Source organism: Psychromarinibacter sediminicola, assembly GCF_029168335.1.
GTDB lineage: Bacteria > Pseudomonadota > Alphaproteobacteria > Rhodobacterales > Rhodobacteraceae > Psychromarinibacter > Psychromarinibacter sediminicola.
The window spans coordinates 54915-109818 of the sequence record NZ_JARGYC010000002.1 but is presented as its reverse complement, the minus strand read 5'-3'; the positions used below and the strand labels follow the sequence as shown (position 1 = coordinate 109818).

Genomic DNA, 54904 nt, shown 5'->3' with positions numbered 1-54904 from the left:
CCGCGCTGGAGGACGTTCCCGGCAGCCTCGCCGAGCTGGCCGAAAGCGACGTGAGCGTCATCATCCAGGATCCGCGCACCTCGACGCCGGGTCTGGGCCTTCTGATGTGGGCCGAGGCCGTGTTCGGCGCCGAGTCCGAAGCCTGGTGGCAGGCGATGGCCGACAACATCCTGACGGTGACGAAGGGCTGGTCGGAGGCCTACGGCCTGTTCCTCGACGGCGAGGCGGACATGGTGCTGAGCTACACCACGTCGCCGGCCTATCACCTGATCTCGGAGGACGACCCGACGAAGGCCGCCGCGGCGTTTTCCGAGGGGCATTATTTGCAGGTCGAGGTCGCGGGGAAACTGGCCGCCTCGGATCAGCCGGAGCTGGCCGACGACTTCCTTGAATTCATGCTGAGCGACGCATTCCAGAGCATCATTCCGACGACCAACTGGATGTACCCCGCCAAGGTGCCGGAAGAGGGCCTGCCGGAAGGGTTCGACACGTTGATCGAGCCGGAGGATGCGCTGCTCTACCCGGCCGAGGAAGCGGATGAGGCGCGGGAGGATGCGCTGGCGAAATGGCTGGCCGCATTGGCCCGGTAGCCCGGGTCGCGGGCGGCGCCGCGGCGGTCCTCGTCGCGGCGCTGACGCTGGGCACACTGGTGGCGGTGGCGATGCGCGCGGAGGACGCGCCGCAGCTGGGGCCGGCGGACTTCGCGGCGATCCGGTTCACCATGTTGCAGGCCACGCTGTCGGCGCTGTTCAGCGTGGCGCTGGCGATCCCGGTCGCACGGGCGCTGGCCCGGCGGTCGTTCCCGGGGCGCGGGCTGCTGGTGACGCTGCTGGGGGCGCCGTTCATCCTGCCCGTCATCGTGGCGGTGCTGGGACTTCTGGCGGTGTTCGGGCGGAACGGGCTGATCTCGCAGGGGCTGATGCTCCTGGGCTTCGAGCCGGTGCATATCTACGGCCTGCATGGCGTGGTTCTGGCGCATGTCTTCTTCAACCTGCCGCTGGCGACGCGGCTGATCCTGCAGGGCTGGCTGGCGATCCCGGCAGAGCGGTTCCGGCTGGCCGCCTCGCTGGGCCTGTCGCCGCGCGACGTGGCGCGCACGCTGGAATGGCCGATGCTGCGGGCCGTCCTGCCCGGCGCGGCGCTGGTGATCTTCCTGATCTGCACGACGAGCTTCGCCGTGGCCCTGGCGTTAGGCGGCGGGCCGCGCGGCACCACGGTGGAGCTGGCGATCTACCAGGCGTTCCGGTTCGAGTTCGACCTGGGCAGCGCGGCGCTCTTGTCGCTGATCCAGTTCGCGATCTGCGCCACCGCCGCGCTGGCCGTCTGGTGGGTCGACCTGCCGGCCGGGTTCGGCGGCGGGCTGGGGCGCGTCACCGAGCGCTGGGCGATCTCCGGGCCGGGCCTGCGGGCGCTGGATGCGCTGGCCATCGGCCTTGCGGCGCTGTTCCTGCTGACCCCGCTGGCGATGATCGTGGCCGAAGGCATTCCCCGGCTGGCGGACCTGCCGGCCTCGGTGATCTCGGCGACGGGGCGGTCCTTTGCCGTGGCGCTGTCCGCGGCCGTGCTGACGATCGTGCTGGCGCTGTCGCTGGCCACGCTCGCGCTGGGCACGCGCGGCTGGAAGACCGGCGCGGTGGAGGCGCTGGCGGTCCTGTCCATCGCGGTGTCGCCGCTGGTCATCGGCACGGGGCTGTTCCTTGTCATCTACCCGTTCGCCGACCCGATCTCGCTCGCGCTGCCGATCACCGCGCTGGTCAACGCGCTGATGAGCCTGCCCTTCGCCTACCGCGCGCTGGCCCCGGCGCTGGCCGAGGCCGAGACGGTTCACGGACGGCTGGCGGACAGCCTGGGGATGCGCGGCTGGGCGCGGCTCAAGCACCTGATCCTGCCGCGGCTGATGCGGCCCCTGGGCTTTGCGGCGGGGCTTGCGGCGGCGCTGTCGATGGGCGACCTGGGTGTCATCGCGCTGTTCGCGAACCCCGAGCAGGCGACGCTGCCGATGGAGATGTATGGTCTGATGGCCAGTTTCCGGATGGAACAGGCCTCCTCGGCGGCCCTGCTGCTGCTGGTCTGTTCGATGGGGCTGTTCTGGGTGTTCGACCGCGGGGGGCGTGTGCGTGCTGCAACTTGAGGGCCTGAAGGTCGATTTGGGCGCGTTCGTGCTGCGCGCGGATCTGTCCGTGGCACCCGGCACGCGCGCGGCCGTGGTCGGGCCGTCGGGCGCCGGCAAGTCCACGCTTCTCAGCGTGGTCGCCGGGTTCCTGGCGCCGGCCGAGGGCCGCGTGCTGTGGGACGGGCGCGATCTGTCCGGGCAGGAGCCGGGGAAGCGCCCGCTGTCGATCGTGTTCCAGGACAACAACCTGTTTCCGCACCTGTCCGTCGCCGACAATGTCGGGCTGGGCCTGTCGCCGTCGCTGCGGCTGTCGAAGGACGACCGCGCGCGCGTCGCGCAAAGCCTGGAGCGCGTGGGGCTGCATGGGATGGAGCGGCGCCGGCCGGCGGAACTCTCCGGCGGCCAGCTCAGCCGCGTGGCGCTGGCGCGTGTGCTTCTGCGGTCGCGGCCGCTGATGCTGCTGGACGAGCCATTCGCGGCGCTCGGTCCCGCGATGCGCGGCGAGATGCTGGAGCTGGTGCAGGACGTGGCGGCGGAAACCGGCGCGACGGTGCTGATGGTCACCCACGACCCCCGCGACGCAAGGCGGCTGGGGGGACAGACGATCCTGGTCGCCGAGGGCGTCGCGCGGCCGCCGGTCGCGACGGAGGCGCTGTTCGCGGATCCGCCCGCGGTGCTGCGCGACTATCTCGGCCCGGACTGAGCCGGAGCCATGACGCAAAAAGGCCCGCCAGGGGGCGGGCCTTTCGCGTGTGCTGTCGGCCGGGGTCACTCGGCCGGCGTCTCCTTGGCCTTCTTCTTGATCGGCGCCCAGAGCGACTTGTTCGTCAGGTAGAGCAGCGAGGTGAGCACGATCAGGAAGATCACGCCGGCGAACCCGGCATGCCGGCGCTCCATCATCTTCGGTTCGGCGGCCCACATCAGGAAGGCCGCCACGTCCTTGGCTTCCTGTTCGATGGTGGCCTCGGTGCCGTCCTCGTAGTCGACGTCGTCGCCGTAGAGCGGCGGCGCCATCGAGATCCAGCCGCCCGGGAAGGCGGTGTTCTCGTACAGGATCGTCCCGGCCTGCTGCTGCTCTTCGCCGGTATAGCCGGTCAGGATCGACGCGATGTATTCGGGCCCGCCCATGCCCTTGAACAGCTGGTTCAGGCCCAGACCGTAGGGTCCGTGAAAGCCGGCCCGCCCTTTCGCCATCAGCGACAGATCCGGTGCGCCGGCGCTTTCCACGGCCGGGAAATTGTCGGTCGGCTTGGCCGCGCGCCACTCTTCGAGCTCCGGGTCGTAGACCTCGACATACTGGTCGGCATAGGCGCGGACCTGATCCTCGGGCAGGCCCGGGCCGCTCTCGCTGCCGAGCGTGCGGATCGGCACATAGCGCAGACCGTGGCAGCTGGAGCAGACCATGGTGTAGACCTTCAGGCCGCGCTGCAGCTGCAGCTGGTCATAGGTGCCGAACGGACCCTCGAAGGAGAACGAGAAATCCTCGACATGGCCTTCCTCGGCGGCCGACGCGCCCCCAGCTGCCAGCGCAAGGGCGGCGGCGGCGGACAGAGTGAGTTTCCTGATCATATCCCGTGTTCCTTTCCCGCTCATTCCGCCGGATCGACGACAGTATGGGTGCCGCCGGTGTGCGAGGCGTGGGCCTTGAAGTCCTCCTCGATCGTGGCGGGCTGGGCCTGCGGCTTCTCGATCACCCCCAGAAGCGGAAGGATGATCAGGAAATACGCGAACCAGTAGGCCGACCCGATCAGCGAGATCGTCGAATAGGGCGGCTCGGCCGGCTGCGCGCCGCACCACATCAGCACGACGAAGTCGATGGCCAGCAGCCAGAACCACCACTTGAACATCGGACGATACCGGCCGGAGCGGACCGAGGACGTGTCGAGCCACGGCGCCAGCGCCATCACGATGATCGCGCCGAACATCGCGAGCACGCCGAAGAACTTGGCGTCGACGATGCCGCCGGTGATCCAGTTGGCGAACATCACGACCCAGACGTCAGAGGTGAAGGCGCGCAGGATCGCGTAGAACGGCAGGAAGTACCATTCCGGCACGATGTGCGACGGCGTCACCAGCGGGTTCGCCTCGATGTAGTTGTCGGGGTGGCCCAGGTAGTTGGGCATGAAGCCGACGATGGCGAAGAACACCACGAGGATCAGCGCCAGGGCGAACAGATCCTTGATCACGAAATAGGGCCAGAACGGCAGCGTGTCCTTCTCGGCCTCGGCCTTGGAGGTGCGGCGCACCTCGATCCCGGTGGGGTTGTTGTTGCCTGTCGTGTGGAACGCCCAGACATGCACGATCACCAGCCCCGCGATGACGAACGGCAACAGGTAGTGCAGCGAGAAGAAGCGGTTCAGCGTGGCATTGTCCACCGCCGGCCCGCCCAGCAGCCAGGTCTGGATCGACTCGCCCACGAACGGGATCGCGCCGAACAGGCCGGTGATGACCGTGGCCCCCCAGAACGACATCTGGCCCCAGGGCAGCACGTAGCCCATGAAGGCGGTGCCCATCATGCACAGGTAGATCAGCATGCCGATGATCCACGTCACCTCGCGCGGGGCCTTGTAGGAGCCGTAGTAGAGGCCGCGGAAGATGTGGATGTAGACGGCGAAGAAGAACAGCGACGCGCCGTTCATGTGCAGATAGCGCAGCATGTAGCCGCCGTTCACGTTGCGCATGATGTGCTCGATGCTGGCGAAGGCCATGTCGACATGCGGCGTGTAGTGCATCGCCAGGACGATGCCGGTGACGATCTGCAGCACCAGGCAGAAGGCCAGGACGATGCCCCAGATCCACCACCAGTTCAGGTTCTTCGGCGTGGGGATCATCAGGGTGTCGTAGAGCAGGCCGACGACGTTCAGCCGGCGGTGCAGCCACTTTTCGAAGCCGCCCTTGGGCTCGTAGTGGTCGTGGGGAATTCCGGACATGTGGTTCCTCCCTTAGCCCAGCACGATCGTTTCTTCGCCGTCGAAGGCGGCGACCGGCACGGGCAGGTTTTCTGGCGCGGGGCCGCGGCGGATGCGGCCGGCGGCGTCGTAATGCGAGCCGTGGCAGGGGCAGAACCACCCGCCGAAATCGCCGGCGCCGTCGCCCAGCGGCACACAGCCCAGATGGGTGCAGACGCCCATCATCACCAGCCACCGCTCTTCGCCGTCCAGCGCGCGGTTCTGGTCCGTCGCGGGCGCTTCGCCGTCGATATTCTCGTTGCGCGCGATCGGGTCCGGCAGGTCGCTGACGTCGACCGAGCGGGCCTGCTCGATCTCGTCCTGGGTGCGGTGGCGGATGAAGACCGGCTTGCCCAGCCATTTCACCGTCAGCTGGGTGCCTTCGGACACGCCGGAGATGTCGACGCGGATCGAGCTGAGCGCCTGCACGTCGGCGGACGGGTTCATCTGGTTGACGAGCGGCCAAACGGCGGCGCCGACGGTCACTGCACCGGCGCCGGCTGTCGCGTAGTACAGAAAGTCGCGGCGCGTGCCTTCGTGGTCTTCTGCGTGGGACACGAGCGTTTCTCCATTTCCCGGCCGGCGCTGCGGCCGCATGATCCGAAAGGGCGCGGGAATCCCGCACCTTTTTTGCACCGCTGTAATATTCGCGTAACCATGGCGGGTAAAGCGCGCTTTGGCCGATCATTGGGGCGCATTGTCGCGGTGCCATGCCGATTTTCGGATCGGCGGGTCAAATCTGCGACAGCGCGCACACATCCGGGCATGTTTCGCTCGGGCGGGGTTTGAAAATCGCCCGCGGAAAGCGCAAGTATGCCCGTGATCGACGCCCCGCGACGGGCTGAAGGAGTTGAGAGTGTTATGAAAGTCATTCCGGGTATCATCGGTGCGGTCCTGCTCGCGGCCGGGCTGGCCGCTCCCGCGGCGGCCGAGACCGAGTTGAGCTTCTACACCGGGATCCAGGGTGCGCCGCACAGCGGCGTCTCGGGCAACGACCCGGGCGGCGTCGGCGCGTTCGATTTCACCGCCGGCTGGGAAGGCCGGTCGTTCGAGATGCCGCCCTATTACGGCGTGCGCGCGACCTGGTGGACGAACTTCAATCCGCAGCTCGGCTTCGGCCTCGATTTCTCGCACAACAAGGTCTACGCCGACGACGCGACGCTGGCGGCGAACGGCTTCGACCGGCTGGAATTCACCGACGGGCTGAACACCGTGACGGCGAATGTCTGGTGGCGCTGGCCCGATGCGTGGATGAACGGCCGGGTGACGCCCTATATCGGGGCCGGCGCGGGCCTGGCGATTCCGCATGTCGATGTGGCGACGTCGGGCGGCACCACCTTCGAATACCAGGTGACCGGTGGCGCGGTGCAGGCCGTCGCGGGCGTGAAGTACGAGCTGAACGAGAACTGGGGGATCTTCGGCGAGTACAAGGGCACCTACTCGCAGAACTCGGCCGACCTGTCGAATGGCGGGACGCTGGACACCAACATCGTGACCAACGCGATCAACGTGGGCGTCTCCTTCAGCTTCTGACGGTTCGCCGCCGGCTCAGGCCGACGGAACCGTCGCCGCCATGCTGTCGCGCTGTCCGAACGCCTCGAACCATTCGGCGAGGGCCGTGCGCCCCTTGCGCCAGTCGCGGTCCGGAAGGCGGAAGTCGAGGTATCCCAGCGCGCAGCCCACGGCGATCTGTCCCATGTCCAGCCGGCCGGCCAGATGGCCCATCCAGCGCGACTCGAGCGCGTCCAGCGCGCGGGCGATCTTGTCCCACTGCGCGTCGACCCAGGCGGGATAGCGAAGCGCTTCGGGGCGCGAGCGTCCCTCATAGATCATCAGCACCGCGGCATCCATGATCCCGTCCGCCGTCGCCTCCAGCGTCAGAACCTCCCAGATGCGCCCCTCGGGATACAGCCCGCCCTCGCCGCGCGCGTCGAGATAGCGGCAGATCACCCGGCTGTCGTAGAGCGCGGGGCCGTCGTCGCGCACAAGGCAGGGAATCTTGCCCAACGGGTTTTCCGCCAGCGGCATCCGGTCCGGCGCCAGCGGGTGCCCCACGGCATAGGTCGTCTCCACCTCGTCCAGCTGGCCGGTTTCGCGCAATAGCACCTGCACCTTGCGGCAGAACGGCGAAGCGGGGTTATCGAAGAGTTGCATCATGCCGGTTCCCTCCCGCGTCGGACACTAGGCGGGCGGGCAGCGGCTGTCCATCGCGGAGCGGTGCATTGCAGGCCGGACGCGCCGGGCGCCGGCGGTCCTATTCCTGTATCGACTCCAGGTACAGCGCGACCGACAGGATGCGCCCGCGGGTTTCCAGCGCGGTGCCTCGGTCGCCGGGCTCTCCGCCGCCGATCTCCGCCGTGAAAATGTCGCCATAGGTCGGCATCGGCCCGCCATGGCCGCGCAGACCGGTCCGTCCGTCGATGATGTGGATCACCTCCAGCATCGGGAACGCGCCGTCATTGTTCTCGGCCAGCCGGGTCAGGTCCGGAACGGTGGCGTTGAGGATCTCGGACATCGGCCCATCGCCGCGGCCGCTCGGGCCGTGACAGGTGGCGCAGTACTGAACGTACAGCTCTGCACCGGCATCGCTGTCCTGGGCCCGCGCCGCGGACATCCCGCCCGCCACGATCGCCGCCAGCAGCGGCGCAACGAATGTCATGCGCATCTTCATCTCCCTTCCTTGCGGCCCTTGCATCCACCGCCCTCGGGGCGACAGGCCATGACGCCGACGAGCCTGCACCGCGCGGCTTCAGCCCCGCGTCCCGGCGCCATCGGTCATCATGGCCGCCAGCGCCGCCGTTTCGCTGCCGATGCCGGTCCGGCCCATCGCGTCCGCCGCGGAGAGGCGGGCATCGTCGGGCTTGTTCTGGCTCAGCTTCCAGGTGCCGTCCACCGAGTCCACATGCAGAACGAACGGTACGACCATCCGCATCATGCGGGCCAGGGTGTCCTGAGGCATCTTCGCGCTCCGCCAGGGCGGTTTCGGCGTCAGCCGCGCCTCGAAATGCGCCGACAGCCGGTCGAGCATCGGCCGCAACTCCGCCTCCGGCCGCCGTTCCAGCCGACCGCGCAGGTGAACCGCGATGTAGTTCCAGGTCGGCACCTGGTCGGCGATGCCGTACCAGTCGGGCGAGACGTATCCGTCCGGGCCTTGCACGGACAGAACCGCCCCGGCGCTCTCGCCGCACGCCGCGACGATCGGGTTGGAGCGGACGAGATGCAGCTCGGCCGACGCGCCGTCCTCCGACAGCAGGAACGGCACATGCGACAGCAGCGGGGCCGGGTCGCCGTTCACGGCCAAGGTGCCAAACCCGCGATCCCGCGCGACCGCGACGTTCCGGTCCCTGGATTCCGTCCGAAAGGCAGGATTCGGATGCATCAGCCCGCGGCCAGCCGCTTGCCGTCATGGCCGGAGATGCGGGCCGCCACGATCTGGCCTTCCGGCTGCGGCTGGGTGAAGGTCACCTCGGCGAACTGCGCCGTCCGGCCCATCTGCGGGTTTTCCATCAGCACCGCGTGCTCGCGTCCCACCTGCGCCGCAAGGTGCCGCGCGACGGCCGCGGCGCCGGCCGCCCGCAGACGCGCCGCCCGGTCCTTGACGGCCCGCCCGTCCACCTGCGGCATCCGCGCGGCGGGTGTGCCGGGGCGCGGCGAATAGGGAAAGACGTGCAACCAGGTCAGGTCGCATTCCTCCACCAGCCGCAGCGAGTTCTCGAACATCGCCTCGGTCTCGGTCGGGAAGCCCGCGATGATGTCGGCGCCAAAAGTCATCTCGGGCCGCAGCCGCCGCGCCTCGGCGCAGAAGCGGATGGCGTCGTCGCGCAGGTGCCGCCGTTTCATCCGCTTCAGGATCAGGTCGTCGCCGGCCTGCAACGACAGGTGCAGATGCGGCATCAGCCGCTCTTCCTCGGCGATGGCGCGCATCAGGTTGTCGTCGGCCTCGATCGAGTCGATCGACGAGATGCGCAGCCGCGGTAGCTCCGGCACCAGCTTCAGCACCCGCATCACCAGGTCGCCCAGCCGCGGCTTGCCCGGCAGGTCCTGCCCCCAGGAGGTCAGATCGACCCCGGTCAGCACCACCTCGTTATAGCCGCGCGCCGCCAGACGCCGGATCTGGTCCACCACCACACCCGCAGGCACCGACCGGGAGTTTCCGCGCCCATAGGGAATGATGCAGAACGTGCAGCGATGGTCACAGCCGTTCTGGATCTGCACATAGGCCCGCGACCGCGTGCCGAAGCCGTCGATCAGATGCCCGGCGGTCTCGGTGACCGACATGATGTCGTCCACCTGCACCGGCTCGGTCTGCCCCACGAGATCGGGGGTCAGCCCCTTCCAGGTCTCCGGCCGCATCTTCTCGGCATTGCCGATGACGTGGTCGACCTCGTCCATCGCGGCAAATCCATCGGGGTCGGTCTGTGCCGCGCAGCCCGTGACGATGACGCGCGCGCCGGGGTTCTCCCGCCGCAGCCGCCGGATTTCCTGCCGCGCCTTGCGCACCGCTTCCTGGGTCACCGCGCAGGTATTTACCACGACGGCATCCTCGACCCCGTGCGCGGCGGCGAGGTCCTTCATCGCCTCCGTCTCGTAGGCGTTCAGCCGGCAGCCCAGCGTCGTGAATTTCGGCGCGGCGCGATCCATCACAGCGCCTCCAGGAAGGAGGCTGTCAGGGTGCCGGAGAACACATGCGCCGTCGGGCCGGTCATCCAGACCCCGTCGTCGCGCCAGTCGATCTGCAGGTCGCCGCCGTCAAGCGTGACGGTCACGCGCCGGCCGGTCAGCCCGCGCCGCGCCGCCGCCACCGCCGCCGCGCAGGAGGAGGAGCCGGAGGCCAGCGTGATGCCCGCGCCGCGCTCCCACACCCGCATCCGCAGGTGGTCGGGCGCGGCGAGATGCACGAACTGCACGTTCGTCCGCTCCGGATAGAACGGATGGCGTTCGACCTCGGGCCCCCGCACCGCCAGGTCGACCGCCTCGGCATCTGCGACGAAGAACGTGCAATGTGGGTTCCCCATGCCGGTCGCGACGGGATCGCCGGGGATCGCAAGGTGCAGCGTGTCCATCTCCGCCGACAGCGGGATCTCCGCCCAGCCGGTCAGCGGCACCCCCATGTTGACGCTGGTCAGGCCGTCCCCGGCATCCGCGCAGTCCAGGAACCCGCGTTCGGTATGAAGGGTAAGCCGGTCGCGCCCGGCCTCGTCCATCAGGAAGCGCGCGACGCAGCGCGTGGCATTGCCGCAGGCGCCGGCGAGGGAGCCGTCGGCATTGTAGAAGGTCAGGCGCGCGTCGGCCTCTGCGTCGTCGTCGATCACGGCGAGCTGGTCGAAGCCGACCCCCCGGTGCCGGTCCCCCAAGGCCCGGGCCAGCGCCTCGGACACGGCCGGCCCGCCTCCGCGGCGGTCCACCACCACGAAGTCGTTGCCCAGCCCGTGCATCTTCATGAAAGCCAGCGAGGATTGTCCGCCCTGATCGCGCATGGCCGGGCATATATCGTCGCGGTCCGTGCGAATCCATAGCCGGATTCGCGACGCGGCCGTTTTAGGCCTTGACCGGGTTGGGCGGTTTTTCTACGTAGGCGCCTCGAGTGGGCCGTTAGCTCAGTTGGTAGAGCAACTGACTTTTAATCAGTGGGTCGCAGGTTCGAATCCTGCACGGCTCACCACTGAAATCAAAGACTTAGATGGTCGCCGCGAAAGCCCGGGCTGGTTTTGGGCGCGTCTCGGGTGTGCGTCCAAGGGCCGCTTCCGAGAATGGGCGTTTCGGCCAAGCCGGTCCGCACCCATTTCCGGCCCGGGTCCGCCTTCCGAATTCTTTCGCGTGGCTCTCGCGCGTCTCTTCGCGCTCGGCCACATGCCCCGGCGGACTGTGCCGCCAGGCGCGCGGTATCCTAGGCGAGGGGCTCGTCGCGTTCGTCTGTGTCCGGCTTCTTCCGCGAGGCCCTGACGATCGAGTAGACGATCGACAGAAGCAGGATCAGGTCGATGGCGAGGATCGTGGCGCAGATCGGTCTCTCGAAGAAGATCCCCAGGCCGTCCCGCGAGATCAGCAGCGACCGGCGCAGATTCGCCTCCATAATGCCGCCCAGGATCATGCCGATGATCAGCGGCGCCAGCGGATAGCCGGCCCGGCGCATCACGTAGCCCACAATGCCGAAGGTCAGCATCACCCAGAGGTCGAAGACCGAGTTCTGCAGCGAATAGGTGCCGAGCGTCGACAGCAGCAGGACGGCCGGCAGCAGCCACGCCTTGCGCAGCTTCAGCACGGAGCCGAACAGCGGCGCGAGGAGAACGCCGAGCACGAGCAGCAGGAGATTCGCCATGATGTAGGCGATGAAGATTCCGCCCGCGACTTCGGGGTTGTCCCGGAACAGGTCCGGGCCGGGGAAGAACCCGAGCAGGATCAGCGCCCCCATCAAGACGGCGGTCGAGGCGTCCCCGGGAATGCCGAGCGACAGGGTCGGGATAAGCGCGCCGCCGCAGCAGCCGTTATTGGCCGCCTCGGTCGCGACGACGCCGCCCTCGGCACCCTCGCCGTATTTTTCTTCGGCGCGCGCGAACCGCTTGGCGGTCGCATAGGAGATGAAGGCGCTGACATCGCCGCCCGCCCCGGGAATGGCGCCGAAGAACGTCCCGATCATCGACGAGCGCAGAAGGTTGAACTTGTGCGCGATGACGAGGCGCAGGGCGCGGAAGGAGACCCGCAAGCGCTGGACGGTCGGCTTTGCAAGAAAGTTGCCCGCCTCCAGCTGATAGAAGATCTCCGAGAGCGCGAAGAGGCCGACGACCACCGCCACGAGATGCGGTCCGCTGGACAGCCGGAAGTCCCCGAAGGTGAAGCGGTAGGCGTTGGTGAACTCGTCGGTCCCGACCATCGAGAGGAAAAGGCCGAGCCCCCGGCGAGCAACCCCTTCAGGGCCGACCCTTCCGATACGAGCGCGATCGTCAGCACGCCCAGAACGGCCATCGCGAAGTATTCCGGCGGCGCAAAGCGCAGCGCGAACGCGGCGAGCATCGGCGAGAAGAAGACGAGCATCAGGCCCGCAAAGAGGCCGCCGAGCGCCGAGGAGGTCATGGCCAGCCCGACCGCATCCTGCGCGCGGCCCTTCTGCGCCATGGGAAACCCGTCGAACAGCGTCGCGGCCGCGAGCGGCGTGCCCGGTATCCTAAGCAGGATCGACGAGATGGACCCGCCCGCGGATCCGCCGATATAGACCGCGATCAGCATGCCCATGGCGGAGATCGGCGGCAGGTGAAAGGCCAGCGGCAGCAAGAGCACGATGCCCATCAGCGGGCCGAGGCCGGGCAGCACGCCAATGGCGAGCCCTCCGGCAATGCCGAGAGCGACCAGCAGCAGCGTCTGCAGGTTGAAGAATAAGGGCAGCCCTTCTTGCAGGAGTTCCAGCATGCAGACCCGTCAGTTGAAAACCGTGATGTTGAACAGACCGACCGGCAGCACGACGTTCAAAAGCCCCTCGAAGACGAAGGACGCCGCGAGCCACAGGGCGAGACTGCCCAGAACGGCGCGAAAGAGGCCCAGGCCGAGGGCGCGTGTCATGACGATCAGGAGGACCGGCGTCGCAAGGTGGAAGCCGGAATACGGAAGCACCACCAGGTAGCCGACGAACAGCGCCGCCAGGGCGAGGCCGAGCCGGGTGCCGGCCTCGGCCTCGACGGCCGACTGCCCCTGCACGCGACCGAGCAGCAGGCGTATGCCGTGAACGGCGACGGCCACGCCCATCAGCCCCGCGATCACCCGCGGGTAGAACGCGGCATTGTCGAGCGGCCCGCCCGAGGCCGCGCCCTGCTCGGCGAGCGACGTGGCGGAGCGCCAGAAGATCACGACGGGAACTGAGGCAAAAAAGAACCACGCGATCCAGTCGAACGCGTGCGTACGGAACCTCGACATGGTTGTCTCCGGGAACGGGGAGGGCGGCGTGCCGGCCGCCCTCCGGACCCTTGGTTACTGCGTTTCCTGGAGCTTTTCCTTTTCCCAGGCGATCGCGTCGATCCCCGATTTGAGATCGGACGCCACCGGCGCGACGATCTCCTCGTACTGGTCGGGCCCGTATCCCAGCGGGACATAGCCCATGTCGAGCAGCCGCTGGTTCACCTCGTCCCGCGCAAGCGCCGCGCCCATCGCCTCGCGCAGCTTGGCGACCACATCGTCCGGGGTTTCCTTGCGGACCAGCCACCAGTTCCAGCCCATCGGCGCAAGTCCGGTCATGCCGAGTTCGATGCCGAAATCCTGTACGCGCGGCGCGCCGTCATAGGTTTCGGACGCACCTTCGAGTTCGGACAGGACGGCCAGCACCCGGACGTCATCCTTGTTGGCGGCGTAGACGCCGGGATTGATCACCATGAAGTCCAGCACGCCGCCGCGCAGATCCTTGATGGCGTTGTCGATTTCCGGATACGGCACAACCTGCCCGACGACGTCGGAGGTCTGCATGACCTTGGCCGCGACCATGTGCGGCAGGGCGTCGGCCACGCCCGGCGAATAGCGCAGGTCGCCCGGGTTTTCCTTCATGTAGTCCACGAGGGCCGGAAAATCGGGGAACCGGTCGTCGCCCTCACGGACCACGATCGCGAAGCTGTTCGAGGTGGCCGACCAGAGCGGCGTGAAGTCCTCGTAGGTCCAGTCGGCATTGTCGAACATCGGCTGCAGGACGAGCGGCGCGACATATCCGTCGAAGATCGTGTAGCCGTCCGCCGGCTTGTCCAGCGCGGTGCGGAACGCCTTGGTGCCGGCCGCACCCGGCGTCGAGACGACGGAGATGTTGACGCCCAGCTCTTCGCCCATGGCGTCGGCGATCACCTGGCTTGCCGCCATGGTCGCGCCCGGCCCCCACGGATAGATGTTCTCGATATTGCGCTCTGGAAATTCAGCCTGCGCGCTGTTGGCCAGCAGCATCGCCGCCGCCGTCAGTCCCAGCAATCGTCTCATCGCTTCCTCCCTGTGTTGTCTGCGAATTGAGGTCGTACCAGCGGTAGACTTCCGCCGGCGTGTCGTGGATGCGGAGTTCCCGCTCCATATGGCCGTAAAGGCTTGCGGAGATGCGCGTGTCCTCGATCGGCGATTGCTGGCGCGGATCGGCGTCGAGGTCGAACAGCCGCGTTCCGAGATCGCCGAAACCGAGGCCGTCATTGTTCGGCACGCGCTTGGCATCGCGGGTCGCGTCTATGCCAAGCACGGGGACGCCCTTGGTGAAGTCGAACGGCGGCACCAGGCGCGACGTCCGCAACTCCTCCACCGTGAAGGGCGCGGTCATGTGCGCGGGCGCCAGCGTGTATTCCACCAGCCCGTCGCGGGTTATGTCGGGCGGGTAGTGGTACAGCACGTGATGTCCGTCGGTCACGCCGATCGGACCCGAGAAGACCCCGAAGACCGCCGCGTCCCTGACGGGGGTGTCTTCGGCGAGCGCCGAAAAGATGCTGTGCCCGGTCACCTCGTCGGGAACCGGAAGGCCGTACATCTCCAGGAAGGTCGGCATCCGATCCATCGTCTGGGTCAGGTGCCCGCGGCGGCTTCCGGCATGCTCGGCGTGGTCCGGGTGATGGACGATCAGCGGAATGTGCGAGACTTCCTCGTAGTAGGGCATGCGGCACTTGCCCCACCAGTCGTGCTCGGAGAGCAGGAAGCCGTGGTCCGTGGACAGAACGATGCAGGTGTCCTTCCACATGTCGTGCCGGTCCAGATAGTCGATCAGCTTGCCGAAATAGGCATCGCACATGGCGACGAGCGCGGCATAGTTGGCGCGGATCTCGGCGATCTCCTCGTCGCTCTCGACGACCCGCTCGTAATGCGGCCAGTCGAGGATGCGCCCGGCATAGCCGGTGTCGTAGGCGGCCTTGAAACGCTCCGGCGCGTGGAAGGGCTCGTGCGGATCGAAACATTCCAGCATCAGGAACCAGTTGTCGGCCTGCCGGTTGCGGTCGAGGAAATCGAACGCCGAGGCGAAGCAGCGCGGCCCGGGGAAATCCTCCTCGGCCCCCATCGTCTCGCGGTTGATGGTGTGCTGCATGCGCTTGTCGCGGCCGCTCACGGAATAGTGGCGTTCGTCGTATTTCGCGCGGATGCGGTCGACGGGCGGTTCCACCATCGCCACCCAGGGATCGTATTCCTGGCCGCGGATGAAATCGTAGCTGTTGAACCGGGTATGAAACCCGTGCCCGCCATCCTCGAAGTAATGCAGGTGATCGGACACGAGATGCGTGTAGATACCGTTCTGTTTCATCAGCTCGGCAAACGAGTTGTCGAACGGCTCCAGCGGCCCCCATGACCGGTGCGTGAAGTTCAGCCGGCCGGCATGCATGTCGCGCCGCGCCGGCATGCAGGGCAGAGACCCGACATAATGGCGGTCGAAGGTGACCGCGCGGGCCGCGAACCGGTCGAAATTCGGAGTCGCCACCGCCTGGCCGCCATAGGCGCCCATCGCGCTGCGATTCAGCGAGTCGAACAGAACGAAAATCGTGCGCATTGCACCTCCCTCAGGGAACACTGGCTCAGCCAGTCAATGAATGATAATGAGAAGATGTCCCTGCCTGATATCTGAAAGTTATCGAATTGCGGCTGCTGGTCTCGCGTCACCTTGAGAATTTCCTGGCCCTGTACGACGCCCGGAACATGCATGTCGCCGCCGAGCGAAAGGGCATCAGCCAGCCGGCGCTGACGAAAAGCCTCAGGATTCTCGAAGACGATCTCGGGACCGAGCTCTTCGTGCGAACGCATAGCGGGCTCGAGCCGACCAATGCCGGACGGGCGCTTTTCCGGCATGCGCGGGTGATCGACCAGGAAGCCCGTTTTGCCGAGCTGGACGTCCGGGACGTGCATGACACCATGGGCGGACGCATCCGGATCGGCGTCGGCCCGGTCCTTGCGGTCAGCACCTTCCCGCCGATCCTGGCCGCGTTCCATCGGCGGTTCCCCAAGGTCGAGATTTCGGTCGAGACGGGCATTTCCAACCACCTCGTCGACGGGCTGATGCGCGAGGAATTCGACGTGGTCGTCGCGGCGCTTCCGGAAATGCCGCTTCCCGACCGCTTCGCCGCCTATCCGCTGTACACGACCGGCATGGCCGTCATCTGCCGCCGCGGGCATCCGCTGGAACGGCAGGGAACGATCGTCCGCGACGATCTGGATGGCTATGGCCGCGTCGGGTTCGTCGAGGATCGCGAGTTCGAGAAGAAGGCGCGGCGCGTCTTCGGGGCCCATGCCGACCAGCTTCGCCCGATCGTGCAGACGACATCGCTGACCGTCATGTTCGGTATCCTTGCCGCGACGGACTATTATGCGATCGTCAGCTCGATGATCGTGCCGCGGGCGGAACGCGAGGGGCTGGCCTCGTTCAGCCCGGAGGACGGGCTGTGGTCGCTCGAGATCGAGCTCATGTGCAAGGCGTCGCTTGCCAATACCAGGCCGGTCCGTGTCCTGCGCGATGCGCTTCTCGCCAGTCCGGCCCTGCCGGGATCGGTGCACGGATCGACCGATTGAATGCGTTCGCGCACGGCTGTCGTGCATCCGCATCTCCGGCCGGAAGGCCGGGGCGTTCGGCGGTCTCCGGGTCCGATCTGCATCGGGTTCTTGCGATCCGGTCCATCCGGCTTTCTCATGACAGGGCGACCACGCAGGAGGAGACCCGAGATGCGCGCCATGGTTCTGGAGACCCCGCAGCAGCCCCTCGTGCAACGGGAGTTCGAGCCGCGCCCGGTCGCGGAGGACGAGGTGCGGATCGCCGTCGAAGCCTGCGGCGTCTGCCGCACCGACCTGCATGTCGTCGATGGCGAGCTCACGCACCCGAAGCTTCCCCTCGTCCCCGGGCACGAGATCGTCGGGCGCGTGACCGAGACCGGCGCGGGGGTCAAGGGCTTCGCGCAGGGGCAGCGGGTCGGCGTGCCGTGGCTCGGCCGGACCTGCCACAGCTGCGCCTATTGCCGGATGGGGCGGGAGAACCTCTGCGACGATCCGGGGTTCACCGGCTATACCATCGACGGCGGCTATGCCGAGGAATGCGTCGCCGCCGCCGACTACACGTTCGCGCTGCCCGAGGGCCCGTCGGCCGAAAGCCTTGCGCCGCTGCTCTGCGCCGGGCTGATCGGCTATCGCTGCCTGCGCATGGCCGGCGACGCGCATCGCCTGGGGCTCTACGGCTTCGGCGCCGCGGCGCATATCCTGGCGCAGGTCGCGCGCCACGAGGGGCGCGAGATCCACGCCTTCACCCGGCCGGGCGACCACGCGGCGCAGGAGTTCGCCCGCAGCCTGGGCGCCGTCTGGGCCGGCGGGTCGGACGAAGCCCCGCCCGCCGCGCTGGACGCGGCCATCATCTTCGCGCCGGTCGGCGCGCTCGTCCCGGCCGCGCTGAAGGCCGTGCGCAAGGGCGGTGTCGTCGTCTGCGGCGGCATCCACATGAGCGACATCCCCGCCTTTCCCTATGCCGACCTGTGGGAGGAACGTGTCATCCGCTCCGTCGCCAATCTCACCCGGCAGGACGGCGAGGAATTCTTCGCGCTTGCGGCGAAGACCGAAATCGAGACGACCGTTGTGCCCTTCCCGCTGGAACAGGCCAACGAGGCGCTCGACGATCTGCGGTCGGGCCGGCTGCAGGGCGCCGCCGTGCTCGTTCCGTAAGCGTCGCCCGGCGACGGGCGGCACGCCCCCGCGCGACCGCGATCAGGAGGCCTCTCGCGGGATCGAAACGGTCCAGTCGTGCTCGCGCTCCATCGTACCGTCGCACCAAGCCCGCAGCGTCGCCGAGATGTGGTAGGACTGCGCGTCGCAGGTCAGGCGCGTCCAGGTCTCGGTCTTCACGGCCCAGCCGTCGCGGGACATCTCGTGGACCCAGGTCACCTCTCCCTCGGCCGAGGTCGGGTCGGGCGGCAGGACGGAATAGCGTTCCTGCCCCTCGGCGGAATGGAAGAACTGGTGCGGCTCGATCGTGGCGGCGCCTTCGTGGTCGCGCACCTCCACCGTCAGCCTGCCGCTGTCGAGATCCTCGCTCACCCGCCATTCCGAGCGCGGAGCCTCGTGGAACGACACGTCGAGCGGTGTCCCGGCGCGGGCCGGGGGGAAATCGGGCATCCGCGGCTCCGGCCCGGACCGCAGGGGCAGGACGAGATCCGACTCGCCCGGCAGGACCGTCAGCGTCACCGGCTCCGGCGTCGGCCAGGCGATGGGAAAGTAGCTCGTCGACAGCGACAGGCGCAGCCGGTGGCCCGCCCGCAGCGTCTGCGCGATGTGCTTGAGCGGAACCTCCACGGCAAGATCCTCGCCCGGCACCAGCGGGGCGGGATCGGCATGGCCGTCGCGGTGGTTGAGATTGAGCAGGCCGTAGCTGACGCGGCTCGCCGTCCCGCCCGGCGCCACATCGACGAGGCGGGCGGCGATCTGCGCGACCGGCCGGTCGACGCGGCAGCGCAGGCGCAGGCGCGCGTCGCCGACGATGTGGATGTCATCCTCCAGCGGCGCCGTCTCGAAGACCAGGCTGCCCGCATCGTCGCGGCGCTGGTCGCCCGGCTGGTCGCCCGGATGCGCGTAGGAGCACCATTTGCCGCCATGCAGCCCGACCCAGAGCGGGGAGGAGACCGAGAGGTCCGCGCCCGGCGTGCCGGACCCGCGGGTCAGGCTCCGGTCCGCCCCGAGGCCGAAAGCGACCGGTTCGACATTCGGCGAGGGCCAGGCGGGTTCGGCGATCCAGTGGCCCTCGCGCGCCGTGTAATGGCTGCGCGGTTCGGCCGGATCCTGCAGGAACAGGCGCAGCGGTGGCTCGTCCATGATGCCCGTCTCGCGCCCCTTCAGCCAGTGATCCCACCACCGTGTCTCCTCCGAGAGCCAGTCGATGGCGGGGCCCGGCTCGCCCAGATGCGGATAGCGGTGCGCCCAGGGTCCGATGATGCCCTTGGCCGGGCTCTTCAGCTTCTCGACCAGCCGGAAGACCGACCGGCAATAGCCGTCGGCCCAGCCGGAGACCGCATAGACCGGCACCTGGATGTCGTCCCAGTTCTCGCAGACCGAGCCGTGCCGCCAGAAGGCGTCGCGCGTCTGGTGGCCGAGCCAGGTTTCCAGCCACAGCCCGGACTCGTCGAGCCGCCGGTGCCACATCTCGCGCCATTTCTCGCCCACATGGGTCGGGTCGGGCGGCAGGGTGTTGATGCCGAACATCACCGAGGCCCAGGACAGCTGATCGCATAGCGGCACGCCGCCCATATAGTGGATGTCGTCGGCATAGCGGTCGTCGGTGGAGCAGATCGTCACCACCGCCTTCAGCGCCGGCGGGCGCAGCGCCGCGAGCTGCAACCCGTTGAAGCCGCCCCAGGAGATGCCGACGATCCCCACGCCGCCGTCGCACCAGGACTGGTCGGCGATCCAGGCGATCACGTCGCAGCCGTCGGCCAACTCGATCTCGGTGTATTCGTCCTCCATCACCCCTTCGGATTCGCCGGTGCCGCGCAGGTCGACGCGGACATAGGCATAGTCGCGGGCGGCGAGCCACGGTGCGCGGGCGGCGTCGCGTTCCAGCGTCTTGTCGTTCTTGCGATAGGGGATGTATTCGAGGATCGCCGGCACCGGCGCGGCCTCGGCCCCTTCGGGCATCCAGATCCGCGCGGCCAGCAAGGTGCCGTCGGGCATCGGGATCTCGACATGTTCGAGTTCCACGACGGGGCGGGGCAGGTCGGTGTCGATCTTCATGGGGCGGTCTCCGAACGGGTCGGCGCTTGCCTACTCTGTCGGGTCCGAAAGCGCCAGCGCGCTCAGTCGACGATGTCGGTGAATTCGTAGTTCAGCCGCTTCATCACCTGCTCGTAGTTCCACAACAGCTTCGAGGTCGTGCTTGCGCCCATCCAGAGCGAGGCGACGGCATAGCTGTAGGCGTCCTGCTCGGGCAGCTCCGACAGCTTCATGCCCTTTGTCAGGTTGGAGACGATGCGCGTGCCCTCGACCTGCTCGGCGGCCACTTCGACCTCGGCGCGCGAGGGGGCGCGGGCGACCGTCGCGTCGCTGAAGAAGACGCGATAGAAGAACTCGGCCGCCACGTTCTGCGTGCCCTGGCTGCGCGGCATGTCCGGCTTGCGACCAAGCCCGAGATCGACCGCCACCTGCTGGTGGCTGACGCCGTCGACCGTCTCGAACAGGTCGCAATGCGACTGGGCGATGCGGGTGTTGATCTCCAGCAGCCAGATCTGGTTGTCCACCTCGTCCCAGAAATACTCGATGTTGAAGGCCGCGTTGTCATAGCCGATATGCGCCATGACCTTTTGCGATATCTCCCACATCTGGTCCTGCACGCGGCGCGGCAGGGCGGACGGGTAGAGATAGTAGAAAAAGCTCAGCACCTGCGGGTAGCGGATCGAATCCACGGTGCCGTAGCAGGTGACCTCGCCATCGTGGACATAGCCCTCGACGGTGCATTGCCGCCCGCCGATCACCCGTTCGGCCATGCAGTAATGGCCTTCGATGGCGCGAATGTCGTCGGGCAGGTCGGCCTTGTCGAGCACGGCGTTGAACGGCTCGGATATCTGGCCGATCTCGGCGCGCAGCTTCTCGATCGCGTAGTCGAAGTCCTCGGGGCTGTCGATCCGGAAGCCCAAGCGCGAGCCCGAGGACTTGATCGGCTTGACGAAGAACGGAAACCGCAGGTTGGCCTCGCCGATCTTCGACAGCGCGTCATCGTCGAACGGGTCGAAGGCGGTGAAGGCGGGCACGTGGTCCGGGATCACCTCGGCCATCACGCTGCGCGACCAGAACTTGTGCTCGCATTTGAGAAGGCTCTCCAGCGAGGTGTTGGGCGTGCCGTACTTGGCGCTGAGCAGCGGCAGCATGGTCGAGACCGGGAAATCCATGTAGCCGACGATGGCGTCGATCGAGCCGTCGAAGGCGTCGAGCGTCGCCTCGGCCTCGGCCAGCATCGCGGGGATGTCGAATTCCTGCGTCTCATAGACCTGGGCCGGCGTCAGCAGCGGATGGAACGTCACGTCCTCCACGCCTCGCAGCCGCTTGAGTCGCTCGGCGTTATAGTCGTTCAGGCCGACGACGAAGACGTTCTTGGTCATATATCCTTCCTCCCGCGCCAATGGGGCGGCGCGCTTCTGTCGTGTCTCAGGCCTGGGCGAGCTCGGCCTGGTGGGGAAAGCTGCGCCCCTTCAGCCGCTCGGTGGTGCCCTCGATGTCGTCGATCAGCAGCAACAAGAAGTCGCCCCGCTGCGCCTCTCCGATGGCCTGCGCCACGGCATCGTGCTCTTGCATGACGGTCTTGACGGTACAGGACGTGCCGGCGCCGGCGGCGCCGTCATGGATCAGCTTCGCGGTCTCGCCGGTCTCGCGGCCGCGCGAGTCCGTCTCGAAGACGTAGAGCGTGTCGCACATCCGGGCAAGCTGCGCACCGAGCGCGGCGAGATCCTCGTCGCGCCGGTTGCCCGGGGCCGAGGCGACGCCGATCCGGCGCTGGGTGGCGAGCCCGCGCACCAGCGGCTCCAGCGCTTCGAGCGCCGGCACGTTGTGGCCGTAGTCGATCAGGCATTTCACCCCGTCGGCCTCGAAATAGTTGGTGCGGCCGGGCATCTGCGTCGGCGTCGGGTGGAAGGTCGTCAGCCCCGCCCGCACGTCGTCGATCTCGACCCCGTGGGCGATCGCGGCGGCGGCGGCGGCCATGGCGTTCTGCACGTTGAACCGCGCGTGGCCCTCGAAGGCGATGGGCACGTCGTTGACCTCGCAGATGTCGACGGTGACCTTGCCGCGCAGCATGATGATCTTGCCGTGCCGCACTGTCAGCACCATGCCCGCCTCGCTCAGGTGGGTTTCAAGCTCGGGATTGTCGGGATCCATCGTGAAATAGATGATCTCGCCCCGCGCCCAGTAGGTGCCGTGCTCCATCACCAGCGGATCGTCGGCGTTCAGCACGCAATAGCCGCCCTCGCGCTTCACCGCGTCGACGATGACGGTCTTGCAGCGCGCCAGCTCGTCCAGCGTGTGGATGTCGCGCTCGCCGAGGTGGTCGGAGGCGATGTTCAGCAGCACGCCCACGTCGCATTCGTCGAAGCCCAGGCCGCGCCGCATGATCCCGCCGCGCGCCGTCTCCAGAACGGCATGCTCCACCGTCGGCTCGCGCAGCACCGCATGGGCGGCGGCGGGGCCGGAGTAGTCGCCGCGCAGGATCACGTGGTTGTCGATCTCGACCGTCCCGGTACAGCCCATGCCGACGGAGGTGCCCGCCTGCCGCAGGATATGGCTGATCAGCCGGGTCGTGGTGGTCTTGCCGTTGGTGCCGGTGATCGCGGTGATCGGGATGCGCCCGTCATCGGTCGGGTCCGGGAACAGCATGTCGACCACATGCTCGCCCACCGGCCGCGGCGTGCCGTGGGTCGGGGCCATGTGCATGCGGAAGCCGGGGCCGGCATTCACCTCGACCACGCCGGCCGACTGCTCCTCCAGCGGCCGCGACAGCGTCTCGGCGAGCAGGTCGATCCCGATCACGTCGAGCCCCACGAGCCGCCCGATCCGCTCCATCGCGAATTTCACTTCCGGGTGCACCTCGTCCGTCAGGTCCATGGCGGTGCCGCCGGTCGAGATATTCGCGGTGGATTTCAGGAACGCGATCTCGCCCTCGGGCAGCACGGTCTCCAGCGTCAGGCCCGCCTGTTCCAGCATCCGGTGGGTCTGTTCGTCCACGTGGATCTGCGTCAGGAGGTTCTCGTGGCCCACGCCCCGTCGCGGATCGGCGTTCTCGCAGTCGATCAGCGCCTGGATCGTGCTCCGGCCGTCGCCGACAACATGCGCCGGCCGGCGGCGTGCCGCGGCGACGAGCCGGCCGCCGATGACCAGGATGCGGTGATCCTCGCCCCGGATGTAGCTTTCCACGATGACGCCGTCGGACTCCTCGCGCAGCCGCTCGACCGCCGCGTCGTAGCCCGAGCGCAGATCCTCCATCGAGGCGATGTCGGTCGTCACGCCGCGCCCGTGATTGCCCGACAGCGGCTTGGTGACCACCGGCCAGCCGATCCACTCGGCCGCCTCTTTCGCCTCTTCCCAGGAATAGCAGTTCTGCCCCTGCGGCACGGGCACGCCGGCCTCGCCCAGGATCTGCTTGGTCCAGTCCTTGTCGTCGGCGATGGAGTGCCCGATGATCCCCGAGGCGTCGGTGACCGTCGCCTGAAAGCGGCGCTGCTTCACCCCGTGACCCAGTTGGGTATAGCTCGTCCCCTCGGTCAGGTTGGAAAACGGGATGTTTCGCGCCTTGGCCGCGTCCACGATGGCACCGGTCGAGGGCCCCAGCGCGTTGGCGTCGCGCACCTCCTTCAGGTGGTCGATATACGGCTGCAGGTCGACGTCTTCGCCGTCATAGAGCTGCTGCGCGATCGCCACGGCCGCTTCGCCCGCCGCAAGACCCGTGGCCTCGTCGCGGTAGCGGTAGACGACGTTGTAGATGCCCGCGTCATAGCTGTCGACGGTCTTGCCGTAGCCGACCGAGAAGCCCACGAGGTTCTGCAGCTCGATGGCGAGATGCTCGACCATGTGGCCGGCATAGGTGCCGTTGCGCACCCGCTGCAGGAATCCGCCGGCCTCGCCGACCGAGCAGCGGTGGTCGTAGATCGACGGGATCAGCGCCTCCAGGCGCTCCGCCAGGCCGGCAACCTCGTCGCTCGGCCGCTCCTCCAGCTCCTCGATATCGAGCCGCATGTAGATGGCTTGATACCGGCTGTAATAGTTGGGTCCGCGCAGCGCACGGTGTTCAAGTATACGCAATCCTTGGCTCCAGGCTGTTCGCCCCGAGCTCTTCCGGCCCGAGGACCCGCCGGTCGCTCAGGCTGTATCCATACCCGTCGACCAGCGCATGCATCGTGACGTTGTGGACCGTGACGGCCTCCCCATCGTCAAGCTCAAAGACATTCGAACCGGTGATGTTCGAACTGTCAACGAGGATGATGTGACCGGGGCCAAAGGCAAGTATTTTGTCGTCATCAAATAAGACGGCGGCGTCCTCGCCGATGCCGACGCCAAGGAATTCAGGGTTCGTGGCACCCACTTCCATCAGCCGCGAGAAGCGGCCGCGTTCCAGGAAATGGGTGTCGATGATCACCCCGTCGACAAGCCCGAACCCCGCCGCCATCTTCACGGCGCCCTTGCGCAGGCTGTCGGTGGCGGCGCCGCCATAGACCATGGTGGAGGACTGGCAGGCCGCCCCGGCGCTGGTCCCCGCGACGACCGCGCCCTCGGCATGCCGCGCCCGCATCGCCTCCAGCACCGGCGAGCCGCCGAGGATGTTGGTCAGGCGCATCTGGTCGCCGCCCGAGATGAAGATCACGTCGGCGCGCTGGATCATCGCGATGAAGCGCTCCGCCGCGGCGTCGCTCCGGTCCCGTATCCGGATGTCCAGCACCTCGGACGCGCCGAGCGTGGTAAAGACCGTCTCGTAGCCCTTGAACACGTCCTCGGGGATCGCGCTTGCCGTGGTGATGACGCCGACGACCGGGGATTTGGTGGCCGAATAGGTCAGCACCCGCTTCAGGATTGCCGCTTCCTGCGACTTGTCCTCGGCGCCGCCGATCGCGATGAGCGGCCCCCGTATGGGCACGTTCGCTTGCATGTTCATCTCATGACCTTTGGTTCGATCACCCTTTCCTACCCTGTGCCCGAGTGTAGCACCATACCGGGAAAAGCATACTCCCCCTCCAAAGGATTGACGTTATGGTGTGCTCCTGCCACTAAATACGCCATTCGGGCGCGCATTTGCCGCCTATCTTGGCCGGTCCGGCCGGGGCGACAACCGCAGGAGGCTCCCATCGGCTACACGCTCGCGATCCACGGCGGCGCCGGAGTGATCCCGTCCGCCCGCATGACCCCCGACCGCGAGGCCGAGACCCGCGCCGGGCTGGACCGCGCGCTGCGCGCCGGCGAGGAGGTGCTGTCGGCCGGCGGCACGGCGCTCGACGCCGTCACCGCGGCGGTCTGCGTGCTGGAGGACGAGCCCTTGTTCAACGCGGGCCGCGGCGCCGTCTTCACGCGCGACGGCCGGCACGAGATGGATGCGGCGGTGATGAACGGACATGACCGTCGCGCAGGCTGCGTGGCGGGCGTTCTCGGGCCGCGCAACCCGGTCCGGCTGGCGCGCTGCGTCATGGAGCGGTCGCCGCACGTCCTGATGATCGGCGACGGCGCCCTGCGCCTGGGCCGCGCGGCCGGCATCGAGGAGGCGCCGGCCGAGTATTTCTTTACCCAGGACCGGTACGACGCCCTGCTAGAGACGCTGCGCATGGAGGCCGAGGGCACGCTGGACGACGACCCGGCCCGCCGCCACGGCACGGTCGGCGCCGTGGCGCGCGACAGCGCGGGCGGGCTGGCCGCGGCGACCTCGACGGGCGGCATGACCGCCAAGCGCCCCGGCCGGGTCGGCGACACCCCGTTGATCGGGGCCGGGACCTTCGCCGACGACCGCACCTGCGCCGTCTCGGCCACCGGCGACGGCGAGGCGTTCATCCGGCTCTGCGTCGCGCACGAGATCGACGCCCGCATGCGCCTTGCGGGCGAATCGCTGGCGCAGGCCGCCGCGCATGTGGTGGGCCACGAGCTTGCCGCGCTGAACGGCTCCGGCGGCCTCGTCGCCGTCGATGCGGCGGGGCGCGTCGCGGCGCCGTTCAACTGCGAGGGGATGTATCGCGGCTGGACCGGCGACGACCTGGAGCGGACGATCGCCATCTACTGAGCCGCCGCCGGCGCCCGGCGGGCCGTCACACCCCCAGATGCCTCTCGCTGATCTCGGCGGACAACTCGTCCATTCCGCCGGTCCACACGCTGCGCCCGCGCGCCAGAACGACGCCCCGGTCGCAGGCCGCCCGCATCTCCCGCAGCGACTTGTCGATCACCAGAAGGGCCATGCCGGTCTCTGCCTTCAGCCGCCCGATGGCCGACCAGATCTCCTGTCGCACCAGCGGCGCCAGCCCCTCGGTCGCCTCGTCCAGGATCAGCAGCCGCGGGTTGGTCATCAGCGCCCGGCCGATGGCCAGCATCTGCTGTTCGCCCCCGGACAGAGAGGCCGCCTGCTGCCCGCGCCGCTCCGCCAGCCGCGGGAACAGCTCGGTGACGCGCACCATTTCCCATGGGCCGGGCCGCGCGGCGGCGGTCAGGTTCTCGGTCACCGTCAGGTCGCGAAAGCACCGCCGCCCCTCCGGCACCAGCCCGATCCCCAGTCGCGCAGCCCGGTGCGCGGGCAGGCGGGTCAGGTCGTGGCCGTCGAAGACCAGCGTGCCGCTCGCGGGCAGCATCCGGCAGATCGCCTTGACGGTCGTGGTCTTGCCCATGCCGTTGCGGCCCATGAACGCGACCGCCTCGCCCTCGGCGACCTCCAGGTCCACGCCGAACAGCGCCTGGCTGGCGCCGTAGGAGGCGGCGACGCTGTGCAGCTGCAACAGGCTCATGCGGCGTCTCCGAGATAAGCTTCGCGCACCGCCGGATCGGCCCGGATCTCGTCCAGCGTGCCGGTCGCGATGACGCGGCCGTAGACCAGCACGCTGACCCGGTCGGCCAATGCGAAGACCGCGTCCATGTCGTGTTCCACCAGCAGGATCGGCGCCTCCCGCCGCAGCGAGCCGAGAAGCGTGGTCAGCCGCTCCGATCCCTCGCTGCCCAGCCCCGCCATCGGCTCGTCCATCACGAAGGCGCGCGGCGCCAGCGTCAGCGCCACCGCGACTTCCAGCAGCCGCCGCTGCCCGTGGCTCAGCTCCGCCGTGCGCACCGCGGCCACGTCGTCCAGTCCGACGCGCGCCAGCGCCGCCTCGGCCCGGTCGCGCAGGGAGCGCTCGGTCAGAACGCCGCGCAGGAACCGCCAGGGCCGCCCCGACGCCCCCAGCGCGCCGAGCAGCGCGTTCTGCAGCACCGTGTCCTCCATCGCCAGCGCCGAGATCTGGAAGGTCCGCGCCAGCCCCATCCGCGCCCGCGCCCGGACCGGCCGCGCCGTCACGTCGCGCCCCAGGAACTCCACCCGCCCGGCATCCGGCGCCAGCCCGCCGCAGATCTGCGCGATCAGCGTCGATTTGCCGGCGCCGTTCGGCCCGATCACCGCATGGATCTCGCCCGCGCGCAGGTCCAGCGAGATATCCTCGCTCGCCGTCACCGCGCCGAACCGCTTGGTGATCCCCCGGGTGGACAGAACGACCTCAGCCATGCGTCCGCGCCCGTCCCGCCACGATGCCCACCAGCCCGCCGCGCCCGAACAGCACAACGGCCAGCAGGATCAGGCCCAAAAACACCTGCCAGTAGTCGCTGAGATCGCCCAGGAAATGTTCGAGGATCACGTAGAGCCCGGCCCCCACCACCGGCCCGAACAGCCGCCCGACGCCGCCGATGATGACGAAGACCATGATCTCGCCCGACATCTGCCAGCTCAGCATCGTGGTGCTGACGAAGCGGTTCAGATCCGCGAACAGCGCCCCCGCCAACCCGGTGACCGCCCCGGAGATCACCAGCGCCACCAGCTTCACGCGCGTCGGGTCGAGCCCCACCGTCTCCACCCGCTGCGGCACCTGCCGCGCCGCGTTCAGCGCCAGCCCGAACGGCGACCGCGCCAGCCGCCAGTTCAGGGCCAGTACCGCCAGCAGCACCATGAGGCACAGCCCGTAGAACTGCACCGGCACCAGCGTGTTCAGTCCCGGAAACCCGTTGCGCACATAGATCGACAACCCGTCCTCGCCGCCATAGGCCGGCCAGGAGATCGCGAAGAAATAGACCATCTGCCCGAAGGCCAGCGTGATCATGATGAAATAGACGCCCGAGGTCCGCAGCGCGAGCACCCCGATGACGAGGGCCGCCAGGGCCGAGGAAATCACCGCCACCAGCCAGATCACCGGCATGGATTTCGTCCCCGGGATCGCCAGCGCCTCGACCAGCGGCGTATAGCTCTGCGCGTGCCAGGCCAGGATGCCCATCGCGTAGCCGCCGACGCCGAAATAGACGGCATGCCCCAGGCTCACCATGCCGCCCAGCCCCAGCGCGATGTTCAGCCCCACTGCCGCCAGCGCGAAGATCACCGCGCGCGTCGCCAGGGTGATGGTGAATGGCTCCCCGGCCCACAGCGCCCAGCCCGGCACCGCCACCAGCGCCAGCAGCACGGCGGCGTTCAGCATCGCCTCGCGGTTCATGCCTTCGCCCCGTAAAGCCCCGTGGGCCGCCAGACCAGCACCGCCGCCATCAGGATGTAGATCGCCATCGAGGCAAAGGCCGAGCCGGTCGCCGTGGCGCCTGCGGCGTCGTCGGTGAAGAGCTTGAACAGCTCCGGCAGGAAGATGCCGCCCAGCGTATCGGTCAGACCTACCAGCAGCGCGCCCACCAGCGCCCCCTTGATCGACCCGATTCCGCCGATCACGATGACCACGAAGGCCAGGATCAGCACCGGCTCGCCCATCCCCACCTGCACCGACTGGATCGCGCCCACCAGCGCGCCGGCCAGCCCGGCCAGCCCCGCGCCCAGCGCGAAGACCAGCGTGTAGAGCTTGCCGATATCGACGCCCAGCGCGGCGATCATCTCGCGGTCGTTCTCGCCGGCGCGGATACGGATGCCGACCCGCGTGCGCGTGATCAGCAGCCACAGGCCCAGCGCCACGAGCAGCCCCACGCAGATCAGCGCCAGCCGGTAGAGCGGATACTGGATGCCGCCGGGCAGCGTCACCGGCCCGGACAGCCAGTCGGGGATGTCGAGATACAGCGGGAACGACCCGAACAGCCAGCGGGTGCCTTCCGAGAAGATCAGGATCAGCGCGAAGGTCGCCAGCACCTGGTCGAGGTGGTCCTTGTCGTAAAGCCGGCGGATCACCACCAGCTCCACGATCGCCCCGGCCAGCGCCGCCGCCACCAGCGCCGCGCCCAGCGCCAGCAGGAACGACCCCGTTGCGCCGGCCACCGCCGCCGCGGCGAAGGCGCCGATCATGTAGAGCGACCCGTGCGCCAGGTTGATCAGCCCCATGACCCCGAAGATCAGCGTCAGCCCGGCCGCCATCAGGAACAGCATGACGCCGAACTGCAGGCCGTTCAGAACCTGCTCCGCAATCAGGATTGGAGACATGGGAAGCTTCCGTAAGGCGAGGGGCCCGGCCGGCGGCCGGACCCCGTCAGGCTCACATCGAGCACTCTTCGGTATAGGCGTTGGCGCGGTCTTCCATTGCGATGCCGACGATCTTGTTGGTGAAGATGTCGCCCTCCTTGATCACCTCGCGCACGTAGATGTCCTGGACGGGATGGTTGTTCGAGGCAAAGCCGAACCCGCCCCGCACGCTGTCGAAATCCGCCTCGCCCAGCGCGGCGCGGAACGCCTCGGTGTCGTCGATGTCGGCCTTGTCCATCGCCGACAGCAGCAGGTTCGCCGTGTCATAGCCCTGTGCCGCGTAGATCGACGGCAGCCGGTCGTATGTCTCCTGGAACGCCTCGACGAAGGCCGCGTTCGCCGCGTTGTCCAGGTCCTTGGACCAGGTCGAGGTGTTGTTCACGCCCAGCGCGGCTTCGCCCACAGCCTGCAGGATGCCCTGGTCGAAGGAGAAGGCCGGCCCGACCACCGGCAGGTCGATCCCCGAATCCGCGTATTGCTTGAGGAACGAAATCCCCATCCCGCCCGGCAGGAAGAAGAAGATCGAATCCGCGCCCGAGGCGCGAATCTGCGCCAGCTCGGCGGCATAGTCGGTCTGCCCCAGCTCGGTATAGATCTCGCCGGCCAGCCCGCCTTCGTAGAACCGCTTGAACCCGTTCAGCGAATCGTGCCCGGCGGGGTAGTTCGGCGCGAGGATGAAGGTGTTCTCGTAGCCTGCATTCGTCGCATGCGCGCCGGCGGCCTCGTGCAGGTTGTCGTTCTGGTACGAGACCGAGAAGTAGCTCGGGTGGCATCCCGGCCCGGCGAGCTGCGCCGGCGCCGCGTTGGTCGACAGATAGAACAGCCCCTGCGCCGTGGCCGAGGGCACCACGGCCATCGCGAGGTTCGACCACACGATGCCGGTCAGCACATCCACTTGGTCCGACTGGATCATCTTGTCCGACAGCTGCACAGCCACGTCGGGCTTGCGCTGATCGTCCTCGACGATCACCTCGATGTCGTCGCGCCCGGCCATCTCGATGGCCAGCATGAACCCGTCGCGGGTGTCGATGCCCAGGCTCGCGCCGCCGCCCGACAGCGTGGTGATCATCCCGACCTTGACCTGCGCCTCGGCGCCGGCCGCGGTCAGCGCCGCCAGCCCGGCGGCCGCCAGAAGTGTCTTCATGTTCATCTTCGATCTCCCTGTCTTGTTCATTTGTCCGGTCCCGCGGCTCGGCCGGGGCCGTTTCCTTCACCGATACTCCAATTTCCCCGCTTGAACACAAGCCGTCCGTTACGATTTCGTCCGCACCGGGGCCGAATACCGTATAAACGGGCAGGGGACGATGCATGGGGGGGACAGGCATGGACGATTTCGACTGGACCGACGCCTACGAGAACGGGGCCTACATCCCCGACGCCGCCAGCTACCCGCCCGCCTGGCAGGCCGCGGCCGAGGCGTTCCGGGCAGAGCATCCCGACGCCGAGCTCGACCTCGCCTACGGCACGCACGAGCGCCAGAGGCTCGACCTGTTCCGCCCCGACGGTCCGCCCGCCGGCCTCGCCGTCTTCGTTCACGGCGGCTACTGGATGAAGTTCGACAAGTCGCTCTGGTCGCATCTCGCCCGCGGCGCCCTGGCGCGCGGCTGGGCGGTGGCGCTGCCCGGCTACCGGCTGGCGCCCGAGGCGCGGCTGTCCTGGATCGCCGAGGATATCGGCCGCGCCATCGACCTGGCCGCGTCGCATGTCGACGGCCCGGTCCGGCTGGCCGGCCATTCCGCCGGCGGCCATCTGGTCGCGCGCATGGCCTGCCAGCTTTCCCCCCTGCCGGCCGCGCCCCGCCTGCGGCTCGCCGGGGTCCTGTCGATCAGCGGCCTGCACGACCTGCACCCGCTGCGCCGCACCGCGATGAACGACACGCTCGCCATCGACGACGCCGAGGCCGATGCCGAAAGCCCCGCGCTGCTGACGCCGATCCCCGGCGTGCCCGTGACAGCCTGGGTCGGCGCCGACGAGCGGCCGGAATTCCTGCGCCAGGCCCGGTTGCTGTCCGACGCCTGGCCCGACTGCAGGGAGGAGATCGACCCGGGCCGCCACCATTTCGACGTGATCGCCGGGCTGGAAGTGCCCGACAGCCCGATCACCCGCGCCTTCGTCGGAGAGACGGGGGCGGATTAGGGTTTGGCCGCTCCGGGCCGATCCGCTAAGCCGGACGGCAAAGAGCAGGGACAGAACCACATGACAGGAAGACCCGTCCTCATCCTCGGCGCGCGCTCCGACATTGCGATGGCCACCGCCCGCCGCTTCGCCCAGGCGGGCCACCCGCTGCAGCTGGCCGCCCGCGACCCCGCCGCGCTGCGCTCCGAGGCCGAGCGACTGGCGGCCGAGACCGGCGTCACGGTCACCTGCCACGCCTATGACGCGCTCGCCACCGAGGCGCTGGAGCCCTTCATCGACAGCCTGCCGGACCTGCCCGAGGTCGCGGTCTGCGCCGTCGGGACGATGAACGACCAGGCCACCAACCGGGCGGACCTCGCCGCGGCCACCCGCGACATCCGCTCGAACTTCGAAGGCCCAGCGCTGACGCTGGGCGTCGTCGCCAACCGGTTCGAGGCGCGCGGCAGCGGCACGCTGGTCGGCATCTCCTCGGTCGCCGGGGACAGAGGCCGCGCGTCCAACTATGTCTACGGCGCCGCCAAGGCCGGCTTTACCGCGTTCCTGTCGGGCCTGCGCAACCGGCTGGCGGGAAAGGGCGTGCATGTCGTCACCGTCAAGCCCGGCTTCGTCGCCACGAAGATGACCGAAGGCATGGACCTGCCCGCGCGCCTCACCGCCGCGCCCGGCCAAGTCGCCGACGCGATCTTCGCCGCCGTCGAGACGCGCCGCAACGTGGTTTACACCAAGCCGGTCTGGCGCTGGATCATGGCCCTTATCCGCGCCCTTCCGGAAGCGGTGTTCAAGAAGACCGATCTCTGAGCCGCCGATGTTGACAGGTGTCAAAGCGCACGGGCTTCCCGCGAGATAGCGTTGGCCGACCCAGTCAGGAGACATCATGGCCACCGCATCGGGCATATCGGAATTCGCGCGCCGCTTGGCGACGGCCCTGCTGACGATCTGTGCCTTCGCGGCCGCGGGTCGGGCCTCCTGGCCCGTCGTGGCCCTGCTTCAGGCGGCCGCCGTGGCGGCCTATGCGCTGATCCCGCATCGTCCCCGCCCGCCCGGCGCCTTCACCTACGACCGCATGACGTCGCAGGTCGTGCCCGACTGGCTCGGCTTCGTCCTGTCGGCGCTGTTCGCGGCGATCCCCGTCTGGGCCGCGCGCGCAGAGCCTGGCTGGGGCGCGGTTCACCCGTCGGCCGCGCTGCTGTGGCCCATGGCCGCGCTGTGCTCGGCCTTCTGGCTGATCGGAGCGGTCTATGCCGCCTGGTGGCTCCGGATCGACGACCATGGCCTGACCGTGCATTCCGCACGCGCCGAACGCCGCGTCGTCTTTGCCGACATCCGCGCGGCGACGCGCGGCCAGAAGGCCCTGCCGCGCTGGATGATCGCGCTGGCGCCCGCGCTGGTCGGCGCCGGCCGCTTCGGGGCCGCCGGCGCGCTGCTCCTGGCGCGGCCGCGCAACGGGCTCACGCTTCACCTGGCCGACGGCACCCGCCTGACCATCGCCGAGGACGCGCTCGGCGCCGGGCTCCGGGCCCTGCACAAGGCGCTCGCCAGCCACGGCATTCCCGACAACAACGAAAGGACCGCAACATGAGAAGACCCGCCCTCCGCCGCGCGCTGGGCGCCGCGGCGCTCGGCCTCGCGGTGATGGCACAGCCCGCCGCCGCCGCTTCCGGGTTCACGCCCATCGGGATCGAGACCGAGAATGCCGGCCGCCCCGGCGAACGGGTCACGCGGTTCACGGTGACCCCGGGTGCGGTCGACCACCTGTTGAAGGGGCGGGATTTCCTGCAGGACGGCGCGCTGGCCAAGCACTACTGGGACAACGCCCTGCAGAAGGGCCGCGAAGAGGCCGAGGCCGCCGCGATGGAGGGCTGGGCGTGGCTGAACTTCGGCATCGGGGGCACCGCCGCCGTTGGCACGCTGGCCGAGCACGGTGCCAAGATCGCCGCGCTCGGCAACACCAACACCGCCCTGACCAACCTGGGCGGCATCCTGGCCGCGCTGCAGGTGCTGATGGATCTGCACAACCTCGACAACAAGGCCGCCGGCATCAACGCCTACAAGGGCATCGTGGGCTTCGCCATCGGCCGGTTCGGCACCGCCGCGATGCAGCTGGGCTCCGTCACCTTCATCATGGTGGACTGGTCGCTCAACACCGTCGCCACGCAGGTCTGGGACGATCACACGAAGATGTGGGAGCGCGCCTATCGCAACTACTACGCCGTGATGGACGACGTCTATGCCGCGAGCACCGGGGACGACGACGCCTCCCTGTCGGCGCGGGCCTCCGCGATCCTGAACCGCAAGGAGGCGGGGCGGAGCAAGGACGACTGGCTGACGCTGGTCAGCTACTACTACCGGCGCTACGGCGACTCTCCGGTGGTGTTCAAGAACCGCCTGGACAACGACATATACCTCTACGCCAAGCGCGCCTGGACGTCCCAGCGGTTCCAGGAGGAGCTCCGCTACGACACCGGAGCCGACACCTGGACCTTCGGCGGCGGCACCTCGGCCACCATTGACCTGGACACCGACCTGTCCAACGACCTGCGCGCCAAGATCGAGCGGCGCTTCCGCCACGAGCTCAAGGCGATGCTGGCGCGCGACATCTTTCCCCTGATCGCCCGCGCGACGACGGAGAAGGCGCTGCGCGACGAGGTGGCGTGGCTGAACGCCGAGCTCAGGCCGGAGCTCAACGCGCCGCTGTTCATCTACGTCACCACCGAGGGGCTGGAAGAACCGGGCCGCCTTGCGCTGGTCAAGGGGGACGGCAGCGCCTGGTACGGCAACATCGCGCCCGGCGAATCGAAGCGCACCGGGATGACCAAGATCGCCTTCATCCGGAACGGCTTTCCCGACACGATCCGCCTGCACCACGCCGACGGGGTCGAGACCGAGACCTTCACCTTCGACGAAAGCGACACCGCGACCGTGCATTTCGTCGTCGAAAAGGACGCGGAGGACGAGGCGACACCGGACGAAGCGGGCGACGTCGCGGAGGAGGACACCCCGCCGCCGGAGGGCGGGCACTGGGTGCTGGTCGAGTCCTTCGGCAAGGTCCGGGAGGACATCGACAACCACGAATGCTACGACACCAGCGGCTCGATGTCGGACGGCAGCGGGCATTTCGCGAACGTCAAGCCGCGCTGCGGCGAAGCCTGGGATCCGATCTCGGCCGATGTCACCTGGACCCCGCCGCCGGCCGTGCTGGTGCCGGACCAGACCTACCCGATGTCCCTTTCGCTGCAGGCCGACTTTTCCGCGCGCTGGGGCGGGAGCGGCGCCTCGCTCAGCATGGATGTCGCCCATGTCGAATGTGGCTACGGGACGGGCGCCAGCCGCCGGATCAACGAAGACGACGTCAAGGCGGCCTGGAATTCGGACTTCTCCGCCGCGTGGTCGGGCGAGATGACCGCACCGGCGAAGGGCTATGGCGAAGAGACCGACGACGGCGCCATACGGTTCCAGATCAAGGCCGATCTCAACCCGGTAGGCTGCTACCGCTACATCTACGAATGGAAGGAGTGAGCCATGCGTTCCCTGGCCATTAGTCTCACGGCGCTCGTCCTGGCGGGGCCGGCGCAGGCGCTCCCGCCCGGCGTCGACGAAGCGGCCGACCGCTTCGACCGCTGGTCGCCCGCCGCCGACGTGCCGCTCGACATCGACACTGTGCTGCCCGAACTCCTCGAAGGGACCGGGCAGGTCGTCATGCCGGGACAGTATTCGCTCGACGGCCTGCCGCTCGGCCCAGAGGCGCCGCCGGCAGCCGAGAGCGGCAAGAAGGGCGACAGCACGGCCTCGGGCACGGTGCCCGACAGCCCGCCGGCCGACGACCCGCCCGCCGGGATCGCGGCGGACTGGCAGACCTACACCAACGCCCGCTTCGGCACGACCATCGACTATCCCGCCGCCCGGTTCGACCCAATGCCGCCGCCCCAGAACGGCGACGGCCGGTCGTTCGAGGCGCGGGACGGCGGCGGCTCCTTCGCCGTCTGGGGCAGCTACAACGCGCTGGAGGACACCCCGGCCGGGCGCATGGGCAGCTACCTCGCGGAGGGCGGGTTCCAGGAGATCCGCTCCGCCGCGCTGACGCCCGCCGGTGACGGCTTCACCGCCGAAGCCGTGCGCGACGGCCGCCTGATCCTGCACAGCGAGCTGTTCCGTGCCGGCACGATCCACGGCTTCCAGGCCGACATCGCCCCCGCGGCCGATGCCGCGCCCTATCGCCGGATCATGGACAGCCTGCGCGCCGTCGCGGTCTCCACCGACACGCCGCTGCCCACCGACCTGCCGGTGATCGTCCCGAAGCCGGAGCCGCCCGCGGCGACCCTGCCGCCGCCCCCGACCGGCGGCTACTACACCCCGGCGCGCGGCACCGCCGAGCGGTCGCAGATCATGGACGCCGCCCGCGAGGTGATCGTGCCCGAGTTGGGCCAGCGCGTGATCTTCCTCGTCTCCACCCTGCGCAGCGACGGGCGCTGGGCCTATCTCTCGGCCGAGCCGCTGCAACCCAACGGCCAGCCGCTGAACTGGCTCACGACGCCCTACGCGGCGGACTGGCGGGCCGATCTCATGAGCGACCTCGTCATGGTCCTGCTCGTGCGCGAGGCCGGGGGGTGGCGGGCCATCGACTATGTGATCGGTCCCACGGACGTTCACTGGTACGGCTGGATCGACCTCTACGGCCTGCCGGAAAGGCTCTTTCACGGCGGTTAGAGCCTGTTCGGGGGCCTGGCGCCTACAGGTCGGCGACGCTCTCCTTGGCGACGCCGACCGCCTTCAGCACCGCGAACAGCTCCAGTCCCGGCCGCAGCTCCAGAGCCTCCACCGACCGCCGCGTGACCCGGGCGAGCAGCCGGTTCGGCCCCGCCGACAGCTGCACCAGCGCCCCCGGCCCGTCGCCCATCCGGATCTCGCGCACCGTCGCCGGCAGGACGTTCAGCGCCGATATCCCCTCCGGCCGGGTCAGCGCCAGCATCACGTCATGCGCCTCCACCCGCACCCGAAGCGGGGTTCCCTCCGCCTGCGGCACGCGCGGCAGCCACAGCGTCAGCCCGTCCGCCTGCAACTCGCTCAACCCGTCGGCGTGATGCCGCACCACCCGCGCCTCCAGCATCGCGCCCGCCGAGCGCACGCCCAGCGGCGTCACCGCCGGGTCCGACAGCACCTCTGCCGCGGCGCCCTGCCGCGCCGCGCGCCCGTCCTCCAGCACCACCACGCTGGTGGCCAGCCGCGCCACCTCGGCCGCGGCGTGGCTGACATAGAGGATCGGCACCGCCACCTCGTCGCGCAGCCGCTCGAAATAGGGCAGGATCTCCGCCTTTCGCGCCTCGTCCAGCGAGGCGAGCGGCTCGTCCGCCAGGATCAGCTTCGGCGCCGCCAGCAGCGCCCGGCCGATCGCCACGCGCTGCCGCTCGCCGCCCGACAGCGCGCCGGGCCGCCGGTCCAGCAGCGCGCCGATCCCGAGCATCTCGACCACGCGGCCCATCTCCTCGCCGCCCGCCCCCTTCGGCGCGAAGCGCTGCCCGTAGGCCAGGTTGCGCCGCACGGTCATATGCGGGAACAGCCGCGCCTCCTGGAAGACATAGCCCAGCCGGCGCCGGTGCGGCGGCAGGTTCACCCCCGCCCCGCTGTCGAACAGCACGCGCCCGTTGACCGAAATGCGTCCCTGATCCGGCCTGAGAAGCCCCGCGACCGCGTTGACGACGGTGGTCTTCCCGGCGCCGGAGCGGCCGAACAGCACGGTGATCCCCGCCGGCGCCTCGAACCGCACATCCAGCGCCAGCCCGGGCAGCGCATGGCGGATATCGACCGACAGGCTCATGTCCCCGCCACGCGCTTCGCCACCCGGCGCGACAGCCATTCCGAGGCCAGGAGCGCCCCCATCGCGATGACGACCGACACGGCGACGAGCCGCAGCGCCGAGGCTTCGCCGCCCGGCACCTGCAGAAAGGCATAGATCGCCGAGGGCAGCGTCTGCGTCTGTCCGGGGATGTTAGAGACGAAAGTGATCGTCGCCCCGAACTCCCCCATCGCCTTGGCGAAGGCCAGGATCGCCCCCGCGATCACGCCGGGCAGGATCAGCGGCAGCGTCACCGTCCCGAAGACCCACAGGCGCGAGGCGCCCAGCGTCGAGGCGGCCTGTTCGAGTTTCGGATCCACCGCCTCCACCGACAGCCGGATCGCCCGGACCATCAGCGGAAACGCCATGATCCCGGCGGCCAGCGCGGCGCCGGTCCAGCGGAAGGCGAAGACGATGCCCAGCGGCTCTAGCAGCGCGCCCAAAGGCCCCCGCGTGCCGAAGGTCAGAAGCAGCAGGTAGCCGGTGACGACCGGCGGCAGGATCAGCGGCAGATGCACCAGCCCGTTGAGCAGCTGTTTGCCCGGAAACTCCCACCGCGCCAGCGCGACGGCCGTGACCACGCCCAGCGGCAGCGAGACCAGCGTCGCCCAGACCGCCACTTTCAGCGACAGCGCGACGGCCTGCCATTCCTCGGGGCCGAGCCAGTCCATGCGGCTCTAATCCGGCACGATGAAGCCCTGCGCCCGGAACACCGCCCGCGCGGCATCGGTTTGCAGGTGGTCGAGGAAGGCGGTGGCGGCCGGCGTTTTCCGCCCGGCGATCAGCGCGGCGGGGTAGGTGATGGGCGGGTGGCTGTCCGCGGGGAATGTGTAGACCGCGGTGACGTCCGGTTCCGCCGCGGCGTCCGTCGCATAGACGATGCCGTAGGGCGCCTCGCCCAGCGCCACCAGCGCCAGCGCCGCGCGCACGTTGTCCGCCTGCGCGACCCGGTCGGCCAGCTTGTCCCACTGCCCGAGGGATTGCAGCGCGGCCTTGCCGTATATCCCCGCCGGCACCGCCTCGACCAGCGCCATGGCGAGCCGGCCGTCGCCCAGCAGCCCGGCGATGTCCGGCGGGCCCGCCTCCGCCTGCGGCGCGTCGGCCCAGTGCCGGATCAGCACCAGCCGGTTGCTTAAGAGCTCGACGCGGGTGCCCGAGGCGATATGCCCGTCGGCCGCCAGCGTGTCCATCCAGTCGGTATTGGCCGAGATGAAGATATCCGCCGGCGCCCCCAGCCCGATCTGCCGCGCCAGCGCCGAGGACCCGGCGAAGGACAGGGCGACGTCGTGCCCGGTCTCCGCCTCGAACCCCGCGACGATCTCGTCCAGCGCCGTCTTCAGGCTCGCGGCCGCGAAGACGGTGATCCGGTCGGCGCGGGCCGGGACGGCGAGCGCGAAGAGCGCGAGAATGACGGGCAGGATCCGCATGGGCCGCGATACTGTGGCATCGGGGCGCGCGCCGCAAGGTGACGCATCGCTGCCAAAAGGAGCGCCTTCGGCGCGCACTCTTTCTTGTGCGTGCGAGGGGCCGGCCCCTCGCGCTCCCCGGAGTATTTCGAGCCAGAAGAAGCCGCGCTCGCGGGATCGGGTGGCTGGCCGCGCGCGGTCCTGTGGCACCGTTCCGCTTGCCCTTGCCGGGCGGCGGCGCTAGGCACAGGAGCATGGCAGCAGACGACCCAAAGACGCTGGTATCGACGGATTGGCTGGCGGCCCATCTGACCGACCCGGACCTGCGCATTTTCGATGCCTCCTGGTACCTGCCGGACATGGGCCGCGACGGGAAGGCGGAGTACGCCCGGGCGCATATCCCCGGCGCGCGCTATTTCGACATCGACGAGATTTCCGACCAGCGCTCGGACCTGCCGCACATGGCGCCGCCCACCGAGAAGTTCATCGCCCGGATGCGCGCCATGGGCGTGGGCGACGGGCATCAGGTCGTGGTCTACGATGGCGCCGGCATGTTCTCGGCCGCCCGCGTCTGGTGGCTCTTCCGGCTGATGGGCAAGACCGTCATCGCGGTGCTCGACGGCGGCTTTCCGAAGTGGCAGGCCGAGGGGCGGCCGGTGGAGGACATGCCGCCCGCTATGCGCGACCGGCACATTACCGTGGCCTTCCAGAACCATCTCGTGCGCGACGTGACCCAGGTCGCCGCCGCGTCGAAGCTGAAGGATCACGAGATCCTCGACGCCCGCGGCCCCGCCCGGTTCCGCGGCGAGGCGCCGGAGCCGCGGGAAGGCTTGCGCGCGGGGCATATCCCGGGCTCGAAGAACGTGCATTACGCGACGCTTCTGAACGACGACGGCACGATGAAGGCGCCGGACGCCCTGCGCGCGGTGTTCGAGGCGGCCGGCGTCGACCTGTCGAAGCCGGTGATCTCGACCTGCGGCTCGGGCGTGACGGCGGCGATCATCGACCTGGCGCTGGAGCGGATCGGGCATGACCGGCATTCCGTCTACGACGGCTCGTGGTCGGAATGGGGTATGTATGGCGACCTGAAGGTGGAAACGGGATGACCCGGGTCGCGGCGGGCACCGAGGTCGGCTACACGGTCACCTTCCTGGAGATGACCGCGCGGCCGCGCTGGCCCTATCCGCCGCAGCCCGCCGGCCGGCCCGCCACGCTGATCGCCGCGGAGGATCCGCCGCCCTGGTACTTCCGGGCGCTCTACGACGCGGTGGGGCGGGACTATTCCTGGGAAGACATCCATGCATTGCCGGAGGCGGTGCTGCGCGAGATGCTGCACGACCCGGCGGTGACGCTCTGGACCCTGCATCGCGACGGCTGGCCGCACGGGTTCTACCTGCTGGACGCGCGCGCGGAGGGCACGGTGGATCTCGCCTATTTCGGCCTGGTGCCCGAGGCGGTGGGCACGGGCCTGGGCACCTGGCTTCTGAAGACCGCCGTGCTGGCCGCCTGGGATCTGCCCGGCACCAGGAAGATGACCGTGAACACCTGCACGCTGGACCATCCCCGCGCGCTCGCCCTTTACCAGAAGGTCGGGTTCGAGGTGGTGCGCCGCGAGGACCGCAGCCGTGTACTGACCCGCGACCGCGACCCGGCGCGCATCCCCGACTGACCGTAGCGAAAGGCCGATACGATGCTGAACGACCTCAAGGCCCAGCCCAAGGACAAGATCCTGATGCTGATGGAGATGTTCAAGGAGGACCCCCGCGAGGTGAAGGTCGACCTGGGCGTCGGCGTCTACAAGACCCCCGAGGGCGTGACGCCGATCATGCGGGCGATCAAGACGGCCGAGAAACAGCTGTGGGAAGTGGAGACGACCAAGTCCTATACCGGGCTGGCGGGCGATCCGGGCTTTACCGGCGGTATGCGCGACCTGGTGCTGGGCGATGCGGTGCCGGCCGACCGCGTGGCGGCGGCGGCGACGCCGGGCGGCACCGGCGCGGTACGGCAGGCGTTCGACCTGGCGCGGATGGCCAACCCCGACGTGACCGTCTGGGTGTCGCAGCCGACCTGGCCGAACCACACCTCGATCCTGAAGCACATGGGCGTGCCCATGCGCGAGTACCGCTATTTCGACGATGCCACCTGCGCCGTCGACTTCGACGGGATGATGTCGGACCTGCAGGACGTGGCGAAGGGCGACGTGGTGCTGCTGCACGGCTGCTGCCACAACCCCACGGGCGCCAACCTGACCCTGCCGGAGTTCCAGCGCGTGGCCGAGCTGCTGAACGACAAGGGCGCGCTGCCGATGGTGGACATCGCCTATCAGGGCTTCGGCGACGGGCTGGACGCCGATGCCGCCGGCGTGCGGCATATCGTGTCGAATTGCCCCGAGGCGCTGGTCGCCGCGAGCTGTTCCAAGAATTTCGGCATCTACCGCGAGCGGGCCGGCGTGCTGATGGCGGTGCAGGAGGATGCGTCGAAGACCCCGGTGGCGCAGGGCACCCTCAACCACATCAACCGGCAGAACTTCTCGTTTCCGCCGGATCACGGCGCGCGGCTGGTGTCGATGATCCTGGCAGACGACGCGCTGCGCGCCGACTGGATGGCCGAGCTGGAGGACATGCGCACCGGCATGCTGACGCTGCGCGAACAGCTGGCCGAGGAGCTGCGCAGGCTGACCGGATCGGATCGTTTCGGTTTCATCGCCCAGCACCGGGGCATGTTCAGCCGGCTGGGCGCCACCACCGCGCAGGTGGACGAGATGCGCGAGAAGCACGGCATCTACATGGTGGGCGACAGCCGCATCAATGTCGCCGGTCTGAACAAGGACACGGTGCCGCTGCTGGCCAGGGCGATGGTCGACGTCGGCGTGTGACGCCGCGCAGGGCGTGTCCCGGGGGCCGTGCGCCGGCCCCCCTTTACACATTCTCAACGCAGAATATGTGTTGGTCCAACGGAACAAGGAGACGACACATGTTCACCCGTGAAAGCCCGTCGACCGGCCCCGGCTCGCCCCGCGTGGTCGGCTTCTACGACGCCGCCTCCGGCAGCTGCCAGTACGTCGCCATCGACCCGGCCACCAAAAAGGCCGCGCTGATCGACATCGTGATGGATTTCGATCCGGCGCATGCCCGCACCCGCGCCGACAGCCCGCAGGAGGTGCTCGACTTCGTAGCGACGGAGGGGCTGACCGTCGAATGGGTGCTCGACACCCACCCCCATGCCGACCACCTGATGGCCTCGGCCTGGCTGAAGGACCGGACCGGCGCGCCCAACGCCATCGGCGCCCAGGTGCGCGAGATCGGCAAGCTGTGGGAAGACATCTATCACTCGCCGGGCGCCTTCGACCCCGACCGCGACTTCGATCGCCTGTTCGAGGACGGCGAGACGTTCAAGCTGGGCGAGCTGGACGTGAAGGTGATGCTGTCGCCCGGCCACACGCTGGGCTCGATCACCTACGTGATCGGCGACGCCGCCTTCGTCCACGACACCTTCATGCATGTCGACAGCGGCACCGCGCGCGCCGACTTCCCCGGCGGCTCCTCGTCGGAGCTCTACGACTCGCTGATGGAGATCCTGTCGCTCCCCGACGAGACGCGGCTGTTCATCGGCCACGATTATCCCCCTGTCGGCGACCGCACGGATCCGGCCTGGGAGGCGACGGTGGCCGAGCACAAGGCGCATAACAAGCATCTCGGCGGCGGCACGTCCAAGGCGGACTACGTCAAGCTGCGCGACGACCGCGACGCGACGCTGAGCCTGCCCGACCGGATGCTGCACGCCCTGCAGTTTAACCTGCGCGGCGGCCGCCTGCCGGAACCGGAAGCGGACGGCAACAGCTATTTCAAGATCCCCGCGAACAAGCTCTGAAGGAGGCTTGCGATGAAGACCGAGACAGTGGGCGACGCCACCGTCGAGACCTGGACCCCCGACGAGGTCTGGGACGCCTATTCCAAGGGCGAGATCGTCCTGATCGACGTGCGCACGCCGCAGGAGTACATGTTCGAGCATATCGAGGGCGCGCTGCTCTTGCCCATGCCGTTCTTCCAGGCCGACAAGCTGCCCTCGCAGCAGGGCAAGCGCATCGTGATCTACTGCGGCTCCGGCGCGCGCTCCGGCAAGGTCGCCAACGGCTGCGCCGAAAAGGGCGTGCAGCCGGTGACGCATATGGAGGGCGGCTTCGGCGCCTGGAAACAGTCCGGCAAGCCCTATGTCGGCACCGACATGTCCACCGGCGCTCCGAAGCGGGTGGCGGGCAAATAGCGCCGGCGGCGGGCGGCACGATCTTCTAGAAGATCGTGCCGAGCAAATCCTTCTAGAAGGATTTGAAGAAGCAGGATTTTCTGGAAAATCCTGACTCGCAAAATCTTCTGAAAGGTTTTGTTCGGCTCCATCTACGCCATTCGCCCCAACGAAAAAGCCCGGGCGCGAACGCCCGGGCAGTCTGTCTCGGACTGACAGGAAGGGAGGTCAGCCTTTCGAGAACTCCGGATAGGCCTCCATGCCCAGCTCGCCCATGTCGAGGCCGGTGATCTCTTCTTCTTCGCTCACCCGGATGCCCATGATGGCCTTCAGGATGAACCACACGATGCCGGAGACGACGAAGACGAACACGCCGACGATGATGATCGAGATCAGCTGACCGCCGATCGTGGCCGCCGGGTTCGTCAGGACGACCGCCAGCGTGCCCCAGATACCGGCGAACAGGTGAACCGGGATCGCGCCGACCACGTCGTCGATCTTCAGCTTGTCCAGAAGCGGCACGGTGAAGACCACGATCACGCCGCCCACGGCCCCGATCAGCGTCGCCGCGCCCAGGGTCGGGGTCAGCGGCTCGGCGGTGATCGACACCAGACCGGCCAGCGCACCGTTCAGCACCATGGTCAGGTCGACCTTCTTGTACATCACCTGCGTCAGGATCAGCGCCGCGAGGGCGCCGCCGGCCGCGGCGGTGTTGGTGTTGGAGAAGATGCGCGACACGTCGGCGACGTCGCCCACGGTGCCCATGGCCAGCTGCGAGCCGCCGTTAAAGCCGAACCAGCCTAGCCACAGGATGAACGTGCCCAGCGTCGCCAGCGGCAGGTTCGAGCCCAGCATCGGCGTGACCTTGCCGTCCTTGGCGTATTTGCCGATCCGCGGGCCCAGGATCAGGGCCCCGGCGAGCGCCGCCCAGCCGCCGACCGAGTGCACGACGGTCGAGCCCGCGAAGTCCTGGAAGCCATACTGCGTATCCAGGAACCCGCCGCCCCACTTCCAGCTCGCCTGGATCGGGTAGATGAACGCCGTCAGCAGGACGGTGAAGAACAGAAACGGCCACAGCTTGATGCGCTCGGCCAGCGTGCCCGAGACGATCGAGGCGGTGGTGGCGCAGAACATCAGCTGGAAGAAGAAGTCGGAGCCGGTGGAGGCATAGCCATAGTCGTCCGCCGCCTCGCGGCCCACGCCCACGGCTTCCAGCACCGCGACGCCGAAGGCACCCAGATAGCCGCCGGTCTCGTCCGTGCCGATCGACCAGTTGCCCAGCGGGTACATCAGGTTGTAGCCGACGATGTAATAGGCGACGCCCGCGATCGAGAACAGCGAGATGTTCTTGGTCAGCTGCATCGCCACGTTCTTCGACCGGACCAGACCGGCCTCCAGCATGGCGAAGCCCGCGGCCATCCACATGACCAGGAAGCCGCCGATCAGGAACAGCAGCGAGTTGAAGATGAAGATCGAGTCGCTGGAGGCGTCGGTGCCCGCGACCGGACCCTCCTCCTGCGCGAGGCCCAGCGTCGGAAGCGCGATCAGCGCGGCGACGACGGGAAGTGTCTTGGTGAGTTTCATTCGGATAAATCCCCTCTCTGGCGCCGCCTTACAGCGCGTCTTCGTTGGTTTCGCCGGTGCGCACGCGCACGGCCGACTGCAGGTCCAGGACAAAGATCTTGCCGTCGCCGATCTTCTCGGTCTTGGCGGTGCTCTGGATCGTCTCGACGACCTGGTCGGCCATCGAGGCCGGCACCGCGATCTCCAGCTTGACCTTCGGCACGAAGTTCACGGCGTATTCCGCGCCGCGGTAGATTTCTGTATGCCCGGACTGAGAGCCGAAGCCCTTGATCTCCGTGACCATCATGCCGCGCACGCCGATGGCGGTGAGCGCCTCGCGCACCTCCTCCAGCTTGAACGGCTTGATTGCTGCGATGATGAGTTTCACTGATTTCACCCTTCCGATTGGCAGGTGCCCCTGCGAGGATTCCATGCCGCTCACAAAGCGCGGGGCGACCCGGGGTGACAATGCGAGGACCGGCAATTCGCGCTGATGCGACAGGCAGGATTGCACAATTTTTGCACAGATTGTGCGGCATGACTATTTTTTGTGCAGATGAAAAAGCCGTGGTTGCCGACTCTGACGCCTCCACAAAGCCGTCCGTCCCCTGTATCCTTCCGAAAACTACGGCAATCGAGTAGCAGATCGTTTCATGAGCGGGACCGGACGCAAGCGGCCGCCCCTGGTGGCCGACAAACGGCCGCGGGCGAAGCCGAAGACCCGCAAGGGCAAGGCGCCGCCGCGCGCCAAATCGACCCCTGGCGCCAAGGCAAAGACCGCCCGCACCGCGCGCGGCCGGCGGCCGACGTCCCGGCGGACCCGTCGCGGCGGCATCGGCGGCTTCTTCCGCGGCATCTTCGCCTTCGTGTTCCGGCTGATCTGGCGGACGATGCTGGCCGGCACCGCCGTGGTCGCGTTGATGGTCGGGCTGGCCTCGTGGTACTTCTACACCCAGCTTCCGCCGCTGACCGAGCTTCTGGACGGCCGCACCCGCGGCTCCGTCACCCTTCTGGACCGGAACGGCGACGTCTTCGCCTGGCGGGGCGAGCAGTTCGGCGGCCAGATCGACGCCGCGACGGTCGCGCCGGTGCTGAAGAACGCCGTCATCGCCACCGAGGACAAGCGATTCTACCGCCATTTCGGCGTCAGCCCGCGCGGCATCGCCGGCGCCATCCGCATCAACCTGGCCGAGGGGCGCAGCCCGTTCTCCGGCCACGGCGGCAGCACGATCACCCAGCAGGTGGCCAAGCTATTGTGCCTGGGCGTGCCCTACGACCCCGACACCTGGGAGACGCAGGCCGAATACGAGACCGACTGCCGGCGCGGCACGCTCTGGCGCAAGATCAAGGAGATGCCCTACGCTTTCGCGCTGGAGGCGAAGTATTCCAAGAACGACATCCTGACGATCTATCTCAACCGCGCCTATCTCGGCGCCGGCGCGCATGGCTTCGAGGCGGCGGCGCAGCGCTATTTCGGCAAGTCGGCGGCCGAGGTGAACGCGCCCGAGGCGGCGATGCTGGCGGGGCTCCTGACCGCGCCCAGCCGCTACGCCCCCACCGCCAGCCTGGAACGCGCGCAGGACCGCGCCGGCGTGGTGCTGTCGCTGATGCACGACCAGGGCTACCTGACCGATGCCGAATACGCCCATGCCTCCGGCGCGCCGGCCGAGCTGTCGGCGGCGGCCGAGGCGCGCGCCGGCGGCTATTTCGCCGACTGGGTGATGGATGCGGGCCCCGGCTTCCTGACCCGCGAGACGACCGAGGACGTGGTCATCCGCACCACTTTCGACCAGAGCATCCAGACCGCCGCCGAAGAGGCGCTCGCCGCCGTGTTCGAGGCGAAACTGAAGGAAGGCTCGAAGGTCCAGGCCGCCATCGTGGTGATGTCCGCCGACGGCGCGGTGCGCGCGATGGTGGGCGGCCGCCGCTTCAAGGGGGTCGCGGGGCAGTTCAACCGCGCGATCATGGCGAAACGCCAGACCGGCAGCGCCTTCAAGCCCTTCGTCTACGCCACCGCGCTGGAGCTCGGCTGGCGCTATGACGACACCGTCATGGACGCGCCGCTGACCATCAACGTGCCGGGCTCCGGACCGTGGTCGCCCAAGAACTACTCGCGCGACTACAAGGGCGAGGTGACGCTGACCGAGGCGCTGACCCATTCTCTGAACGTCCCCGCCGTCCGCGTCTCCGAGGCCGTCGGCCGCGACAAGGTGCGCCACGTCGCCGAGGATTTCGGCATCGTCTCCGACCTCGCCGCCGGCCCGGCGCTGGCGCTGGGCACCTCGGAATCGACGCTGCTGGAGATGACGGGCGCCTATGCCGGCATCCTGAACGGCGGCTCGTCGGTCACGCCCTATGGCCTTCTGGAACTGCACCTGATCGGCGACGACGCGCCCTTGATGGACCAGGCCGGCGGCATGGGCGAGCGGGTGATCTCGGAGAGCGCCGCGCGGCAACTGATCTACATGATGAGCCAGGTGGTGGAGCGCGGCACCGGCGGCCGCGCCCGGCTGCCGGACCGCGAAGCGGCGGGCAAGACCGGCACGACCCAGGCGGCCCGCGACGCCTGGTTCCTGGGCTTCACGGCCGACTACGTGGCCGGCGTCTGGATGGGGTATGACGACAACACGCCCTTGACCGGCGTGACCGGCGGCGGCCTGCCGGCGGAGATCTGGGGCGAGGTGATGGGCCGGGTCCATGCCGAGCTGCCGGTGCGCCCGCTGCCGATGATCGACCCGGGCCAGATGCCGCCCCGCAACGCGCCCGACCCGGTGCCGACCGCCCCGCCGCCGCAGCAGGACAGCGGCCGCGGCGACACGATGGCCGACCGCGTGATCAACGACGTGCTCGATTCGATCCTCGGGGCGCCGAACCGCTGAGCCCGCCCCGGCCGCTGGCCGGGACGGCGGCCCGTCATGGTGATCAACGACGTGCTCGATTCGATCCTCGGGGCGCCGAACCGCTGAGCCCGCCCCGGCCGCTGGCCGGGACGGCGGCCCGTCATGTCATGTCGGGAAACGCGCCGGCTCAGGTCGCCTGGCGCAGCTGCGCGATCACCGCGTCGATATTGCCGCGGTTCTGATCCAGCATCGCGCCGATCTCCTCGCGCTCCTGCAGCAGCATGCTCACGCCTTCCACGGCGATGTTGAAGAACAGCGGCTGCCCGGTCCGGTCCGAGACATAGAAGGTCACGGCGAAGGGCGCCTCGCCCGGCAGGTTCACCTGCGCATAGACCTCGACCCAAGTCTTCACCGCCTTCGACCGGCTGACCGTCACCGTGCCGCCCACGAACTCGCGGAAGCGGCGGCCGTATTTGGCGGTGATGTAGCTGCGGAACGCCTGGCTGAAGGCCTGCCGCTGCGCCGCGCTCGCCTGCCGCGCGGCCGGGCCCATCGCATAGGCCGCGATATAGGATTCGTCGGCATAGCGCGCGAAGATCCGGACGAACCGGTCGATGATCGCCGCTTCGGACCCGCCCGCCGCGATCGCCTGGTTGATCTCGGCCACGGCCTTGTCCACCAGCGATTCGGCCGCCGGCGGCGACAGCGCAAGGGCGGGGCGCGGCAGCATCGACAGCACCGGCAGGGCCGCCAGCGCGGATACGAACGAACGGCGTGAAATCAGAGACATGCTAGAATCCTTCGGTATCGAGGGCGAAGGGGTCGATCTCCTCCTCCGCGGGACCACTCTGACCTAGTTGAAAACGCCGGTTCTGCAAGTACAGCAAACGCGCTTGTGCATAGCTGTCGGCGGAACTGTCCAGCACCTCGCTGATCGAATCGCTGTATTCCACCAGCGAGGTCATGTCGGCCACGATGTTGCTGGCCGGAATCGCATAGCGCTCCGGCGCCGGCACGACGGTGCTCAGCGGGTTCAGGAAGAAGTCGACGAACATCCCGGCGGTATCGCGCGAGGTCGACGGCCCCTTGATCGGCAATTCCACATAGGCGCCCTCGGCCGCGCCCCAGACATGCAGCGTCTCGCCGAAGTCGCTGGGCCGTTCCGGCAGGCCCCAGGCGGTGGCCGGGTCGAACAGCCCGGCGATCCCGAAGGTGGTATTGATCAGGAACCGCACGGTGTTGTGCGCGGCATCCTCCGGGTTCGCCTGCAGGATGTCGTTCACGATCATGCGCGGCGTATCGACGTTGCCGGCAAAGTTTCCGACGGTCTTCAGCACGAATCCGGGCTTGCCGTCGCCGCTGCCCGCGCCCGCGGTCAGCGGCTTCAGCACGGTGCGGGTGACCTGCTTGTTGAATTCGTGGACGGCCCGGTTCTGCTCCTCGTAGGGGTCGTTGATCGTCTGGGTCACCTCCGGCGCGGCGCAGGCTGCGACGAAGAGCACCGAGACCAGCAAGAGGCGGCGGAACAGGCGGTCAGGCATGGAAACAGGGTGGCGCGACACGATTCATTCTCGATGTTTTAACAAGACATAGGGCAAGACGGCCGGCAAGACAGATGCTATGGGTTTCGCGACGACCGTTTTGTGGCCGATTGGCGACATGCGCCGTGGCGCCCCGGGGGCGCGCTTCGGTAAATGGAAGAAAATGCGGCAACGTGAAAGAGTTCAAGGGCTGGCGGAGCTCCGGGCGGCGCGGGCGGAAAACCGCTCGCTGTTCGTCTTCGTGGGCGTGTTCAGCTTCTTCGTCAACCTGTTGATGCTGACGGGGCCGCTGTTCATGCTGCAGGTCTACGACCGGGTGCTGGGCAGCCGGTCCGAGGCGACGCTGCTGGCGCTGGTCATCGTCATGGCGTTCCTGTTCGCGATGATGGGCCTTCTGGACTATGTCCGCGGCCGGGTTCTGGCCCGGATCGGCGCGCGGTTCCAGAACCGGCTCGACCACCGGGTCTTCGCCGCCATGATCCGCAAGGCCGCGCTGGTCCACGGCCACGCCCCCGCCGCGAACGCGCTGCGCGACCTGGAAGCGGTACAGCGCCTGCTGGCCTCGCCGGTCTTCGCCGCCCTGTTCGACATTCCCTGGACGCCCGTCTTTCTCCTCGGCATCGCGCTGTTCCACCCGTGGCTCGGCGCGCTGGCGGTGGTCGGCGGCGGCATCCTGGTCGCGATCACCGTCCTGAACCAGATCCGCACCGCGCAGCCGGTGCAGCAATCCAACGCCGCCACCCTGCAGGCCGAGCAGGTGGCCGAGCAGATCCGCACCGAGGCGGAACTGATCCGCGCGCTGGGCATGCAGGAGGCCGCGTTCAGCCGCTGGAACGCGGCGCGCAGCCGGGCGCTGACCGACGGGCTTCTGTCCAGCGACCGGTCCGGCGGCTTCTCGGTCCTGTCCAAGACGTTCCGCCTGTTCCTGCAATCGGCGATGCTGGGCCTCGGCGCCTACCTGGTGCTGACCGCCGGGCTGACGCCGGGCGCGATGATCGCGGCGTCGATCCTTCTGGGCCGCGCGCTGGCGCCGCTCGACCTGGCGATCGGCCAGTGGCCCTCGATCCAGCGCGCGATGAAGGGCTGGCGCACGCTGGCCGAACTGCTGGCCGAGGTGCCCGAGGACACGCCGCGCACGCCCTTGCCGGTGCCCAAGGCAAACCTGACGGCGGAACAGCTCACCGTGATCCCGCCGGGGGAACAGCAGGCCAGCCTGCGGCTCGTCAGCTTCCAGCTTCAGGCCGGGCAGGCGATGGGCGTGATCGGCCCCTCCGGCTCGGGCAAGTCGACGCTGGCGCGCGCCATCACCGGCGTCTGGCGGCCCGCGGGCGGCAAGATCCGGCTCGACGGCGCCGCGCTCGACAATTACGACCCCGACGTTCTGGGCTGCTATATCGGCTATCTGCCGCAGCGGGTGCAGCTGTTCGACGGTACCATCGCCGAGAATATCTCGCGCCTCAGCCAGACGCCCGACGCCGAACAGATCGTCGCCGCGGCGAAGAAGGCGGCGGCGCACGAGATGATCCTGAAGCTGCCCGACGGCTACGACACCCGGGTGACGGCCGGCGGCGGGCGCCTGTCCGGCGGCCAGATTCAGCGCATCGGTCTGGCCCGCGCGATGTACGGCGAGCCCGTCATCCTTGTGCTGGACGAGCCGAACTCCAATCTCGACAACGAGGGCTCGGTCGCGCTGAACAAGGCGATCCGCGCCATCAAGGACGACAACCGCTCGGTCATCATCATGGCCCACCGCCCCGCCGCGATCGAGGAATGCGAGACCCTGCTGGTGCTCGACGGCGGCGCGCGCCGCGCCTACGGCCCGCGCGACGCGGTGATGAAGGAGGTGCTGCAGAACTACCAGCAGGTGCGGCAGAGCGCCGGCCCCGGAGGTACGGTATGAGCAGCGACCCCCTCTCGCCCCGCCGCTACCTGGTCATCGGCGCCGTGGCGCTGGCGACGCTGGTGCTGGGCTTCGGCGGCTGGGCCGTGTTCAGCCAGATCGCCGGCGCCGTCGTCGCCTCCGGCCGGGTCGAGGTCGACCAGAACCGCCAGGTGGTCCAGCACCCCGACGGCGGCGTGGTCGAGGAGATCGCGGTCGAGGAAGGCGAATATGTCGAGGCCGGCGAAATCCTCGTCCGGCTCGACCCGACGCTCCTGCGTTCCGAGCTTGCCATCGTCGAAAGCCAGCTGTTCGAGCTGATGGCCCGCCGCGGCCGTCTGGAGGCCGAGCGCGACGACGCCGAAGAGATCACCTTCGACCCGGAACTGCTGGCCGCCGCGGCCGACCGGCCCGAGGTGCAGGACCTGATCGACGGCCAGCAAAGCCTGTTCGAGGCCCGCAAGGAGACGCTCGCGCGCGAGATCGAGCAGCTTGAAAAGCGCAAGCTGCAGATCGAGACCCAGGTCGAGGGGATCGTCGCCCAGCAGTCGGCGCTGGAGCGTCAGCACGCGCTGGTCAGCGCCGAGCTGGAAAAGCAGGAAGGGCTGTTGTCGGGCGGGCTGGCCCAGGGCAGCACGGTGCTGTCGTTGCAGCGCGAGGAATCGCGGCTGACCGGCACGATGGGCGAGCTGACCGCGCAGCGGGGCCTGGCGCAGGAGCGGATCACCGAGATCGACATCGAGATCCTGAAGCTGGCGACGACCCGGCGCGAAACCGCGAATTCCGAACTCACCGACCTGAAATACCGCGAGCTGGAACTGGCCGAGCAGCGCCAGTCGCTGCTGGAGCGGCTGGCGCGGCTGGACATCCGCGCGCCGGTCTCCGGCGTGGTCTACGGCAAGACGGTCTTCACCCCGCGCTCGGTGATCCGGCCGGCGGACCCGGTGCTGTACCTGATCCCGCAGGACCGGCCGCTGGTGATCATGGTGCGGGTGTCGCCCACCGATATCGACGAGGTCTTCGCCGGGCAGGAGGTGGTGCTGCGCTTTTCCGCCTTCGACAGCCGCAACACGCCGGAACTGACCGGCACCGTGGTGAAAATCTCCGCCGACGCCTTCACCGACGAACAGGCGGGGCTCAGCTACTACCGCGCCGAGCTGGAGCTGCCGGAGGCGGAGCTGGACAGGATCCCCGAGGGCCTGACGCTGATCCCCGGCATGCCGGTGGAGGCGTTCATCCGCACCGCCGACCGCACGCCGCTGGCCTATCTGGTCAAGCCGCTGACCGACTACTTCTCCCGGGCATTCCGCGAGAGCTGACCCCGGCCGTGCGCCGGTCCGGAGGTCGGCCGGCGCCGCGCCGCTGCCTTGTTTCCCCGCCGCGGTCCCCCGACCAAGACGAAACCGGTACATCGCGGGGGCAGAGATACCTCAATTCTTAACGGTCCACCCCGCTTCAGCGGCCATTGCCACCGCCTTTCAGGCCGCCATAATCGTGGAATCAACCTCTGCGTGTGGGCGATTCACCCCGCAACCGAGACCTGAATCCGGGCTGATTCTCCGAAAAGGGCATCTCCTTTTAGGTAGGTAAACCCATGCTTTGTCGATCTAATTTGGATATTACCCACTTTTCGCCACGATTATTTCCGAATTCGGACAGCGATGGGGCACCGCTTAACGCGAACAAAATGAGAAAAACTCGCATATAGGGATTTTTTACGGACTTGCACAATCTCGCCATAATTGCCGTCGATTTCGGCCATCATTCGCCAGTGAAGTCGAACTTGGGATGAACGACCGAAGACAAGGAAAAGAACAATGACTGCCAAGATCTTCAAAAAGGGCGAGATCGACGAGGCCCGGCGGCGTCGTGGCGAAGACACCCAGGATCAGCCGCGCGGCGGCGGCGCCGACCTGCCGCCCGTGACCGGCGGCCTGATCGACACGCTGTTCGAAATCGAACGCGATCACCGGCGCGAGCCGCTCGACATGCCGCACGCCGCCTGAGCCAAGACACACGCAAGAATTCCAAATCAGCCAGAACGAACGGAGGTCACAATGCAAACCGAAATGATAAGCTTCCCGAACGTTGCCCCGCACACCGCCGCCAACGACGACCGGCCCGCCGGCCCCGGTGGCAACGTCGTCTCGATCTCGGCGCTCAAGCGCCGCACCCGCATGGTGCGCACGCTGCGCGGCGTGTTCTTCGTCCACGGCGCGGCGGGCCAGGCCCAGGTCGCTTAATCAGGTCGCCTGACCCGACCGCAACGAACGCAATCAAACACACACACGAACGGAGTAGAGATCATGACCCTTCTGGAAAAAGCCCGCGCCGGCCGCATCGCCGCCCTGGAAAGCCTGGCCTCCTGCAAGGTCGACAACATCTTCGCCGACGACGCCCCCCGTGCGCGCGACCGCCGGCAGCAGCCCACGCTGACCTTCGCCACGGTGCGCAGCGCCCCGGCCAACGTCACCAGCATCGCCAACATGCCGGCCGCGCCGGAGCTGCGCCACGCCGCCTGAGCGCGGTTGCCAGGGCGGAACCGGCTCGCTCGCTCACACTCTCTCCCCGGTTCCGCCCGGCGCCCCTCGCGGCGCCCCGACCTTCCCCGAACCGGCCGAGACGGCCGAGGACGAATGGCGGGACCGACGAGACGATCCCCCCAGAGCCCCCAGAGCCCGTCGTATTCATTCGCAGTCACACGATGCACTCCGACATCTGGATGTCGCATCTCCGAGGCGCACAAGACCGGGTCCCGCTTTTGTGCGACAGGCTCTAAACCGTCACGAACCCATCCGATTGCGGGTCGTAGCAGTGCAGCTGACCGTTCGCGATGTCGTTCCAGACCCCGTGCAACGACAGCTCTTCCGCTTCCACCGCGGCCGCGACGAACGGAAAGGTCATCAGGTTGCGCAGGCTGACCAGGATCGCCTCGTGCTCCAGCGCCCGCTTGCGCTCGGCATCGTCGGCGATGTCCTTCACCTTCTCGTAGCCGGGGCGCAGAATGTCCATCCAGCGACCGACAAAGCTCGACTTCTCCTCCAGCGCGGGCGCGTGGCCGGCGCACATGTCGTGACAGCCCTGCACGCCGCCGCAGTTCGAATGCCCCATGACGACGATGTTCGCCACCTTCAGCGCCGTTACCGCGTATTCCACCGCCGCCGAGGTGCCGTGCGCCTCGCCGTCGGGCTCGTAGGGCGGCACCAGATTGGCGATGTTGCGGTGGATGAAGAACTCGCCCTGGTCCGCCTCGAAGATCGCGGTGACATGCACCCGGCTGTCGCAGCACGAGATGATCATGGCGCGCGGCCGCTGCCCCTCTTCGGCCAGACGCCGGTACCACGCCTTGTTCTCGGCATAGGTCGTGGCCTTCCACCCGTGATACCGGGTCGTCAGATAGGCCGGCAGCGGTCTCGCCTCGATCGTCATGCTGTCCTCGTCCCTCGCGTCCGGTCCGTTACTAGGCCGCATTTACAGGAAATTCGAGCGACAATTCCATCTGCGATCAACGAATTCTTGGGGCTGTCCCGTCAGTGTCGGCCGCGGTGAGAGGGCGACAATTCGGGGTGAACGGGATGCAGGTGTGCAAGCTGCAGCCGCTGGAGGCTGTCGGTCTGGAATACGAACAGCTGGAACGGTTCTGGCGCCGGCTGGGGCCGGAGACGGGCGAACTGGCCCTCGGGGCCGCGATGGAGGACATCGCGCTCATGATGCACGAGGCGCAGATGGCGTGGCAACTGGGCGACCGCCCGGCACTGCGGCGCTGCGCGGCCGGGCTGCGGGGCGCCGCGGACCGGCTGGGCATGCCGCTTTTGTGCGTCGTGGCGGGCGACGTGCTGACGCTGTGCGACGACGGTGACGCCTCGGCCCTCGCCGCCACGGTGGCGCGGCTGCAGCGGGTCGGCGAGCGGTCGCTCTGCGCGGTCTGGGACGCCCAGGTGCCCGTCGGCTGACGGCCTGCGCCGACCGGCCCGGACTGTCCCGGACCGGCCCGGACCGGCCCGAAACGGCGCTTGCCGTCGGCCGCGGAACCACTAGGCTCTGGCGCGACCTGTCCCCAACCGGAACCGCGCCCATGTCCCTGACCTTCGCCCCTGCCACCGACGCCGCGATCCCGCTCTATGTCGTGCCCGCCGACGGGCGCGACGCCTGGCTCGACTCGCAGCCCGAGCGCGTGCGGATCTGGGCCGAGGCGAACGGTTTCGACGCGAGCCTCGGCAAGGTGCTGACCGTCCCCTCCGAGACCGGCGCGCTGGCGCTCGCCGCGGTCGGCTACGGCGATGCCGCGGCCCGCGCCCGCACACGTTTCGCACTGGCGCGCGCCCAG

Annotated in this window: 53 protein-coding genes, 1 tRNA gene and 1 pseudogene (2 of these 55 only partly in view); 26 read left to right on the top strand and 29 right to left on the bottom strand. The window is 68.6% G+C overall.

Features of this window, described 5'->3' with window-relative positions:
* The 3 genes in view from thiB to P1J78_RS01465 are tightly spaced (each overlapping or abutting the next) and all read left to right on the top strand, a layout consistent with a single transcriptional unit that may run on beyond the window.
* On the top strand, window positions 1-590 hold the 3' portion of the coding sequence (gene thiB / locus P1J78_RS01475) for a thiamine ABC transporter substrate binding subunit (RefSeq protein ID WP_275565534.1). Its footprint begins 400 nt before the window's first position; 590 of the gene's 990 nt are visible here — the last part of the coding sequence; its start codon lies off the left edge, out of view; the stop codon is at window positions 588-590.
* Window positions 566-2131, top strand: coding sequence for a thiamine/thiamine pyrophosphate ABC transporter permease ThiP (locus tag P1J78_RS01470; RefSeq protein ID WP_275565533.1), 1566 nt, complete (start codon window positions 566-568; stop codon window positions 2129-2131). The genes thiB and P1J78_RS01470 overlap by 25 nt, the downstream gene beginning before the upstream one ends.
* On the top strand, window positions 2118-2816 hold the full coding sequence (locus tag P1J78_RS01465) for a thiamine ABC transporter ATP-binding protein (protein WP_275565532.1): 699 nt from the start codon (window positions 2118-2120) through the stop codon (window positions 2814-2816). Before P1J78_RS01470 ends, P1J78_RS01465 begins: the two co-directional genes overlap by 14 nt.
* A gap of 65 nt (window positions 2817-2881) precedes the next feature.
* Here P1J78_RS01465 and P1J78_RS01460 read toward each other — a convergent pair whose 3' ends face one another.
* Genes P1J78_RS01460 through petA form a run of 3 tightly spaced genes read right to left on the bottom strand, consistent with a single transcriptional unit; the run spans window position 2882 to window position 5619 of the window.
* Window positions 2882-3682 carry a cytochrome c1 gene (locus tag P1J78_RS01460; protein WP_275565531.1) on the bottom strand — a complete coding sequence of 267 codons (801 nt, stop codon included), beginning with the start codon at window positions 3680-3682 and terminating at the stop codon, window positions 2882-2884.
* Window positions 3683-3702: 20 nt separating this feature from the next.
* Window positions 3703-5043, bottom strand: a complete 1341-nt coding sequence (gene petB / locus P1J78_RS01455; RefSeq protein WP_275565530.1) for a cytochrome b — start codon at window positions 5041-5043, stop codon at window positions 3703-3705.
* Window positions 5044-5055: 12 nt separating this feature from the next.
* On the bottom strand, window positions 5056-5619 hold the full coding sequence (petA, locus tag P1J78_RS01450; protein WP_275565529.1) for a ubiquinol-cytochrome c reductase iron-sulfur subunit: 564 nt from the start codon (window positions 5617-5619) through the stop codon (window positions 5056-5058).
* Between the two features lie 303 nt (window positions 5620-5922).
* On the opposite strand from petA, the gene P1J78_RS01445 reads away from it, so the two are divergent.
* Entirely contained in the window at window positions 5923-6594 is a 672-nt protein-coding gene (locus P1J78_RS01445) for an outer membrane protein (protein ID WP_275565528.1), read from the top strand.
* Between the two features lie 15 nt (window positions 6595-6609).
* Here the strand turns inward: P1J78_RS01445 and P1J78_RS01440 are convergent, their stop codons facing one another.
* The 5 genes from P1J78_RS01440 to dapF all read right to left on the bottom strand — a co-directional run bounded on the left by P1J78_RS01440 (window position 6610) and on the right by dapF (window position 10538).
* Window positions 6610-7215 carry a glutathione S-transferase gene (locus tag P1J78_RS01440; RefSeq protein ID WP_275565527.1) on the bottom strand — a complete coding sequence of 202 codons (606 nt, stop codon included), beginning with the start codon at window positions 7213-7215 and terminating at the stop codon, window positions 6610-6612.
* Window positions 7216-7315: 100 nt separating this feature from the next.
* Complete coding sequence (locus P1J78_RS01435; RefSeq protein WP_275565526.1) at window positions 7316-7726, bottom strand: c-type cytochrome; 411 nt, start codon at window positions 7724-7726, stop codon at window positions 7316-7318.
* A gap of 84 nt (window positions 7727-7810) precedes the next feature.
* Window positions 7811-8440, bottom strand: coding sequence for an FMN-binding negative transcriptional regulator (locus tag P1J78_RS01430; RefSeq protein WP_275565525.1), 630 nt, complete (start codon window positions 8438-8440; stop codon window positions 7811-7813).
* Window positions 8440-9702 carry a tRNA (N(6)-L-threonylcarbamoyladenosine(37)-C(2))-methylthiotransferase MtaB gene (mtaB, locus tag P1J78_RS01425; RefSeq protein ID WP_275565524.1) on the bottom strand — a complete coding sequence of 421 codons (1263 nt, stop codon included), beginning with the start codon at window positions 9700-9702 and terminating at the stop codon, window positions 8440-8442. The genes P1J78_RS01430 and mtaB overlap by 1 nt, the downstream gene beginning before the upstream one ends.
* A complete protein-coding gene (gene dapF, locus P1J78_RS01420) occupies window positions 9702-10538 on the bottom strand; it encodes a diaminopimelate epimerase (RefSeq protein ID WP_275565523.1) in 837 nt (278 codons plus the stop codon). Before dapF ends, mtaB begins: the two co-directional genes overlap by 1 nt.
* Before the next feature lie 109 nt (window positions 10539-10647).
* On the opposite strand from dapF, the gene P1J78_RS01415 reads away from it, so the two are divergent.
* Window positions 10648-10723: transfer RNA gene (locus tag P1J78_RS01415), tRNA-Lys, on the top strand.
* Between the two features lie 225 nt (window positions 10724-10948).
* On the opposite strand, the pseudogene P1J78_RS01410 reads toward P1J78_RS01415, so the two are convergent.
* From P1J78_RS01410 to P1J78_RS01395, 4 genes and pseudogenes are all read right to left on the bottom strand, one after another.
* Window positions 10949-12465, bottom strand: a pseudogene (locus P1J78_RS01410) (tripartite tricarboxylate transporter permease).
* Between the two features lie 9 nt (window positions 12466-12474).
* Window positions 12475-12966 carry a tripartite tricarboxylate transporter TctB family protein gene (locus tag P1J78_RS01405; protein ID WP_275565522.1) on the bottom strand — a complete coding sequence of 164 codons (492 nt, stop codon included), beginning with the start codon at window positions 12964-12966 and terminating at the stop codon, window positions 12475-12477.
* 54 nt (window positions 12967-13020) lie between these two features.
* Window positions 13021-14004: a Bug family tripartite tricarboxylate transporter substrate binding protein gene (locus P1J78_RS01400; RefSeq protein WP_275565521.1), complete on the bottom strand. Its 984-nt coding sequence runs from the start codon at window positions 14002-14004 to the stop codon at window positions 13021-13023.
* Window positions 13943-15538, bottom strand: a complete 1596-nt coding sequence (locus P1J78_RS01395) for a sulfatase (protein WP_275565520.1) — start codon at window positions 15536-15538, stop codon at window positions 13943-13945. The genes P1J78_RS01400 and P1J78_RS01395 overlap by 62 nt, the downstream gene beginning before the upstream one ends.
* 86 nt (window positions 15539-15624) lie before the next feature.
* Here P1J78_RS01395 and P1J78_RS01390 point away from each other — a divergent pair, with 86 nt between their 5' ends.
* The gene (locus tag P1J78_RS01390; protein WP_275565519.1) at window positions 15625-16551 is read left to right on the top strand and encodes a LysR family transcriptional regulator; all 927 of its coding nucleotides are present in this window, start codon (window positions 15625-15627) and stop codon (window positions 16549-16551) included.
* 150 nt (window positions 16552-16701) lie between these two features.
* Window positions 16702-17685: a zinc-dependent alcohol dehydrogenase family protein gene (locus P1J78_RS01385; RefSeq protein ID WP_275565518.1), complete on the top strand. Its 984-nt coding sequence runs from the start codon at window positions 16702-16704 to the stop codon at window positions 17683-17685.
* Window positions 17686-17727: 42 nt separating this feature from the next.
* Here P1J78_RS01385 and P1J78_RS01380 read toward each other — a convergent pair whose 3' ends face one another.
* The 4 genes from P1J78_RS01380 to P1J78_RS01365 form a co-directional block, all read right to left on the bottom strand.
* Window positions 17728-19743 carry a CocE/NonD family hydrolase gene (locus P1J78_RS01380; RefSeq protein WP_275565517.1) on the bottom strand — a complete coding sequence of 672 codons (2016 nt, stop codon included), beginning with the start codon at window positions 19741-19743 and terminating at the stop codon, window positions 17728-17730.
* Window positions 19744-19805: 62 nt separating this feature from the next.
* Window positions 19806-21104, bottom strand: a complete 1299-nt coding sequence (locus tag P1J78_RS01375) for an ATP-grasp domain-containing protein (RefSeq protein ID WP_275565516.1) — start codon at window positions 21102-21104, stop codon at window positions 19806-19808.
* 46 nt (window positions 21105-21150) lie between these two features.
* Complete coding sequence (cphA, locus tag P1J78_RS01370) at window positions 21151-23793, bottom strand: cyanophycin synthetase (protein ID WP_275565515.1); 2643 nt, start codon at window positions 23791-23793, stop codon at window positions 21151-21153.
* Window positions 23780-24640: a cyanophycinase gene (locus P1J78_RS01365; RefSeq protein ID WP_275565514.1), complete on the bottom strand. Its 861-nt coding sequence runs from the start codon at window positions 24638-24640 to the stop codon at window positions 23780-23782. The genes cphA and P1J78_RS01365 overlap by 14 nt, the downstream gene beginning before the upstream one ends.
* A 135-nt stretch (window positions 24641-24775) precedes the next feature.
* Here P1J78_RS01365 and P1J78_RS01360 point away from each other — a divergent pair, with 135 nt between their 5' ends.
* The gene (locus tag P1J78_RS01360) at window positions 24776-25750 is read left to right on the top strand and encodes an isoaspartyl peptidase/L-asparaginase family protein (RefSeq protein WP_309568075.1); all 975 of its coding nucleotides are present in this window, start codon (window positions 24776-24778) and stop codon (window positions 25748-25750) included.
* Between the two features lie 25 nt (window positions 25751-25775).
* On the opposite strand, the gene P1J78_RS01355 is transcribed toward P1J78_RS01360, so the two are convergent.
* From P1J78_RS01355 to P1J78_RS01335, 5 genes are read right to left on the bottom strand one after another with little or no spacing between them, the layout of a single operon-like run.
* Window positions 25776-26462, bottom strand: a complete 687-nt coding sequence (locus tag P1J78_RS01355; RefSeq protein WP_275565513.1) for an ABC transporter ATP-binding protein — start codon at window positions 26460-26462, stop codon at window positions 25776-25778.
* Window positions 26459-27208 (bottom strand): ABC transporter ATP-binding protein, encoded by a 750-nt coding sequence (locus P1J78_RS01350; protein WP_275565512.1) that lies wholly within the window; start codon window positions 27206-27208, stop codon window positions 26459-26461. The genes P1J78_RS01355 and P1J78_RS01350 overlap by 4 nt, the downstream gene beginning before the upstream one ends.
* The gene (locus P1J78_RS01345) at window positions 27201-28181 is read right to left on the bottom strand and encodes a branched-chain amino acid ABC transporter permease (RefSeq protein ID WP_275565511.1); all 981 of its coding nucleotides are present in this window, start codon (window positions 28179-28181) and stop codon (window positions 27201-27203) included. Before P1J78_RS01345 ends, P1J78_RS01350 begins: the two co-directional genes overlap by 8 nt.
* Window positions 28178-29101: a branched-chain amino acid ABC transporter permease gene (locus tag P1J78_RS01340; RefSeq protein WP_275565510.1), complete on the bottom strand. Its 924-nt coding sequence runs from the start codon at window positions 29099-29101 to the stop codon at window positions 28178-28180. Before P1J78_RS01340 ends, P1J78_RS01345 begins: the two co-directional genes overlap by 4 nt.
* A 52-nt stretch (window positions 29102-29153) precedes the next feature.
* Window positions 29154-30290, bottom strand: coding sequence for an ABC transporter substrate-binding protein (locus P1J78_RS01335; protein WP_275565509.1), 1137 nt, complete (start codon window positions 30288-30290; stop codon window positions 29154-29156).
* Between the two features lie 173 nt (window positions 30291-30463).
* On the opposite strand from P1J78_RS01335, the gene P1J78_RS01330 reads away from it, so the two are divergent.
* From P1J78_RS01330 to P1J78_RS01310, 5 genes are all read left to right on the top strand, one after another.
* Window positions 30464-31276, top strand: a complete 813-nt coding sequence (locus P1J78_RS01330) for a hormone-sensitive lipase (RefSeq protein ID WP_275565508.1) — start codon at window positions 30464-30466, stop codon at window positions 31274-31276.
* Between the two features lie 60 nt (window positions 31277-31336).
* Complete coding sequence (locus tag P1J78_RS01325) at window positions 31337-32074, top strand: SDR family oxidoreductase (RefSeq protein WP_275565507.1); 738 nt, start codon at window positions 31337-31339, stop codon at window positions 32072-32074.
* A gap of 76 nt (window positions 32075-32150) precedes the next feature.
* Window positions 32151-32855, top strand: coding sequence for a hypothetical protein (locus P1J78_RS01320; RefSeq protein ID WP_275565506.1), 705 nt, complete (start codon window positions 32151-32153; stop codon window positions 32853-32855).
* Entirely contained in the window at window positions 32852-34792 is a 1941-nt protein-coding gene (locus tag P1J78_RS01315; RefSeq protein ID WP_275565505.1) for a hypothetical protein, read from the top strand. Before P1J78_RS01320 ends, P1J78_RS01315 begins: the two co-directional genes overlap by 4 nt.
* A gap of 3 nt (window positions 34793-34795) precedes the next feature.
* Window positions 34796-35980 carry a hypothetical protein gene (locus P1J78_RS01310; RefSeq protein WP_275565504.1) on the top strand — a complete coding sequence of 395 codons (1185 nt, stop codon included), beginning with the start codon at window positions 34796-34798 and terminating at the stop codon, window positions 35978-35980.
* A 22-nt stretch (window positions 35981-36002) separates the two neighbouring features.
* Here P1J78_RS01310 and modC read toward each other — a convergent pair whose 3' ends face one another.
* Genes modC through modA form a run of 3 tightly spaced genes read right to left on the bottom strand, consistent with a single transcriptional unit; the run spans window position 36003 to window position 38533 of the window.
* Window positions 36003-37088, bottom strand: a complete 1086-nt coding sequence (gene modC / locus P1J78_RS01305) for a molybdenum ABC transporter ATP-binding protein (protein WP_275565503.1) — start codon at window positions 37086-37088, stop codon at window positions 36003-36005.
* On the bottom strand, window positions 37085-37777 hold the full coding sequence (gene modB, locus P1J78_RS01300; protein ID WP_275565502.1) for a molybdate ABC transporter permease subunit: 693 nt from the start codon (window positions 37775-37777) through the stop codon (window positions 37085-37087). The genes modC and modB overlap by 4 nt, the downstream gene beginning before the upstream one ends.
* A gap of 6 nt (window positions 37778-37783) precedes the next feature.
* Window positions 37784-38533 carry a molybdate ABC transporter substrate-binding protein gene (gene modA / locus P1J78_RS01295; protein ID WP_275565501.1) on the bottom strand — a complete coding sequence of 250 codons (750 nt, stop codon included), beginning with the start codon at window positions 38531-38533 and terminating at the stop codon, window positions 37784-37786.
* Window positions 38534-38766: 233 nt separating this feature from the next.
* Here modA and sseA point away from each other — a divergent pair, with 233 nt between their 5' ends.
* From sseA to P1J78_RS01270, 5 genes are all read left to right on the top strand, one after another.
* Complete coding sequence (gene sseA / locus P1J78_RS01290; protein ID WP_275565500.1) at window positions 38767-39618, top strand: 3-mercaptopyruvate sulfurtransferase; 852 nt, start codon at window positions 38767-38769, stop codon at window positions 39616-39618.
* Window positions 39615-40181 (top strand): GNAT family N-acetyltransferase, encoded by a 567-nt coding sequence (locus tag P1J78_RS01285; RefSeq protein ID WP_275565499.1) that lies wholly within the window; start codon window positions 39615-39617, stop codon window positions 40179-40181. The genes sseA and P1J78_RS01285 overlap by 4 nt, the downstream gene beginning before the upstream one ends.
* Window positions 40182-40202: 21 nt before the next feature.
* The gene (locus P1J78_RS01280) at window positions 40203-41387 is read left to right on the top strand and encodes an amino acid aminotransferase (protein ID WP_275565498.1); all 1185 of its coding nucleotides are present in this window, start codon (window positions 40203-40205) and stop codon (window positions 41385-41387) included.
* 98 nt (window positions 41388-41485) lie between these two features.
* On the top strand, window positions 41486-42382 hold the full coding sequence (locus P1J78_RS01275) for an MBL fold metallo-hydrolase (RefSeq protein ID WP_275565497.1): 897 nt from the start codon (window positions 41486-41488) through the stop codon (window positions 42380-42382).
* Between the two features lie 12 nt (window positions 42383-42394).
* Window positions 42395-42775: a rhodanese-like domain-containing protein gene (locus P1J78_RS01270; protein ID WP_275565496.1), complete on the top strand. Its 381-nt coding sequence runs from the start codon at window positions 42395-42397 to the stop codon at window positions 42773-42775.
* Window positions 42776-42982: 207 nt separating this feature from the next.
* Here the strand turns inward: P1J78_RS01270 and amtB are convergent, their stop codons facing one another.
* Together amtB and P1J78_RS01260 are read right to left on the bottom strand one after the other, a co-directional pair.
* Window positions 42983-44338, bottom strand: a complete 1356-nt coding sequence (amtB, locus tag P1J78_RS01265; protein WP_275565495.1) for an ammonium transporter AmtB — start codon at window positions 44336-44338, stop codon at window positions 42983-42985.
* 28 nt (window positions 44339-44366) lie between these two features.
* Entirely contained in the window at window positions 44367-44705 is a 339-nt protein-coding gene (locus tag P1J78_RS01260) for a P-II family nitrogen regulator (protein ID WP_275565494.1), read from the bottom strand.
* Window positions 44706-44970: 265 nt separating this feature from the next.
* On the opposite strand from P1J78_RS01260, the gene P1J78_RS01255 reads away from it, so the two are divergent.
* Window positions 44971-47196 (top strand): transglycosylase domain-containing protein, encoded by a 2226-nt coding sequence (locus tag P1J78_RS01255; RefSeq protein WP_275565493.1) that lies wholly within the window; start codon window positions 44971-44973, stop codon window positions 47194-47196.
* 148 nt (window positions 47197-47344) lie between these two features.
* Here the strand turns inward: P1J78_RS01255 and P1J78_RS01250 are convergent, their stop codons facing one another.
* Window positions 47345-47947, bottom strand: a complete 603-nt coding sequence (locus P1J78_RS01250; protein ID WP_275565492.1) for an MlaC/ttg2D family ABC transporter substrate-binding protein — start codon at window positions 47945-47947, stop codon at window positions 47345-47347.
* 1 nt (window position 47948) lies between these two features.
* Window positions 47949-48698 carry an MlaA family lipoprotein gene (locus P1J78_RS01245; protein WP_275565491.1) on the bottom strand — a complete coding sequence of 250 codons (750 nt, stop codon included), beginning with the start codon at window positions 48696-48698 and terminating at the stop codon, window positions 47949-47951.
* Window positions 48699-48861: 163 nt separating this feature from the next.
* Here P1J78_RS01245 and P1J78_RS01240 point away from each other — a divergent pair, with 163 nt between their 5' ends.
* From P1J78_RS01240 to P1J78_RS01220, 5 genes are all read left to right on the top strand, one after another.
* A complete protein-coding gene (locus P1J78_RS01240) occupies window positions 48862-50598 on the top strand; it encodes a type I secretion system permease/ATPase (protein WP_275565490.1) in 1737 nt (578 codons plus the stop codon).
* Entirely contained in the window at window positions 50595-51896 is a 1302-nt protein-coding gene (locus P1J78_RS01235; protein ID WP_275565489.1) for an HlyD family type I secretion periplasmic adaptor subunit, read from the top strand. Before P1J78_RS01240 ends, P1J78_RS01235 begins: the two co-directional genes overlap by 4 nt.
* 498 nt (window positions 51897-52394) lie before the next feature.
* Window positions 52395-52583: a hypothetical protein gene (locus P1J78_RS01230; protein ID WP_275565488.1), complete on the top strand. Its 189-nt coding sequence runs from the start codon at window positions 52395-52397 to the stop codon at window positions 52581-52583.
* A 51-nt stretch (window positions 52584-52634) separates the two neighbouring features.
* Complete coding sequence (locus tag P1J78_RS01225; RefSeq protein ID WP_275565487.1) at window positions 52635-52820, top strand: hypothetical protein; 186 nt, start codon at window positions 52635-52637, stop codon at window positions 52818-52820.
* Between the two features lie 63 nt (window positions 52821-52883).
* Window positions 52884-53099 (top strand): hypothetical protein, encoded by a 216-nt coding sequence (locus P1J78_RS01220; RefSeq protein WP_275565486.1) that lies wholly within the window; start codon window positions 52884-52886, stop codon window positions 53097-53099.
* A gap of 253 nt (window positions 53100-53352) precedes the next feature.
* On the opposite strand, the gene P1J78_RS01215 is transcribed toward P1J78_RS01220, so the two are convergent.
* Window positions 53353-54006, bottom strand: coding sequence for a carbonic anhydrase (locus P1J78_RS01215; protein ID WP_275565485.1), 654 nt, complete (start codon window positions 54004-54006; stop codon window positions 53353-53355).
* A gap of 146 nt (window positions 54007-54152) precedes the next feature.
* Between P1J78_RS01215 and P1J78_RS01210 the strand changes: the two genes are divergently transcribed.
* Both P1J78_RS01210 and P1J78_RS01205 read left to right on the top strand, forming a co-directional pair.
* The gene (locus P1J78_RS01210; RefSeq protein WP_275565484.1) at window positions 54153-54530 is read left to right on the top strand and encodes a hypothetical protein; all 378 of its coding nucleotides are present in this window, start codon (window positions 54153-54155) and stop codon (window positions 54528-54530) included.
* A gap of 122 nt (window positions 54531-54652) precedes the next feature.
* Window positions 54653-54904 carry the beginning of a leucyl aminopeptidase family protein gene (locus tag P1J78_RS01205; RefSeq protein WP_275565483.1) on the top strand. The gene runs 1134 nt beyond the window's last position, so only the first 252 of its 1386 coding nucleotides appear in the window; it begins with the start codon at window positions 54653-54655; its stop codon lies off the right edge, out of view.

What these genes read in the sequence shown, in the direction of transcription:
- P1J78_RS01470 (WP_275565533.1), top strand. Translation starts at nt 566, where the DNA reads ATGGCTGGCCGCATTGGCCCGGTAGCCCGGGTCGCGGGCGGCGCCGCG.
- P1J78_RS01460 (WP_275565531.1), bottom strand. Translation starts at nt 3,682, where the DNA reads ATGATCAGGAAACTCACTCTGTCCGCCGCCGCCGCCCTTGCGCTGGCA.
- petB (WP_275565530.1), bottom strand. Translation starts at nt 5,043, where the DNA reads ATGTCCGGAATTCCCCACGACCACTACGAGCCCAAGGGCGGCTTCGAA.
- P1J78_RS01445 (WP_275565528.1), top strand. Translation starts at nt 5,923, where the DNA reads ATGAAAGTCATTCCGGGTATCATCGGTGCGGTCCTGCTCGCGGCCGGG.
- P1J78_RS01440 (WP_275565527.1), bottom strand. Translation starts at nt 7,215, where the DNA reads ATGCAACTCTTCGATAACCCCGCTTCGCCGTTCTGCCGCAAGGTGCAG.
- P1J78_RS01435 (WP_275565526.1), bottom strand. Translation starts at nt 7,726, where the DNA reads ATGCGCATGACATTCGTTGCGCCGCTGCTGGCGGCGATCGTGGCGGGC.
- P1J78_RS01430 (WP_275565525.1), bottom strand. Translation starts at nt 8,440, where the DNA reads ATGCATCCGAATCCTGCCTTTCGGACGGAATCCAGGGACCGGAACGTC.
- mtaB (WP_275565524.1), bottom strand. Translation starts at nt 9,702, where the DNA reads ATGGATCGCGCCGCGCCGAAATTCACGACGCTGGGCTGCCGGCTGAAC.
- dapF (WP_275565523.1), bottom strand. Translation starts at nt 10,538, where the DNA reads ATGCGCGATCAGGGCGGACAATCCTCGCTGGCTTTCATGAAGATGCAC.
- P1J78_RS01405 (WP_275565522.1), bottom strand. Translation starts at nt 12,966, where the DNA reads ATGTCGAGGTTCCGTACGCACGCGTTCGACTGGATCGCGTGGTTCTTT.
- P1J78_RS01400 (WP_275565521.1), bottom strand. Translation starts at nt 14,004, where the DNA reads ATGAGACGATTGCTGGGACTGACGGCGGCGGCGATGCTGCTGGCCAAC.
- P1J78_RS01395 (WP_275565520.1), bottom strand. Translation starts at nt 15,538, where the DNA reads ATGCGCACGATTTTCGTTCTGTTCGACTCGCTGAATCGCAGCGCGATG.
- P1J78_RS01385 (WP_275565518.1), top strand. Translation starts at nt 16,702, where the DNA reads ATGCGCGCCATGGTTCTGGAGACCCCGCAGCAGCCCCTCGTGCAACGG.
- P1J78_RS01380 (WP_275565517.1), bottom strand. Translation starts at nt 19,743, where the DNA reads ATGAAGATCGACACCGACCTGCCCCGCCCCGTCGTGGAACTCGAACAT.
- P1J78_RS01375 (WP_275565516.1), bottom strand. Translation starts at nt 21,104, where the DNA reads ATGACCAAGAACGTCTTCGTCGTCGGCCTGAACGACTATAACGCCGAG.
- P1J78_RS01365 (WP_275565514.1), bottom strand. Translation starts at nt 24,640, where the DNA reads ATGAACATGCAAGCGAACGTGCCCATACGGGGGCCGCTCATCGCGATC.
- P1J78_RS01355 (WP_275565513.1), bottom strand. Translation starts at nt 26,462, where the DNA reads ATGAGCCTGTTGCAGCTGCACAGCGTCGCCGCCTCCTACGGCGCCAGC.
- P1J78_RS01350 (WP_275565512.1), bottom strand. Translation starts at nt 27,208, where the DNA reads ATGGCTGAGGTCGTTCTGTCCACCCGGGGGATCACCAAGCGGTTCGGC.
- P1J78_RS01345 (WP_275565511.1), bottom strand. Translation starts at nt 28,181, where the DNA reads ATGAACCGCGAGGCGATGCTGAACGCCGCCGTGCTGCTGGCGCTGGTG.
- P1J78_RS01340 (WP_275565510.1), bottom strand. Translation starts at nt 29,101, where the DNA reads ATGTCTCCAATCCTGATTGCGGAGCAGGTTCTGAACGGCCTGCAGTTC.
- P1J78_RS01335 (WP_275565509.1), bottom strand. Translation starts at nt 30,290, where the DNA reads ATGAACATGAAGACACTTCTGGCGGCCGCCGGGCTGGCGGCGCTGACC.
- P1J78_RS01330 (WP_275565508.1), top strand. Translation starts at nt 30,464, where the DNA reads ATGGACGATTTCGACTGGACCGACGCCTACGAGAACGGGGCCTACATC.
- P1J78_RS01325 (WP_275565507.1), top strand. Translation starts at nt 31,337, where the DNA reads ATGACAGGAAGACCCGTCCTCATCCTCGGCGCGCGCTCCGACATTGCG.
- P1J78_RS01320 (WP_275565506.1), top strand. Translation starts at nt 32,151, where the DNA reads ATGGCCACCGCATCGGGCATATCGGAATTCGCGCGCCGCTTGGCGACG.
- P1J78_RS01315 (WP_275565505.1), top strand. Translation starts at nt 32,852, where the DNA reads ATGAGAAGACCCGCCCTCCGCCGCGCGCTGGGCGCCGCGGCGCTCGGC.
- P1J78_RS01310 (WP_275565504.1), top strand. Translation starts at nt 34,796, where the DNA reads ATGCGTTCCCTGGCCATTAGTCTCACGGCGCTCGTCCTGGCGGGGCCG.
- modC (WP_275565503.1), bottom strand. Translation starts at nt 37,088, where the DNA reads ATGAGCCTGTCGGTCGATATCCGCCATGCGCTGCCCGGGCTGGCGCTG.
- modB (WP_275565502.1), bottom strand. Translation starts at nt 37,777, where the DNA reads ATGGACTGGCTCGGCCCCGAGGAATGGCAGGCCGTCGCGCTGTCGCTG.
- modA (WP_275565501.1), bottom strand. Translation starts at nt 38,533, where the DNA reads ATGCGGATCCTGCCCGTCATTCTCGCGCTCTTCGCGCTCGCCGTCCCG.
- sseA (WP_275565500.1), top strand. Translation starts at nt 38,767, where the DNA reads ATGGCAGCAGACGACCCAAAGACGCTGGTATCGACGGATTGGCTGGCG.
- P1J78_RS01285 (WP_275565499.1), top strand. Translation starts at nt 39,615, where the DNA reads ATGACCCGGGTCGCGGCGGGCACCGAGGTCGGCTACACGGTCACCTTC.
- P1J78_RS01280 (WP_275565498.1), top strand. Translation starts at nt 40,203, where the DNA reads ATGCTGAACGACCTCAAGGCCCAGCCCAAGGACAAGATCCTGATGCTG.
- P1J78_RS01275 (WP_275565497.1), top strand. Translation starts at nt 41,486, where the DNA reads ATGTTCACCCGTGAAAGCCCGTCGACCGGCCCCGGCTCGCCCCGCGTG.
- P1J78_RS01270 (WP_275565496.1), top strand. Translation starts at nt 42,395, where the DNA reads ATGAAGACCGAGACAGTGGGCGACGCCACCGTCGAGACCTGGACCCCC.
- amtB (WP_275565495.1), bottom strand. Translation starts at nt 44,338, where the DNA reads ATGAAACTCACCAAGACACTTCCCGTCGTCGCCGCGCTGATCGCGCTT.
- P1J78_RS01255 (WP_275565493.1), top strand. Translation starts at nt 44,971, where the DNA reads ATGAGCGGGACCGGACGCAAGCGGCCGCCCCTGGTGGCCGACAAACGG.
- P1J78_RS01250 (WP_275565492.1), bottom strand. Translation starts at nt 47,947, where the DNA reads ATGTCTCTGATTTCACGCCGTTCGTTCGTATCCGCGCTGGCGGCCCTG.
- P1J78_RS01245 (WP_275565491.1), bottom strand. Translation starts at nt 48,698, where the DNA reads ATGCCTGACCGCCTGTTCCGCCGCCTCTTGCTGGTCTCGGTGCTCTTC.
- P1J78_RS01240 (WP_275565490.1), top strand. Translation starts at nt 48,862, where the DNA reads ATGCGGCAACGTGAAAGAGTTCAAGGGCTGGCGGAGCTCCGGGCGGCG.
- P1J78_RS01235 (WP_275565489.1), top strand. Translation starts at nt 50,595, where the DNA reads ATGAGCAGCGACCCCCTCTCGCCCCGCCGCTACCTGGTCATCGGCGCC.
- P1J78_RS01230 (WP_275565488.1), top strand. Translation starts at nt 52,395, where the DNA reads ATGACTGCCAAGATCTTCAAAAAGGGCGAGATCGACGAGGCCCGGCGG.
- P1J78_RS01225 (WP_275565487.1), top strand. Translation starts at nt 52,635, where the DNA reads ATGCAAACCGAAATGATAAGCTTCCCGAACGTTGCCCCGCACACCGCC.
- P1J78_RS01220 (WP_275565486.1), top strand. Translation starts at nt 52,884, where the DNA reads ATGACCCTTCTGGAAAAAGCCCGCGCCGGCCGCATCGCCGCCCTGGAA.
- P1J78_RS01215 (WP_275565485.1), bottom strand. Translation starts at nt 54,006, where the DNA reads ATGACGATCGAGGCGAGACCGCTGCCGGCCTATCTGACGACCCGGTAT.
- P1J78_RS01210 (WP_275565484.1), top strand. Translation starts at nt 54,153, where the DNA reads ATGCAGGTGTGCAAGCTGCAGCCGCTGGAGGCTGTCGGTCTGGAATAC.